Genomic DNA, 55,619 nt, shown 5'->3' on the forward strand with positions numbered 1-55,619 from the left:
TTTTCGGCTGCGAACGCAGGATGTGCGAGAGCGACCGGCGACGCGAGCAGCGCCGCCGCCAGAATACGTGATTTCATGTTTCCCTCCTGAAGACCCCTAACGTCTTTCAAGCATCCCCAAAAATTGTCAGGCCGCCTTGTCGGTCGGTCCATGATCGTATTCGGCCAGGAAGTGCAGAACCTCCTGCCGGTAAGCGTAGAAATCCGGGTGTTTGAGCAGCGCCTTGCGATCGCGCGGGCGCGGCAGATCGACCTTGAGCACCTTGCCGATGGTGGCATTCGGCCCGTTGGTCATCATCACCACACGGTCCGCCAGCAGGATCGCCTCGTCCACGTCATGCGTGACCATGATGGCCGTTACCTTGGTGCGGTTCCACACCTCGACCAGCACGTCCTGCAAGTCCCACCGCGTCAGGCTGTCGAGCATGCCGAAGGGTTCATCCAGCAGCAGCAGGCGCGGACTGAGCGCAAAGGCGCGGGCAATGCCGACACGCTGGCGCATGCCGTTCGACATTTCCGCCGCCATCTTGTCGCGCGCATCGGCAAGGCCGACACGTTCGAGATAATAGTCCACGATCTCGCGCCGTTCGGCCCGTGTGGCATGGGGATAGACGCGTTCGACACCGAGCGCCACGTTCTGCCGCGCGGTCAGCCAGGGCATCAGGCTGGGGGCCTGGAACACCACCGCCTTGTCCGGCCCGGCAATGTCGATTTCGCGGTTATCAAGGATGATCCCACCCTTGCTGATGGCATTGAGGCCTGCCGCCATCGTCAGCACGGTGGATTTGCCGCAGCCCGAATGGCCGATCAGCGAAACGAATTCGCCCTTGTCCATCATCAGGTTGAAGTCCTCCACCACGGTCAGCGGTCCCTTGGGCGTGGGGTAGACCTTGTGGAGTTTCCAGAATTCCATGTAGCGCCGGGTCGCGCCCTTCTTTGCCGCATCCTGATAGGCTTTGGGCGGCGGAGCAAGATCGAGGGGGGTGACGTTGGGCAGGCTGCCTGAGTCGCTGCCTTTGGCCACCTTTTCACCGGCCAGACTGCCAAGGTAATTGACGATTTCGGTGCGCAATTTCTGGAACGCCACACTGTCGTTCACCGCTTCGCGATCACGCGGGCGCGGCAGGTTGACCGGGAATATCTGGCCGATCCGTGCGGCAGGCGCAGGCGTCAGTACCGCAACCCGGTCCGCCAGCAACAGTGCTTCGTCCACGTCGTTCGTCACCAGGATGATCGTGCGCTTTTCCTCCTCACGGATGCGGTCGATCTCGTCCTGCAACTTGGCGCGGGTCAGCGCGTCGAGCGCGGACAATGGCTCGTCCAGCAGCAGGATTTCCGGCTCCATCGCCAGAGCGCGGGCCACCGAAACACGCTGGCGCATGCCGCCTGAAAGCTGGGCGGGTTTGCGGTCCATCGCATGGCCCAGACCGACAAGTTGCACCTTCTGGCGCACCAGATCGGCCCGCGCCTGCCTGCTGCGATCCTTGTGAACCGAATCCACCGCCAGCGCCACGTTCTGTTCGACGGTCAGCCAGGGGAACAGCGAATAGGACTGGAACACCAGGCCGCGATCTTTGTCCGGCCCGGTGATCGGCTTGCCATGCAGCAGCATTTCGCCTGCATCGGGTTCGACCAGCCCGGCAATGGCCGAGATCAGCGTTGTCTTGCCAGCACCTGAGAAGCCGAGGATCGCGATGAATTCGCCTTCCTCGACATCGAGATCGATGCCGCCGAGCACTTCAGAAACGCCCCCGGCCTTGCCGGTATAGCTCTTGCGCAGGTTCTTGAGCGAAAGGATCGTGGCCATGGTGCGCGCTCCTTCAGACGTTGCGGTTGCGGCTGACGAAGGCCTGCATGGCCATCATCACGCGATCGAGGGCAAAGCCGATCAGGCCGATCACCACGACCGCGACCATAATCCGCGCCAGCGACTTTTCGGAGCCATTCTGGAATTCGTCCCACACGAACTTGCCGAGACCGGGGTTCTGGCTGAGCATTTCCGCCGCGATCAGCACCATCCAGCCGGTGCCCAGCGAAAGACGCATCCCGGTGAAGATGTAGGGCAGCGCCGAGGGCAGGACGAGGCGCGTCAGCTTGGCAAACCAGCCGAGGCGGAGCACGCGGCCCACCGCGATCAGGTCCTTGTCGATGCTGGCGGTGCCGATGGCGGTGTTGATCAATGTGGGCCAGAGCGAGCAGAGCATTACGACGACCGCCGAAATCACGAACGCCTTGGGCAGGCTGGGATCGTCGCTGACCATCGACGCCGAAACGACCATCGTGACGATTGGCAGCCAGGCAAGCGGGCTGACCGGACGCATGACCTGCACCAACGGATTGATCGCGGCATTCACGCGCTTTGACATGCCCGCGACAAGGCCCAGCGGCACGGCGACAATGGTTGCCAAAAGGAAGCCGGCCGCCACGGTTTCAAGGCTGGTGACGATCTGGTCGATGAAGGTCGGTGGGCCGGTAAAGGCATAGCCTGCCGCTTCGGATTCCGCCGCCGTGACCCGCGCGGCAAGATATTCGTCAATCAGGCCAAGGAACGCCGACCACACATCGCCTGGCCCTGGCAGCGCGCCGAGCGAGGTCTGCACCAGCGGCGCCATCAGCGCCCACACCAGAAGGAATCCACCGATCCCGACCAGAGGCGGCCATGCGGCCTCGAACGCGGCACGCGGTTCGGGCAGCTTGAGACCAAAGGGCAATCCGGGTGCGGTTTTCACGGGCAATTCTTCCTTCGTTACCGGGAGGAGGGCCGCGCCCTCCTCCTGCTCATGTGATGGCGTAGCGAAGAATTCGTCCTTGCGCAGTGGAACGGCGTTCATGGGTCTTTTCCTTGGATTAAGTACCGCCGGGGCTTACTTGACGCCCGCCGGGGTCACCGTCTGGCCCTGCTTCAGGCCGATGGTGAACTTGGCGAGATAGGCGTTGGGCTGCTTGCCGTTGAAGGTCTGGCCATCGATGAAGCCCGACTGTTCCGGCTTGAAACCATCGGTCTGCGGCACGGCATCCTTGGGGATCACGCCTTGTTCGGCGAGTTCGCTGGCGGCAGCGAGGTAGAGTTCGGGGCGATAGACAGCCTTGGCAGTGTCGAAATACCACTGGTCGGGCTTGTCGGCAGGGATCTGGCCCCAGCGGCGCATCTGGGTGAGGAACCAGATGGCGTCCGAATAGAACGGATAGCCCGCGTTCTGCTTGAAGAAGATGTTGAAGCCAGCGGCAGGGCGCGTATCGCCCGGTGCAAACGTGAACTGCCCGGTCATCGATGCGCCGATCACATCGGCATCGGCACCAACATAGTTTGACTGGCTGAGGATCTTCACCGCTTCAGCGCGGTTGGCACCGTTATCGGCATCGAGCCATTGCTGCGCTTTGATGATCGCGCGCAGCAGCGCCTTGACCGTCTTGGGATTCTTTTCGGCAAAGGCGGCTGTGAGGCCCAGGACCTTTTCGGGGTTTTCGGGGAAGATTTCGGCATCGGTGATGACCGGCACACCGATCTTCTTCTTCACCGCAGCCTGATTCCACGGCTCACCCACGGAATACCCGTCGATCGTCCCGGCTTCCATCGTTGAAGGCATCTGCGGCGGCGGGGTGACCGAAAGCTGCATCTGGGCAGACGTGGTTCCGGCGACATCGCCCGGCAGGTAATAGCCGGGATTGATCCCGCCAGCGGCCAGCCAGTACCGCAGTTCGTAATTGTGCGGGCTGGTGGGGAACACCATGCCCCACTTCAGCGGCATATCCTTGAGCGCCGAAGCCGAGATCGGGTGCATGACCTTGCCGTCCGGGCCCTTGGGCAGCTTGGGTTCGATCTGGCTCCAGACCTTGTTCGAAACGGTGATGGCATTGCCATTCAGATCGAGGCTGAGCGGAGCGATCAGCGGAACCTTGCCGCCGAAACCTGCGGCCGTGGCAATGGCCTGCCCCGCCAGCATGTGCGCGCCGTCAAGCTGGCCGCTGCTGACGCCATCGACCAGAACCTTCCAGTTTGCCTGCGGTTCGAGCGTGACGTTCAACCCTTCTTCGCGGAAGAAGCCCTTTTCCTGGGCGATGGCCAGCGGCGCCATGTCGGTCAACTTGATGAAACCCAGCTTGAGGGCCGACTTTTCGAGGTCTCCGGCAGCAGCGGCGGGCTTTTCAGGCGCGTCACCGCTCTTGCCGCAACTGGCCAGCGCAATGCCTGCGAGCAGTACCGCAACGATATTCCGTCGCTTGCCCTGAGACTTGATTGTGTTCCGTCCGTTCATTTCGACCACCCCTCGAAAACGGCATGACAAACGCAAAAAACCGCCCGAACGCATCCCGAAACGGGAGGTCTGGGCGGCGACGTTGCCACACGATGAAAATGCTGAGCCGGGCGGCGATCTGTCCGTCCATCCTTGGGCGGCACCGTTCGGCTTGGGCTTAAAGCTATGTGATTCGCAGGGGGTTCGGCAAGCGTTTTTTGCGCCGCAATAGAATTTTATGCTGAACGCTGGCCCTGAATGTAGCTTTCAAGCAACGCAGGGTCGAATGGTCGACCATCGAAAAAGCTGTTGTTTTCCAGTGTTATGACCCCCTGCTGCATGGACACGGAGGTCGGTCCTGCAAGGCTGCCTTCGACCTTCGAACTTGCCCCCGGCAATGGCTCGCCCGTGCCCAATAGTGCACTGCGGTAAACATCGGGCCGGAACACGCGGGCGGCCTTCCGGGCATCGGCGGGATCGAACGCAAGGCCATCCCAGCGCACCATCTGGCTGTAGAGCCACTCGGCCTGGCTGACCCACGGGAAATTCGCCGCCTCGCGGTGCTGGAACATGAAATCGGGATAGTGCAGCAAATCGCCGCCCCGATGGAGCAGGAGCCGGTCTGAAATGGCCCGGCGAATCAATGTTGCATCACCATCCAGGTAATCGGATCGCGCCAGAATCGCCGCATTGGTTTCAAGATTGGCCGGATCGACGAAGTGTTCCCCCGCCTTGCGCAAGGCCCGCACCAGCGCTTCGGCTTGGGGGCGGCGCTGCTCCATCACCGATTCGCGGAACGCCAGAACCTTCTCCACGCCGCGCCGCCATATCTGCGCTGTCGCCAGCACGATTTCGCCCGCCCCGCGCTCCACCGCCACGCTGTTCCATGGCTCGCCCACGCAGATCGCATCGACCTCACCCGATTCGAGCGCGTCGGCACAGAATGGCGGGGCCACGGTTGTGATCTCGACATCGGTATCGGGGCGAATGCCACAAGCCGCCAGCCAGTACCGCAGCATGTAATTGTGGCTGGAGTAGCGATGCACCACGCCGAATCGCAGCAAACGCCCCTGCCCCCGTTCGGCCTCGACAACAGCCTTCAGCGCAGCGCCGACCGCCGCCGGATCGCCCAACCGGCCCGGTTGCGCCACCCGGTGCGCCAGATCACCCCGCATGGTGATGGCATTGCCGTTCAGGCCCAGCACGAAAGGCACCGAAAGCGGCTGTGCCGGCCGGCCGCGCCCCAGCGTTACCGCGATAGCCAGCGGGGCCACCATGTGCGCCGCATCGGTATGACCATAGAGCAGCCGGTCGAGCACCGTCGCCCAGCTCATGTCCCTGACCAGCCGCAAGGACAGCCCTTCGGCTTCGGCAAAGCCATGTTCGCGCGCCAGAATCGGCAGGCAGGCATCGACCAGCGGCAGGAAGCCGATGGTCATTTCGCCCGTGAGTGTTTCAGGCGCCATCACTTCCCTCCCATCAACTGATGCGCGGTTACTACCGCGTCTGCGATTTCGGCAATTCGCTTGCCCTGGTTCATCGCAGCCTTTCGCAATTCGGCATAGGCCTGCGGTTCGCCAAGACCGCGGCTGTCCATCAGGATTCGCTTGGCCTTGTCGATACTGTCACGCTCGGCCAGCTTGCCCTTGGCTTCGTCCAGATCGGCCTGCAACCGGGCGAAGGCGTTGAACCGCTTGACCGCCAGATCAAGGATCGAACGGATGCGATGCGGTGCGAGGCCGTCGACAACGTAGGACGAAACGCCTGCATCGATCGATGCCCCGATGGATTCCTCGTCGCTTTCATCGACGAACATGGCAATCGGGCGGTCCAGCACACGGCTGACCGCGAAATATTCTTCAAGCACGTCACGCGAGGGGTTGCCCAGATCCATCAGCACGATATCCGGCCCGATCTCGCCGATTCGCGCCACCAGCCCGCGCCGTTCGGTAACCACGAATATCTCGCAGTCCTCGACCGTCGCAAGGCCTTCGCGGATTATCGCCGCGCGGCTGGCACTTTCATCGACAATGGCAATGCGCATGCCATCCTTTTGCGCTGCAACATCACGCGATGCAACCGGCTCCGACAGTCAGCCTCGCGGGTTGGCCAACCGTCAGCGCAGCAACCCCCCCATGATCCCGCGCGCAAACCGCCCGAAGGCTGCCCCGCCGATCGATGTGGCGATGGTGCCCACCACGGCGGTCAGACCCGATGAAACCGGCGCGGCGCGCGATTTCTTGCCGGTGATCTTCGCGGCTATCACTGCGCCTGCCGACGATGCTACCGCACCTGCCGCAGCCTTGCCCGCGCGCTCCCACATCGATGGGGACTGACGCGGGGCGGCGCGCTGCTTCTCCACGCCTTCGTCCTCCACCTGCTGCGCGGCGGCGGCGGCATCCGATGCCTTCTGCGCCAGCACTTCTGCTGCGGATTCGCGGTCCACGGCGGTATCGTACTTGCCATCGAACGGGCTGATCGATTGGATGATCGCGCGCTCCTTGGGCGTGATCGGACCCAGCCGCGAGCGCGGCGGTGATATCATCGTGCGCTGCACCACGGAGGGCGATCCATCGTCGTTCAGCGTCGAAACCAGCGCCTCACCCACGCGCAGTTCGGTAATCACCGTTTCGACATCCAGTTCCTTGTTGATACGGAACGTCTCGGCCGCCGCCCTGATCGCGCGTTGATCGCGCGGGGTGAACGCGCGCAGGGCATGCTGCACACGGTTGCCCAACTGGCCTGCGATCTTTTCGGGAATGTCGATGGGGTTCTGCGAGATGAAATAGACGCCCACGCCCTTAGAACGGATAAGCCGCACGACCTGCTCCACCTTGTCCATCAACGCATCGGGCGCATCGTCAAACAGCAGGTGCGCTTCATCGAAGAAGAACACCAGGCACGGCTTTTCCGGGTCCCCCACTTCGGGCAGGGCCTCGAACAGTTCGGACAGCAGCCACAGCAGGAACGTGGCGTAAAGCTTGGGGCTTTGCATCAGCTTGTCGGCCACAAGCACATTCACCATGCCACGCCCCTGATCGTCCGTTTTCAGGAAATCGTTGATCTCGAAAGCAGGCTCCCCGAAAAAGCGGTCCGCGCCCTGGCTTTCGAACGCCAGCAACTGGCGCTGGATCGTGCCGACACTGGCCTTCGAGACATTGCCGTACTTGCCCGAAAGTTCGCTGGCGTTTTCGGCGCAGTTCATCAGCACCGATTGCAGATCGGGCAAATCGATCAGCAGCAGTCCGTTATCGTCGGCATAACGGAAAGCGATGTTCAGCACGCCTTCCTGCGTATCATTCAGGCCCATCAACCGCGCCAGCAGCAGCGGCCCCATCTCCGAAATCGTTGTGCGGATCGGATGGCCGCTTTCCCCGTACAAGTCCCAGAACACCGCCGGATTATCGGCATAGGCATAGTCGGTGATGCCCAGTTCCTTCGCCCGCGCTTCAAGGCTGGCGGCATGTTTGAACGTGGGGCTGCCCGGCATCGAAATGCCTGAAAGATCGCCTTTCACATCGGCCATGAACACGGGCACGCCGCGATTGGAGAATTGTTCGGCAATGCCCTGCAACGTCACCGTCTTGCCGGTGCCGGTCGCCCCTGCGATCAATCCGTGGCGGTTGGCGCGGCCAAGGCGCAGCACTTGCCGTTCGCCATTCGAAGCCAACCCAAGGTAAATGTCGTCCATACCGCTTGTCCCATCCGTTTGTTCGGTGATTAAGGCGCACATCAGCCACATGCGAGGGGTTTTTGCATCCGTTGCGGGGAACGGCTAGAGCGCCTTTCAAGCCCATGACCCGCGCCCCATTCATCCTCCTCGACGATGCCCGCAGCGAAGGGGCAAGCGACGCCCGGCTTTATGAGCAGCCGCTGGAGATCGTCGTTGCCCGCCGCCCTGACGAGGTTGAGGCCGCGCTTGAACGTATTGCGGCAACGCCCGGCGATTGGGCGGGATACCTCGCCTATGAAGCAGGTCTCGCGCTCGAACCGCGCCTGGCACCGCTGGCGGATGATCGTACTGGCGCGGCTGGCCCGCTGGTGTGGTTCGCGCGATTCGGCAAAGTCACCCGCATGCCCAGCGCCGAGGTGGAGCGCTGGCTGGCGCGCGAGGCCAGCGGGCCGGGCAGGCTTGGTCCCATGGGCGCAGCGCTTTCCGCAGGCGGTTATGCGCGCGCCTTCAACCTTGTGCAGGACGCGATCCGCGCGGGCGACATCTACCAGGCCAATCTCACCTTTCCGCTTTCGGGCACATGGGACGGTGATCCGCTGGCGATCTATGCCGATGTGCGCGCCGATGCGCGCGCGGGGTATGGCGGGGTGATCTGGGATGGCGCGCACTGGCACCTGTCGTTCTCGCCCGAACTGTTCTTCAAGCTGACGGGCGGTGAAGCGCGTGTCCGCCCGATGAAGGGCACCGCCCCGCGCGGCGGAACACCGCAGGAGGACGAACGGTTCAAGGCCGATCTTGCCGCCAGCGTCAAGGATCGCGCCGAAAACCTGATGATCGTCGATCTGATGCGCAACGATCTGTCGCGCGTGTCACAGGCAGGCTCGGTCAAGGTTGAGGCACCGTTCGCCATCGAAACCTACCCCACCGTCCACCAGATGGTAACGACCGTGAATGCGCGGCTTTCTCCGGGCAAGGACGTCCGCAGCCTGCTCAGCGCGATCTTCCCGTGCGGATCGATCACCGGCGCGCCCAAGATCCGCGCAATGGAGATCATCCACCAAGCGGAACGCGATGCGCGCGGGGCGTATTGCGGCTCGATCGGGCGGATAGCCCCCTCTGGCGATGCAGCGTTCAATGTGGCAATCCGCACCGTGCGCCTCAGCAGCGATCATCCGGGGGCTTCAGGGGGCCGCGCGGTCATGGGTGTCGGCTCGGCGGTAGTTGCCGATTCGGTCATGATCGGTGAATGGCGCGAATGCGTGGTAAAGGGGAATTTCTTGCGTCTGTCTGCCGGCCATGCCGACCTGATCGAGACGATGGCGTTCGATCCTGCCAAGGGTATCGCATTGCTCGAACTGCATCTGGAACGGATGAAGGCAAGCGCGCAGGCGCTGGGCTTCAGCTTTGATCGTCATGCGATCCGCAATGCCATTCATGCGCTGTGCTTCGATCTGGATGCACCGTCCAAAGTGCGGCTGGTCGCTTCGAAGGGTGGCGCGCATGCACTGGAGGCATCAGCCATGCCCGCACCGCTCGATGAAATCATTTGCGCAGTCCTGCCGCTGCCGGTGTCCGATGGTGATTGGCGGCTGCGCCACAAGACCACCGACCGGGGCTTTTACGAAGCGGGCCTTGCCGCCGCGAAAAAAGTCGGCGCTGGCGAGGCGCTGTTTCTGCGTGACGATGGCCTGATCACCGAAGGCACTTTCACCAACGTGTTCGTGGAACGCGGTGGCAAACTGCTCACCCCGCGCGCAGACCTTGGCCTGCTGCCGGGCGTGTTGCGCCGCAGCCTGATCGAGGCGGGCCGCGCGGTGGAAGCAGACCTCACGCTGGATGATCTGGCCGGCGGCTTCCTTGTCGGCAACGCCTTGCGCGGGCTTGTCCCGGCACGTCTGCTGGGTGCCTGATATGTTGTCAAAAGCCCTTGAGCGCATCGCACCCTCGCAAACTACCGCCATCACCGACCGCGCAATCCAGCTTCGCGCCGAAGGGCGCGATGTGATTTCGCTCTCGGTGGGCGAACCCGATTTCGCCACGCCGCCGCACGTCATCCAGGCAGCCAAGGACGCTCTGGATGCAGGCGACACCAGATACACCGCCGTCATGGGCACCGCCGCCTTGCGTGAAGCCGCCGCGCTGCACTTCAGGCGCGATCTCGGCATCGTCGTGCCACCTTCCAACGTGATCGTCAGCGCAGGCGGCAAGCAGGCGATCTTCCACGCCCTGCTGGCCACGCTCGATCCGGCAGACGAAGTGCTGATCCCGTCGCCGTGGTGGGTCAGCTACCCCGAAATCGTGCGCTTTACCGGTGCTGCCGTGGTGGACCTGCCGACCACAGCAGCAGGCGGTTTCCGCATCACGCCTGCACAGCTTGAAGCCGCGATAACGCCCGCCACCCGCTGGCTGCTGCTCAACAGCCCCGGTAACCCGACCGGCGCAACCTACCCCGCCGCTGAATTGCGCGCGCTGGGCGATGTCCTGCGCCGCCACCCGCGCGTACTGGTGATGAGCGACGATATTTACGCCCCGCTGCGCTATGACGAAGGCACTCACGCCACGCTGGCGGTCGAATGCCCGGACCTTGCGGAGCGTATCCTGACCGTTTCGGGCGTATCGAAAAGCCACGCGATGACCGGCTTCCGCATCGGCGTATCGGCTGGCCCGGCATGGCTGATCGGCGCGATGGGCCGGTTGCAGTCGCATTCCTCAGGCAATCCCGCCTCGATCAGCCAGGCCGCCGCCGTGGCCGCCTTCGAAGGCCCGCAGGAGTTTCTGCTGGACTGGCGTGAACGATTCCGCGCGCGGCGGGACCGGGTAGTCACTGCGATCAACGCGATACCCGGCCTGACGACCCCCGTGCCCGACGGCGCTTTTTATTGCATGATCGATGCCGCCCCGCTGATGGACCGCTTCGGAAACGACGAAGCGCTGTGCCTCCACCTGCTGGAAAGCGGCGTCGCGGTCGTTCCTGCCTCTGCTTTCGGCGGACGTGACGGCTTCCGCATCAGCTTTGCGGCAGACGAGGCAAAACTCGAAGAAGCGCTCCGGCGTATAGCAAAGGCCGTAGCATGATCGATTTTTCCATCCTGTTCGAAGACGGCGAAGCGCTGGTCATCGACAAGCCTGCGGGCCTCCCGCTCGACCGGCCCCGTGCCGGCGGCCCCGCGCTTGAAGATCATCTCGATGCTTTGCGCTTCGGCTTCCAGCGCGAACCGTTCCCGGTACACCGGCTCGATCGCGATACGTCGGGCTGCCTGCTGCTGGCGCGGAATCCCAAGGCACTGAAACGCTTTTCCGCCGCCTTCGAAGCGCGTGAGGTGGACAAGGTCTATCTCGGCGTCGTCGCGGGCGACGTGACGGGCGAGAGCGGCACGATCGATCTCGCCTTGTCCAAGATCAGTTCCGCCGAAAAAGGCTGGCGGATGATCCCGGCCAAAAAGGGCAAGCCCGCGATAACGCACTGGAAAGTGATTGATCGCAAGCCGGGCCTGACCATGGTCGAATTCCGTCCCGAAACCGGTCGCACACACCAGATCCGCATTCACGCGCTAGCCGGGCTTGGCTCGGCACTGCTGGGCGATCCCGTTTACGGCGATGGAACCGGCGCGCGCCGCACCATGCTCCACGCCGCAGCGCTTACCATCCAGCGCGCTGGGAAGGACCCGATCACGGCAGTTGCCCCGTTGCCGATGGATTTCGACGCCCTCGGCTTCGATGTGCCCGGCTTCGCGCGCGAAGAACTTGAGGCCTTCGCCGTCCCGGCCTGGGAAGGCCCCGACGCTGCGGAACCAGGCGAAGAGGAATGACACCCGACGACATTGTCGCCCATGCCATGACGCTGGTCGAAGAGAGCTTCATCGCTTCGGCCGGTCCGGGTGGGCAGAATGTCAACAAGGTGGCCATGTTAGTGACGGTAGCACACACCATCCATTAACGGATGCAAGCTACGGTTTTTGCGATGTTACCCGCCTACATTTACGCGCGCTTCTCGTCCCTTGAACAAGCGAAAGGGCACTCCCTCGAACGTCAGTTGGAGGAAGGCCGCGCGCACATTGAACGCAATGGGTGGAAATACAGTGAAAGCCGCGAATTGCGGGATGAAGGTCGCTCGGCATTCTCAGGCGAAAATCGCCAGCCCGGTTCCGCACTCTATGATTTCGAGCAGCAAGCCCAAACAGGAGCATTCAAGTCTGGTGTCGTTCTCGTCGTCGAGAATGTCGACCGCCTAACCCGTCAAGGATACGAGCAAGCCTTCGACCTGTTGCGCCAGCTTACACAGAACGGCGTCACTGTTGCCACGACGCAGGACAATCAGATTTATCCCGCTGGCGACCGCATCGATATGGCTAAGGTTATGATGGTCATCATCAAGGCTGAATTGGCACTTGATGAGAGCACCAAGAAGAGCAAACGCATCAAGGCAGTCTGGAAACATAAAGTAAATCAGGCAATTGCGGGGAGCGGGCAGATTGTCACTCCCAGCATTCCTGCTTGGCTCAACATCGAAAATGGGCAAATTAAGACGTCCAGCAAGCGCGTGGCCGTGTTGCGGGAAATCTACGATTGGTATTGCGCGGGCCACGGCCTGTCCGCCATCGTCAAGAAGCTCAATAGTCGGAAAGAGGCAAACTGGACCGCTGTAAGGAAGGCGCAAGCGAGTGGCTGGAATACGACATACATTCATCGCCTCCTGACCAATCGATCCGTCTTAGGCGAATTCCGTCCCTTCGCGCATAGCCGCACGCATCTGAAAGACGAATTGGCGGGAACAGTGATCCCGGATTATTTCCCTGCCGTCGTTACTGCCGAGCAATTCAACCGGGTCCAAGGCCTGCTCATTCAACGCCAGCGCACGGGCGGAAAATCGCAGCACACCCAGAAAAATTTGTTCAGCGGAATTGCGCGATGCTCAGAATGTCAGGGCGTCATGTATTACCAGAACGGGCAGAGAGTTGGCACGCCAGTTCGCCGTTCGAATGGCAAGAGCCATATCCATAGGACGGCTCGAAGTTATCTCAAGTGCAACAATGCCCGCCGAAATCACAATTGCTCGAATAAGACGGCAATCCGATATGAGGTTCTAGTCAACGCGATCCTTGACACGTTCCTGAGTGCTGTTGCGGATGATGATTTCTTCAAAACCAAGCCTGTCGTCAACCGTTTGCGTGAGGAAGTCGCTGAGCAAGAACGGCTAAAAACCTTGAAGGAAACACAGCTCAGTACGGTGGTTGAAAATTTGGTCGAGGCTCATTCTAAGGCTCTCGCGCAAAAGGCCGCGCAGCTTGAAAGAGATGTCGAGGAGCTTGACGCCGCGCTTTCCGTGTTGCGCGACAAGTTGAAGGTAGAGGAAGGCACCGCAACGCCAGAGCAGGTCGCTAAGGTTTTGAAAAATGCGCGTGAAGCCTTGGACAGCGATGATCCAGAGATTAGCTATGCGGCACGGCTCAAGGTTCACCAAGTATTCCAAGGACTATTTTCCCGCATAACGTGTTTCCCTGATGGAGAAACCGCCGCGTTCGTGGACGGGTTGGCCGTTTGGTGTTTTGATAAGGAGGGCAATATGTCGGGCGGCCAGATGATTTGATCGTCCCAGACGAAGCCCAGACAAGCCCGATCTGCTTGCGCTTGCTATCCTGACACCCCGCCCGCGCTCTTGCGCTTCAGAAGCTCTGACAGAGCAGCAAAATCCCACGCTCCCTATCTCACTAGTAGTGAGCGCAACGCTCTGGCTCAGCACCATGATCGACAGTCAGTGGAAACCCCTGTCGATTGATGGCGAATAGACGGAGGAAACGGCAGTGCGGCAAAATCTACGGGACAACTCAGGCAATCTGTTGGGATGGCGTCAGCAGGATGGGCGGCGCATCAACGGTTATACGGCTAAGGGCTTGCCAGTCGGCTGGTATGATACTGGCACCAATTTTACCTACAATATCAACGGTCATCGAGTCGGCACAGGCGATCTGCTCACCTCACTAATCGTGAGGCCATAAGGTCAGGCGCTGGTCAATTTCGGTTCAAACCCATGCCCCGGCTTTGCAACTTCCGTTTCCAAAGCTGTTCAGTCTGCACAATCTCGTCCGCACTCGCCGCCGATCCAGAAACCTCAAGGATCGTAACCTGATAATCGCTTGGCTCAGCACTTTTCAGGCCGATGTTTCCGCCGTGACCATCAGATGCGTAATTCTGCCAACGCGAGATAAAGCCTCCTTCGCGGCTTGTTGCTGATCCCACATACCATTCGCGCGTCCGTTCTGAGGTCAACAGATACACACCCCGCGCAGCGGCAAGGGCATCAATCCAGCCGCGCGGCAATGTGGGCACATCGGAAATGTTCGAAATGAAATGCGTGAAGCCCGGAAATGCTTCCTCGCGAAATTGGCGAGTCAGTTCAACAATGGCTTTCGCCTGCTTATCGGGCCTTTGAATCCAGCTTCGCGCCCCTGCGCCCCATTCGATCCACAACCTGCCTACATATTCCTGCAAGCTCGGGAGTAGCTGAAGCTCGTAGCGTTCAAGCCGCTGTCCTGCCAATTCCATGCCAGGACGATCATGCAGCGGGTCCATCCATGCGCCGGGCGAAGGTCCAGAAAATTCAGCCGAGTAGATGCCCGTAAATAAGGTGCCTCCACTCGGAGGCACGACAAAAGAGGCCCAATAGGGGCTCATCAGCTTCACGCCATTGGGCTGCGTCTGGACTGCTTGATATTCGTCGAAGGCGTCTCGTTTGTCTCGCCAAAGCAGATAAGGTGTTCGCCCGTTGGGCGCTTTCGTCTGGTGGCGAAGCAATCGGACTTCGGAAAGTTCAAATCCGGCTTTTGCCAGAAGGTCATTGAACGTCAGCATATCTGCCTTTCCGCAATCTCGATCATAGCACCAGAAAGCATAAACGGCGGTCGACCGAAAGGCCGAGCCGCCAGCTTTAGGAATGGCATCACTTTTCGTGAAACTACATCAGGCTGGATTGTCAGCCTGCCTGCGCCTGATCGCATCACGAAGCAGGCTGTTTGACCTTGCGCAGCACCTTGCGGGCGGCAATTGCCGCCTTGGCTTGGGCGTCCAGCTCACCAGCATTCACAGCTTCAATAATTGAAGCGATTACCGTGGGCAGGCCAGTGAGGTTTTCGACCTCAATAGCGTTCATGCCCTTGGCAAGTTCTAACGGCTTGCTGCCGTAGCGGATCTGGAAGAACATCTTGCCAGCCGCATCCACAAACCAGCCCTTGCGAACATGACGTGGGGCATCGACGCGGACCTTTTCGCCCGCCTCGTTGGCGCGGGTCACGCGCTTGGTGGCGCTGAACGCCGTTCCACCGATTTCAGCTTCGGCGAGTGCCTTCTGCTCGTTGAGGTAGCTGACCAGCTTGCCACGCAGCACCTGCTCAGGCGTCGGGGTCACTGTCCGTCGTCAGAACATTCGGCACAACTCGCGGCGTAAATTAGCGGAGTGCGGACCTCGTCTGGGGGTTGATGTTAGGCGGCGAGCTTGCGGTGTTGCAAGCGCCGATGTTCGATGGTCTGTCGCTTGATCCTTTCGCGCTGTTTGATGATGGCTGGAGCCCTGCCGAAGTAGGCATCGGCGGGCGTCACGTTGTTCAGGCTCTCGTGGTAACGCTGGTGGTTGTAGTACTCGACGAAGGCCTCGATTTGGGCTTCGAGGTCGCCGGGCAAAAAGTAGTTTTCCAGCAGGATGCGGTTTTTCAGGGTTTGGTGCCAGCGCTCGATCTTGCCCTGGGTTTGCGGGTGCATCGGGGCACCGCGCACGTGGCTCATCTTCCGGGCCTCAATGTATTCAGCCAATTCGCCGGCGATGTAGCTGGGGCCATTATCCGACAACAGCCTGGGCTTGTGCAGCACCGTGGCGCTGTCGCAGCCCGATGCGCCAAGGGCCAGGTCGAGCGTGTCGGTCACATCCTCGGCGCGCATGTTGGTGCACAGTTTCCAGGCGATAATGTAGCGCGAGAAGTCGTCGAGCACGGTCGACAGGTACATCCAGCCCCACCCGATGATCTTGAGTGGAGTAGGAAGCGCATAAGCGCTTCCCCTCCCCGAACCGTACGTGCACCTTTCAGCGCATACGGCTCTCTATTCAACCTTGGTCCAAGGCCATGGCGACATCACGATAGCGGGAGGTGACGGTGTTTCGGAGCTCGTCCCGATAGATGTAGGGATTTCGCTCCGGATTCCGCCACCGGAACTGCATCTTCTGGCTTGTGACCAGTCGTCGCAGCGCCTTGCCGACGGCATTGCCCTGATTGCTTCGACCGTAGACCAGCCACGTCTTCGATTGGCCGGTTTCCGGCATGCGGTACCATTTACGCATCAAAGGCTTGATACGGGACCGGTACTTCTGCGCCAACCAGTGCGCCATTTTCCAGAACACGACGGTGTCGATGCGCCGGAATGTGCGCGCCGTGAAGTCGGTGAACCTGTAGAACGCAGCCCATCCCGCCAGCTGGCGGTTCAGACCGTCGATCATGTCCACCGCGGCAACCTCATGATTGCCGGAGAGAGCCTCGACCAATCGGCGAGCGAAGGTCTTGGCCTTCTCCTTGGGTATCGTTGAGACCACGGACATGCGTCCGCTCGATCCCCGCCTGCGGATAATCCGGTGCCCGAGGAACACGAACCCGTCGTCGACGTGGGTGATATGGCTCTTGTCCATATTCAACGTCAGCTTCAGGTCGTCTTCCAGAAAGGCCCGGCATTCCTCGCGGATGGCCTCGGCATGTGCCTTGGTGCCCTTGACGATGACAACGAAGTCATCGGCGTAACGGCAGTAGGCGACAGCAGGTTTCCATTGCCGGTTCTCGCGAACCGTGATGGGGCGCCCCTGCTGGATGCCGAAGTTCCATGCCCAGCGATCCTTTCGCGCCTTGTCGCTCAGGTATTTCGCCTCCAGCCACGCATCAAACTCATGGAGCATGATGTTGGACAGGAGCGGCGACAGCACGCCGCCTTGCGGTACACCTTCGCTTGAGGCGACGAACAGGCCACGGTCGACGTGGCCCGCCTTCAGGAATCGCCAGAGCAGATCAACAAACCGATCATCCCGGATTCGCCGCCGAACGCAGCGAAGCAGAAGCCGGTGGTGGACCGTATCGAAGTAGCTCGCCAGATCACCTTCGATGATCCAGCGGCCCCGCGCTCCGGCACCACTATCCTGCAACTGTATCTTCACGGTCCGGACAGCGTGATGCACGCTGCGTTCCGGCCTGAAGCCGTAGGAGAGGCGATGGAAGTCGCTTTCCCAGATCGGCTCCATGGCCATCAGCATCGCGCGCTGGACGATGCGGTCTTTCAGGGTCGGGATACCAAGTGGTCGTTTCTTGCCATTGGCTTTCGGGATATAGATTCGCCTGACCGGCTGCGGGTGATAACTCCCCGTCAGCAAGTCCGTTCGCAGACTGGCCAGCTGTTCTGCCAGTACGGCCTGCATCCGTCGCTTGTCCATTCCGTCGATGCCCGGCGTATTGGCGCCACTCGACGCCAGCACGATCCGAGCCGCCTCGGCAAGCCACGCCCGATCGGCAATGAGCCGGAGAAGGCGATCGAACTTGCGGTTCTGGTCGCTCTCGGCCCACGTCGCGAGCTTGTGCTGCATTTCGCTGATTATCAAAGGTCTTCACCTCGTTTGGTCAGGTAGTTTGCACTTCAAGCTGATTGAACTGTCCCCCTTCGCCATGTGACAGGCTTTCCCTGTCGCGGACTACTACGGGGACTCCGCCAGCACGGTGGACATCGGGGCCAACTCCCTTGGCATTCCATCATGCCTTCCCTCGTTCATATGCTGGACTTTCGCGCGCTGGGGAGGCTGCCGGTCGCAGTCCTTGTCCTTGCGTCCCGCAAGTCGATGCCGATGCCATGGCCTGGCTGCATTCTCTCCATGGCTCCATGCGGACGGGCTACATTTCCGGCCACATTCGGATGTCGCCGACATACGTCTCCGGCGCCATCATCAGCATTCCGCCTGTTAAGCCGTGTAGGCGAAGGCGACATTTCAGCCCTCGGATGCGGATTAACCGGTTCGTGTTCCTCAACCTTCCAGCGCTACAGCCTCGGGGACCATCTCGGCGTAACGGCTTCGCCTCAATCCCCTTTACCTGCGGGCTACGTCACCCTGCCAGTTGACGGCAGGTCACCGCCGCTTGGGCTCATGCCCCCTCACAGCAGAGGGCAAGGCATTCGTTCAGTTCCTCCTTTCTCCTTTGCATTCCAGTCATATGCACCCCGGACCATCCGGGACGAGGCGCACAGTAGGTAAAATCAGTCTGCCACATCTCGTTTACCCGCGTGGTCTTGGTGTGGAACTGATCGGCGGCCTTGATCACGACATAGGCCGGGCTGGTGATCAGATCGTGGGCCTTCAACAGACGGTAAACCGTGGCTTCCGACACGAAGTAGCGCCTCTCATCGGTAAAACGCACCGCCAGTTCCCGGGGGCTTAGCTCGGACTGCCCCAGCGCCAGCTCGATGATCTGATCATGGATGTCAGGCGGGATCCGGTTCCACACCCGGCTCGGTGTCGATGGCCGATCCTCCAGCGCCTCCGGGCCGCCTTCGAGGAACCGGTCGTACCAGCGGTAGAAGGTCCGACGGGCAATGCCGAGCTCGTCCAACGTGTGCTTGGCTGGTAGGTGCGATTGCTCGACGATCCGGATGATCTCGAGCTTCTCCGATGCTGGATACCTCATTCGTCGTCGCCCCCATCCGCGATCATACTTTTTTTGAGCAGACGGTTTTCGAGCGTCAGGTCGGCAACGCATTCCTTCAGGGCACGGGCTTCGCGGCGCAGGTCCTGCACCTCGCCGGTGGTTGCGGCACGGGCAGTGTCGCCAGCCAGGCGACGCTTGCCCGCTTCCATGAACTCCTTCGACCAGGTGTAATACAGGCTTTGGGCGATGCCTTCCTTGCGGCACAGCTCGGCAATGCTGTCCTCGCCGCGCAGGCCATCCAGCACGATCCTGATCTTGTCTTCGGCCGAGAAGTGCCGACGGGTCTGCCGCCGGATGTCCTTCACCACCCGCTCGGCAGGGGCCTTCATCGGCGATTTTTTTAAGGAGTGTTGGGGCTTCATCTTCGTTCCTTCGTCACTACGACGAAGCCCCAACACTCCTTAAATCACAACCTCAAATCTGTGCCATTGGTGCTGACGGGGAACACAGGGCGTTGTATTCCGCCGTCTCAACCATCACTGTACGATTGTCATCGAGCAGATGCGTTGCAATTTCGCCAAACAGGCCAAGAAGCTGATCGCCGGTTTTGTTGACCCGCAACGCTTCCATCTGAGATTTGAAGCCCTCGCGGATTTTCACCGCCGCAACGTTGCCCGTAATCGCTTCCAATTTGAGCAAGTCCGTCAGGTGGCTGTGCGTCTTGGCCACTTTGAGTGAAACATTTTGGAAGACGGCAGGAATCTCATCGACGAACAAGTCCCAGTGGACGCGGTATGCATTGGGCAGCCGCTTCAACGCCTCGTGCGTGATGAGCAGGATTTGCCCGCCGTGCGGGTCTGCATGCTTCATATACTCCATGATCTCTGGCGTTACGGCTTTGCCATCACCTGCATTGTAGATGGATTGAGCAGGCACATCAGGGAATTGGGTTTGTATTTCCGCGAGAGTTTGAAGAATAAGCGCTTTGGTAGGTTGGGCAATCAGTACCTTGGCCTTTTGCGTCTTCACTAGAGTGGCCGCATGGCCGACAAGCTGGTGAATTTTGCCAGAACCCGCACCAGCACTAACATAATATACTGTTGCGGCCGTCATTGAGTTTTTACCATACTTAAGATTGAACGGAATGTTGCGGCGGCATTATTGCGGTATTGGGGATTTGTTACGATAAGTATCTAAGATATAGTGTTTAGTAACAAAAGAAGCTGAGGAATTTATTAAAAACGAGGCAGGTGAAGTTCAAAATGCCCGCGGCAGCGAGGCGTTTTGTGCTTTTCTGTCGCGTTTTTATGGGGTTGCGAACTGACTGGCGCAGCAAGGCAGTTGAGCAAAGCCATTGGTAATTCACGAAATATGGCTTGAAATTATATGGCATCAACGCGCATTTGGCGGCAAATTACCCCAATTTGCAGCACCTTCACATGTCTTCCGCTGCGCTGCGCTTGCAGAAGACAGCTTCCCGCGCGCAAGGCATGATGTTTGGCAAGCCCAACATCACGCACAGGCGCTTGCGGTCAGCAATTCCAAGGCTTCAATGGGAACTGATTGGGCTGCGCGACAGCGCTTTACCGTTGAGTGCCGCCGTAACAGCGAAACCTCTCCTTAACGTTGGCCGCATAATCTGTTCGTCCGCGCCGATCACTATAGTGGTGGCCGTCGCGGTCGCTCTTTGAAAGCTCAGGAACTCCAACGCGAGAGCAAGCAGCGCGTTCGAAAATGCGTCGTCCACCCACAGGCATCAAGCCTTGGTGGGGGACGCAGGAAGAACAGGCGTTGCCACACCGCAGGGTCAAACCTGCATCGCCAGTGGCAGCGCTGTAACGCTCAAACAGAGGAGAAACCTATGAGCATTGAAAACGTGAAGAATACCTTGTTAAATCTCGTCTCTCAATTCACCACGCGAGTGGATGTTGATGAGCAGACGATAAGAAGCCTTGAAACCGAAAGGAATCGGGTGACTTGGGCACAAATTCAGGAGGCGTATGGCATTGCCCAGCGCATGTTGGATACAAGCAACCTGACTGCCTACGACGCGATCCTCACGGATTGCAAAATCCCCAAGGCGACTGAAAAAAGCAATCGTTGGTTGCCCGTCGTGAAGCTGCTGTATGGCCGTTGGAACTCCGCAAGGAGCGAATTCGTTCTAAACCGCAGTGCTGAAAAGTATGCCTGTGCATTCAGGTATTTCGAGACCAACGGTATCCCCACGAGCAGCGTTGCCGAGCACATTGAAGGGTTTAACCACCCTGTGCATGGCGGGCATCTGAAAGGGATTGAAGAATTGGACCGGAAAACAAACGGCAGGGCCAAGGACGATGTGAAGCTTGACCGTCTCAAGCGGGCAGGTCTTAGCCGCGTTAACCCTGACGTTGTCCGCATCAAGCGGCCTGACTGCGTGCCTGCTGGCAAGCAGAACGGTTTCCTTTGGTTTGAAACGGAAGGCGACGAGATTGTCGTGCTGGGTTACGATGACATCAAGCCCCAGCAACTCGATCAACTCGCGCTCCGCAAGGGGCGTAAAATCGAGGCTGCCAAGCGCAAGAAAGCGGACGACGAAGTCGATGCTATCGCAAGCGGGGGCAGCGCTAATGAGGTATCTCAGGACGCTTAAGAGCGCAAAGGGGGTGGGGACAGCAATGTCACCATCCCCTTTTTTCGTGGCCTCACTCTTAGTGAAATTTGCCTTCACCGAACTTGTTGGTCAGGCATTATCTACATAGTAAATCAGGATAAATTGTGTGGCCGCGCATCGTTGTGGCTTCCCACTGTTCTGGTCGACATTGTTGAAAAATGCCGTAGACATTAACAATGGAGGTCTGACCTCCAGACGGAAAGCAGATCGAAGATCAGTTAGATCGTTGTTGCAACGTCCCTGAATAGGAAATACGCCTTGCGCGCTCCGCTTCCTTCCGCTGCTTCTGTTGATCCTTGACTGATTGCAACGCCTGCTTGGCAGTATCGACCTGACGTTTTTTGGCAGCCACCATGGATTGCTCTGGCGTCATGGGTTTCTTGGGCTTGCGCGGTTTTCGCGGCTTGTCGGTGGCGAATTCATAAAATCTCATATTGTATTTATGCCATCGCTTCGGCCGGTTCGAACGTAGCTCTGAAAGTTGGCAGGACTTCTAATCCTGCGTATCGTAGCCTCATGGCCCGTATACCGATCACACGCTCGATAAGCATTGATGAAGCAGAGCTTCAGGAAAGTTCGACGCGTTCGTCTGGGCCAGGTGGGCAGCACGTCAACACTACGGATAGCGCCGTCATTCTTCGCTTTGATGTGGCAAAATCGCCATCGTTGCCTGATGCTGTTAAGCTGCGGTTGAGCAAACTTGCAGGATCGCGGATGACTTCAGATGGCGTCTTGATCCTACGCAGTGAAGGGTCACGCAGCCAGCTAACAAATCGTCAAGACGTCCGCGAGCGGCTTGTTGCGATGATCGTCGAAGCGACGTTCGTTCCTCGCGCTCGCAAAGCAACAAAGCCCACCAAAGGATCGCAAAAGCGAAGGGTTGAGGGAAAACTGCGGCGCTCAGATGTTAAATCAGGGCGCGGTAAATGGCGCGAATAAACGCTTATATTTCAATGGTATAAAAATAGTGCTACTATTACAGACATGGCAACCGCCGTCCAGATCAGGCTCGATGTGTTCGCGCTGCGTCTGACGCCGCCGGTGTTTGAACGGCTTAAGGAACTGGCGGGCAGCAAGTTTACCGCCAGGGGCGAAATCGTGATGACTGCACGCAGCTACCGCACGCAGGAGCAGAACCGTGAAGACGCGCGCAAACGCCTGTCCGAATTGCTGCGCGATGCGATGAACCTGCCCGCCAAACGCGCCAAAACGCGCCTCAACCGCGTGGGCAAGATGCAACGGCTTGAAGGCAAGAAGATACGCAGCACGATCAAGGCCGGACGCGGCAAGGTGCGGCTGGATTAGGGAAGGCTAACTACCCGCTCCATTACCGATTCCACCTTGTTGTTCCCCTTCGTGGCCATTCCCCATAATCAATCCCCGCCGACGCGCTCGATCTCCGCACCCAGCAATTGCAGCTTTTCTTCCAGTCGCTCGTAACCGCGATCAAGGTGATACAGGCGGTGGACCTGCGTCTCACCCTCGGCGGCAAGGCCTGCAATCACCAGGCTCATCGAAGCGCGCAAGTCGGTGGCCATCACTTCGGCCCCGGTCAGCCCGTCAACGCCATGAACCACGGCGGTACGGCCCTTGGTCTCGATTCGCGCGCCCATGCGATTGAGTTCGGGCACATGCATGTAGCGGTTTTCGAAGATCGTCTCGGTCAGTACCGATGATCCCTTGGCCAGACACAGCATCGCCATCAATTGCGCCTGCATGTCGGTGGCAAAGCCGGGGTAAGGCGCGGTCGAAAGCGTAATCGGCTTGATCGGTCCATCGGCGGCAACATGGATCCCACCCTTGCGCGGCTCCACGTGGACACCGGCATCGCGCAATGCTTGTACCGTCGCTTCCATGTCTTCGATCCTGGCGCCCTGCAACATCACATCGCCGCCGGTAATCGCGGCAGCGCAGGCATATGAGCCTGCCTCGATCCGATCGGGCATGACCATATAGGTCGCGCCATGCAGGCGATCGACACCGTGAATGGTCAGGTCCGATGTGCCGATGCCCTCGATCTGTGCGCCCATCGCCACCAGCATGTTGCACAAGTCAACGATTTCCGGCTCGCGCGCGGCGTTGTGCAGCGTCGACTTGCCCTTGCACAGAACGGCGGTCATCAGCGCGTTCTCCGTCGCGCCGACAGACACCACCGGGAACGAATACCGCCCGCCCGGAAGCCCCCCGTCGGGCGCAATCGCGCGGACATAGCCTGCCGCCAGTTCTATCGTCGCGCCCAGCGCTTCCAACGCTTTCAGATGAAGGTCGATCGGGCGATTGCCGATGGCGCAGCCGCCGGGCAAGGACACCGTCGCCTCGCCCGCGCGCGCCAGCATCGGGCCGAGCACGAGGATCGATGCGCGCATCTTGCGGACAAGGTCATAGGGTGCCACGGTCGACGTCAGACGCGTCGCCTGCAGCGTCATCACCCTGCCGAAATCTTCAGGCCGGGCGCCCGCGATCGAAGTGGAAATGCCGAACTGGTTGAGCAGGTGCTGGAAACCGTCGATGTCGGCCAGGCGCGGCAGGTTGCGCAAGGTCAGCGGTTCATCCGTCAACAGTGCGCAAGGCAGGAGAGTAAGTGCGGAATTCTTTGCGCCGGATACTGGCACAGTGCCCGAAAGGCGCTTTCCGCCGCGGATTATGATCTTGTCCATTTTTGTCGTTTAACCGGTTTGTCTTCGTGTGCAAGTATGCGACGCAGACTTCCGCACGTCAGAATGCACGCCCTCCGGCATTGACTTTTCCCGCCAGGAATTGTGCAGTGCATCATGAGAGTGCAACAACACTTGGGTAAAAGAAGATCGATGTCTGGAAACACTCCGCGCAAGCCCATCCGCAAAGCCGTTTTTCCCGTGGCGGGCCTCGGCACACGCTTTCTGCCGGCCACCAAGGCGATTCCCAAGGAGATGCTGCCGGTCATCGACCGTCCGCTGATCCAGTATGCGGTGGATGAAGCGCGCGAAGCAGGCATCGAACAGCTGATCTTCGTAACCGGCCGCGGCAAGACTTCGATTGTGGAGCATTTCGATACGGCGTTCGAGCTGGAACATACCATGAGCAGCCGTGGCAAGAATCTCGACGTTCTTGAACCCACCCGCATCCAGCCCGGCAATCTGGTGACTGTGCGCCAGCAGGTCCCTATGGGACTGGGTCATGCCATCTGGTGCGCCCGCGCGGTCGTCGGCGATGAACCTTTCGCGATCATGCTGCCGGACGAGATGATGGTCGGCAATCCCGGCTGCATGAAGCAGATGGTCGAAGCGTACAATGACATCGGCGGCAACCTGATCTCAGTTCTCGAAGTGCCGGAAGAAGAAGTGTCGAGCTATGGCGTGATTGCACCGGGCGCGCGCATTTCCGAAAGCCTGACCGAAGTCACCGCGCTCGTCGAAAAGCCCAAGCGCGAAGATGCGCCGTCGAACCTGATCATCTCTGGCCGCTATATCCTCCAGCCCGAAGTCATGCGTCTGCTGGAAGGCCAGGAAAAGGGTGCCGGTGGCGAAATCCAGTTGACCGACGCGATGGCGCGGATGATCGGCCAGCAGCCGTTCCACGCCGTCACTTTCGCCGGTCGCCGCTTCGATTGCGGCAGCAAGACCGGGTTCGTCGAAGCGACCCTGGCGCTGGCACTTGAACGCCCCGACATGGCCGACGACGTTCGCGCGATCATGCAGCGCCTGCTCGCCTGATTGCGAATGTGCTGTCCAAAGCTGCAAAGCTGCGCTTTGCAGCTTTGCAATTTTACCATGGACAGCTTCGCAAAACCGCGCCATCGGCGAAAGCACGAGAGATGTGCTGCATCCATCACCTAATTCAATGTCAGGAGCGGAAGCCATGAAAGCCCTGGTCTGCGTTAAGCGCGTGATTGACTACAACGTGAAACCGCGTGTGAAGAGCGATGGAACGGGTGTTGATCTTGCGAACGTCAAGATGAGCATGAACCCGTTTGACGAGATTGCGGTCGAAGAAGCCATTCGCCTGAAAGAGAAGGGCGTTGTGACCGAGATCGTGGCAGTTTCGGTGGGTCCTCAAAAGGCGCAGGAGACGTTGCGCACGGCGCTGGCGATGGGCGCGGACCGGGCGATCCTGGTGATGAGCGACGATGAGGTCGAGCCTTTGGCGGTGGCCAAGATCATTGCGGGCATTGCAGGGGAAGAGGCTCCGGGCCTGATTGTGACGGGCAAGCAGGCGATCGACGACGACTCGAACCAGGTCGGCCAGATGGTCGCCGCGCTGCTGGGCCGTCCGCAGGGCACTTTTGCCAACGAAGTTTCGGTCGAAGGTGACGCCGTTGTCGTCAAGCGCGAGATCGACGGCGGTTTGCAGACCGTGCGTCTGGCGCTGCCTGCCGTGGTCACCACCGACTTGCGCCTGAACGAGCCGCGCTATGCCTCGCTGCCCAACATCATGAAGGCCAAGTCCAAGCCGCTGGCGAACAAGACCCCGGCCGATTACGGCGTGGACGTGGCGCCGCGGCTCAAGACGCTCAAGGTCACCGAACCGCCGGTGCGCAGCGCCGGGATCAAGGTGCCCGATGTCGACACGCTCGTCGCCAAGCTCAAGGAAATGGGAGTAGCCTGACATGGCCAAGGTTCTCGTTCTGGTCGAACACGACAACGCCTCCGTCAAGGACGCCACCCTCGCCGCGATCACGGCCGCATCGCAGCTTGGCGAAGTGACCGCCCTTGTTGCAGGCGCAGGCTGTGACGGTGCGGCAAGCGCCGCCGCGCAGATCGCAGGCGTTGCCAAGGTCCTCAAAGCCGATGACGCCGCGCTTGAAAACGCGCTGGCTGAAAACGTCGCGCCGCTCGTGGCGGGCCTGATGGCCGATTACGACGCCTTCGTCGCGCCCGCCACCACCACCGGCAAGAACGTCGCGCCGCGCGTTGCCGCGCTGCTCGATGTGATGCAGGTTTCGGACATCCTCTCGGTCGAAGGCCCCAAGACCTTCACTCGCCCGATCTACGCCGGAAACGCCATCGCCACGGTGGAATCCAGCGATGCCAAACTGGTGATCACCGTGCGCGGCACCGCCTTTGCCAAGGCCGAAGCCACCGGCGGCAGTGCCAGCGTCGAAGCCGTCGCGGCCACCGCCGACAGCGGCCTCAGCACTTTCGTCAGCGCCGAAATCGCCAAGTCCGAACGGCCTGAACTGACCAGCGCCAAGGTGATCGTTTCGGGCGGTCGCGCGTTGAAGGACGCGGCGACTTTCGAACAGGTGATCACGCCCCTGGCCGACAAGCTGAACGCGGCCATCGGCGCGAGCCGTGCTGCGGTCGATGCAGGCTATGTGCCCAACGATTACCAGGTCGGCCAGACCGGCAAGATCGTCGCCCCCGAAGTCTACATCGCGGTCGGCATCTCCGGCGCGATCCAGCACCTTGCCGGCATGAAGGACAGCAAGACCATCATCGCCATCAACAAGGACGAAGACGCCCCGATCTTCCAGGTCGCAGACCTCGGCCTCGTCGGCGACCTCTTCACGCTGGTGCCCGAACTGACGGCCAAGCTGTAAGACCTTCCCTCAACACAACCCCAAAGGCCCCGCTCATAAAGCGGGGCCTTTTTGTTTCAGCGCAAGGGAAGCGTCATACACTGGCTGAAATCGTCGAGCACGTAGTCGGCGAAGGCCTCGCAATTGACGAAGCCGTGCTTCCGATACAGCCCGATCGCCGGTTCGAAAGCCGGGCCTTGCCCAGTCTCAAGACTGACGCGCATATATCCCCGCGTCCGTGCCACTTCCAGCAGGTGCAGCAGCACCGCCTCGCCCACGCCCTTACCCAGCCATTCGGGGGATGCGCGCATCGACTTCAATTCGCCGTGGGCCGGATCGATTTCGCGGATCGCACCCATTCCGGCAAGCTCATCGCCCATCCATGCCGAATAGAACGTCACACCGGGCTGGCGCAGGCTTTCCACCGGCAGGGCGTGAACCTTGCAGGCGGGGGAACTGGCGTGCATGTTCGAAAGGTGCAAGGCCACCAGCGCCCGGATTTCCTCGCCGGACACGTCATCTTCGACGATCGTCAGTTCCATCGCCTTCACCCTCCCGTATGCTTGTCCGCCTTGCGTTTACCAAAGCGCATACCCGTTTCAAGACGGGCGCGCAGTTGGGCGTAATAGGCTTCAAGAAAGGCGCGTTCGTCGCCCGATCCCGCGCTCCAGCCAATCTTGCGGCAGATCGTCTGCGCCACGTCTCTCAGCGCTTCCTCGCGGTTTTCACGCAACACGCGCTCCAGCGTTTGCAGTTCGAACTCGCCGTAGACGGCAAGATCAGCGTCGCTGAAGCGGTATTGCGCGCCTGTCGTCGCTGAATGCCCGCGCGCGCCGCCGCTGACCGATAATGCCTGCTCCAGTTTGCGTTTGGGCGCTTCGACCACCCATGTTCCCGCGATCAGGTCTCCGCAGCGCAGCCGGTCACGGTTGAAGAACGGGAACAGCGCGAAGATGAGGAACCAGACAAGGCCCGCCCAGCCAGCAAGATCGGTATCGCCGCTTTCCGCCCAGGCTGAAGCGATGAACACCACGGGCATGAAAAGTTCGATATCACGCACCAGATTGCGCGCGATCACCGCCTCGGTCGTCAGCCTTGCGCCACCGCTGGCGCTGCCGCGCGCGGCCACGCGAATGCCGACCATGCGCTTGCCCGGCGTCGCCCCGCGTGGCCCCAGTTCGAAGAACAGGAACCACGCATTGCGGAACAGGAACAGCGCGATGATCCACAATACGCCCAGCGCCTGCACCGCATGAGCCGCAGGGCTTTTTCCTCCATCGAGATCGATCCCAGCCCCTTCGGCAATCTTGAACAGGATCAGCGTCAGCCCGATCATCGCCCCGACAATCAGGGCAAGATCGATCATCAAGGCACCGGCCCGCGCCCCGCGCGAGGCGAGCAGGAACGGCAGCGGCACCCCTTCGGGCGTGATTACCACGCGCCGCCGCTTTGCCTCGAAATCGAGCGGGGTAAGCGATGGGGCCTTGGGCCGGAACGGGAGGGTCAGCGCCATCAGACCTTCACACCCCTGCGAAACGCAAAGAAATAGCCGGTCCAGAACACGAGCATGAACGTGCCCACGGTCAGCCGTGCGGGCGTGGTATCCACAAGTTGCCGCGCGAAGCCTTCCAGCACAGCGGCGACGATCAGCATCAGTACCACGCCGGTCATCACTTGCGCCGCGCGCCGCCCGGCGGCGGCGGCGGCATCGAGGACCGAGGCATTGCCCGGAAAAGCCATTGCGCGCCCGATGTGAAGGCCCGCGGCGCCCGCCAGCAGAATCGCGAACAGTTCGGTCGTGCCGTGGATCGAAAGCCAGCCCGCGAAATCCAGTAGCAACCCCTGCCCATGAAAGAGCCACAGCATCGCCCCCAGCAAGGCGGTGTTCTGAATCAGCAGCAGCATCGTCGGCAAGCCGAAGGCAAAGCCCAGCGCAAAGCACAGGATCGAGACTTGTGCGTTGTTGCTGAACAGGCTGGCGGCAAACACGCTCATCCCGTCCTGATCCTGATTGCCGAAAATGGTGGCCCGCAACACTTCGCGGCTGGCACCGGGCACGCGCTCATCGGCAAAACCCGCGGAAACCAGGGCATAATACCATTCGGGATTGGAATCGACGAGCAGCCAGCCGACTGCCGTGCCCGCCACCATCAGCGCCAGTGCGATCAGTATGTCCGCGCCCATGGCCCGCACCGCCGCGCTCCATTCGCCACCAAGGAAGCGTTTGAACCACGACCACAACGATGCGCGAGGGCCATAGACAAGGAACCATGCCCGTTGCGTCAGCGCTTCGAGATAGACGATCAGCGCCGAATCGAGCGAAGTTTCGCGCGCGATCGAAAGACTGGAGGCCGCCGTGCGATAAAGCGCAGGCAGGGCGAGCAGATCGTCGTCGGACAGGCGGCGCATCCGCCCCGCCTCCATGTTCGTGACAATCGCTTCCAGCCGCTTCCATTCGCCCTCGCGCTCCAGCCGGAAGCGGTCCGAGCGCAAGGCCGCCTGTTCTGCCGCCACGGCCTGCTGCGGGGCCTTAGCAAACCAGCCGCCGATCTTCTGCGCGATTGTGGGGGCTGTGGCCGTCATCCGATACGCCCCTCGCGCTTGACCGCCAGATAAGCGTCCAGCAACCGCGTACCGATCTTGTCATGCGGGGCTTCGATCACCCGCACACCAATGTGACGCAGGCGCCGCAGCACCAGTGCGCGCTGCCGGATCAGCGAATTGGCGGTCACCGCCGCTGCGACCGCCTGCATGTCTTCGACCGGGGCCGCCACGATCCGGGCAAGATCGGCATCGGTCATCACCACGAACAGCACGACATGGCGCTCAACCAGCCGTCCGACATTCTCGACCATAAGTTCGGCGCTGGTCGGATCGGCAAAATCGGAAAACAGCACAATCAATGATCGGCGCTGGAGGCGGGCGGCGAGTGTGGACAGCGCCAGCGTGAAATTCGGTTCGCCGGGATGATAGTCCAGCCCCGCCGCTGCGCGCTGCAACCGCGCGAAATCGCGGCTTGACGTGACGAAGGGCGTGGCGACTTCGGGCCGCGCGGCAAAGCCGAACAGGGCCACCCGATCCTGCGCCTTCAACGCGACATAGGCGGTGGTCAGCGCGGCGGTGACCGCACGGTCGATGCGCGGCAGGCCTTCGATCGGTTCGCACATCGCCTGCCCGCAATCGAACGCGAACACGATCTGGTTGTTGCGCTCGACCTCGTATTCCTTGGCATAGAGGCGCGCGTGGCGGGCCGAGCTTTTCCAGTCGATCCGGCGGCGGTCCATGCCCGGTTCGTATTCGGCCAGCGCCTCAAAATCGGTGCCCTCGCCACGAATGCGCCGGGCGATCAGGCCGAACTGGGCATCGCGCAGGAATATCTGGAGGGCCGGGCTGCGCACCGGGGCGATGTTGGGCCAGACGCGCACCATGCTGTCCAGCGCACGGCTGGTCTGGCGATGGGCAAGGCCGAGCGGGCCGGTCCAGCGCAGCCATATGCGGGACACCGTCCCCGTTCCGCGCCGATTGGGGGTGAGGCTGGTCGAACCGCTCCACGTCCCATCCTGCGGGTTCAGGCCAAGCGCGATGCGGCCACCGGGGGCAAGGCGCGGATCGCATTCCAGCGCGGCTTCAGGCTGCGCGCGCCGCCCTGCGCGGACCAGATCGGCCAGCACGGTCAGCGTTGCGGCCTCGCCCACTTCGGCATCGGCGGGCACGATCACGCGCAGGTCCGCCATCGTTCCGGCAAACAGCCCGTCAAGCAGCACCAGCACAAGCATGGCTCCGCCAATCGCGGGCGCGGCGATCCATGCGCCGGGCGCGGCGGCGGCGAGAATCAGTGCCAGCGGCGCCAGCCCCGCCACGATCAGCACCGCGCGCCGCGTGGGCAGCAAGGCGGCGGGTCGGTTCAACGCGGCGCTTCCGTGGCGTCCACCAGCGCCGCGACGATGGCCTCGACCTGCTTGCCCTCGATCTCTGCCGCCGGGCTGAGCAGCAGCCGGTGGCGCAGGACGGCCGTGGCGAGCGCCTTGACGTCATCGGGGATCACATACCCCCGGCCATCCAGCGCGGCACGGGCGCGCGCAGCCCCTGCCAGCAACACGGCGGCGCGCGGCGATGCGCCCGCCACAAGATCACCGGTTTCGCGCGTGGCGCGCACCAGCCGCACCACGTAATCGACGATCGATTCAGCCAAGGTCACGCCCGCAACGGCGTCACCCGCGCGCGCCAGTTCGGTGCTGCCGGTCACTGCCGCAATGCCCATTTGCGCAGGCTTGGGGGCGCCGCGCCCCTCGCCGTAACGGGTGACGATCCGGGCTTCTTCTTCCGCCGATGGATAGCCCACCAGCAGCTTGAACAGGAAACGGTCAAGCTGCGCTTCGGGCAAGGGATAAACGCCCTGGCTCTCGATCGGGTTCTGGGTGGCGACGACCATGAAGCGGTCCGACAAGGCATGGGCCTCGCCATCCAGTGTCACCCGGCGCTCCTGCATCGCCTCAAGCAGGGCGGCCTGCGTCTTGGGCGGGGTGCGGTTGATTTCATCGGCGAGCAGCAATTCGTGGAAGATCGGCCCGCGCGTCAAGGTGAACTGGCTGGTCTGGAAGTTGAACAGGTTGGACCCCAGAATGTCTCCCGGCATCAGGTCGGGCGTGAACTGGATGCGCCCGAAATCCAGCCCCAGCGAGGCGGCAAGGCACTGGGCGAGAAACGTCTTGGCGGTGCCCGGAGGGCCTTCGAGCAGGACGTGCCCGCCCGCGAACAGCGCGACGAGGAGGTGGTCGAGCACCTCTTCCTGTCCGACCACGGCCTTGCCCACTTCGCCGCGAATCCTCGCCGCCAGCGCGCCAAGCTCCTCAAGGGTCATTTCGCTCACGTCAGGTCCTTTTCGATCTGGTGGACCACGGCGGCGCGCCGGGTCAGGTCATGCGGTTTGCGCGCTGCGCGCAAATGTGCGGCGGCGGCGGAAAAACGGGGCCCCTGAAGCCCGCGCCGGTCCTGCGCGGCATCGATCAGCTGCTCGGTCTGCTCGGCTGATTGACCGCGCGGCAGGCCCAGCGCAAACGCCAGCCGCTCACGCGCAGCGTTGGCATAGGGCGCGGCGACAAGGTGCACACGGCCCGCGCGGCGAATCAGTCCGGCAGCATTCGCTACCAGCGCGGCCTTTCCGTTGACGATCTCAGGGCCGGATTGCAGCGCCGGGCCAAAGCGATGGAACGCGCGCCACATCACCGCAAGCGCGGCAAGGAGGAGGCACAGTGTTGCCGCAAGGAACGGTGGTTCGAACGCCAGCGTCAGCAGATTGCGGCTTGCGCCAAAGCCGTTGAAGGTCATGTCAAAGGCAAAGGGCTGGCTGCGGTTGTCCGCCGTGGCCAGGATCAGGTCGCGCGCCATCAGCGCGGTCGCCTTGTCGGCAAGCCCCCAGTTGTCGAGCAGGTCCGGTTCGAACACCAGCACCACGGGATAAAGGCCCTCGTCATCACCGCCATAACCGGGATCGATCCCGGCGAACTGGTTGAGCGCGGGGTAATAGCCATCGTCATCCAGCCAGGCGGCAAGAACCTTGCCGTTGCCCGCGTTGACGATGGGCACCAGACCCCTGCCCGATCCTGTCTCCACCTGCCGGTCATCGGGTAATGGCCCTCGCCTGCCTCCAACCCGCCATCCGCCCGCAGGGGCCGACTTTTCGGTGCCGATCTCGACCGTCACATTGTCGGCAAAGCCTTCCCATTGTGGTGCGGATGTGCCGAAAACCTGCACCCAACCGCGCTTGGCCTTCTTGCCGGATACCCCAACGGCCATCCACTTGGGCGTGACCACGATGGTCGGACCGACATAGCGCCGCGCCTCGACCACTTTGGCGATGTCCTTGCCATCGGCCTCTGCAGGCGGAGTCAGGATCAGCAATCCGGGCGTCGTTTCCAGGGTTCGGCGATTGCGCTGGCGGACAACGTCGAGGTCTTCTGCCTCAAGCATTCTGGCGATACCGGCATAGCCATTGAGACCATGCCCGCCCACATGCGCGCCGCCATTGTTGCCGCTGCCGCCGGTGTTGTTGCCAAGGAACCATAGCAGCGCCACGAACGCCAACGCGCCGACCAGCAGCATCCCGATCACGGTGCCGCGCGGAAACGGTGAGACCTGACTGCTCATGCGACCACCTCGATCCGCTCCAGCGCGAACCGGGCATAGGCCGCGCGCGCCGCAGACCAGTCAGCCGAATCGAGACAGCGCAGGGCGTAGCGCGCCCGCTCGACCAGTCCGGCAATCTCGGCAAAGGCGTGGCGGGCGCTTTGCGGAAGGGCGGCAATGGCCCCGATCTCGCGCGCCGTGCTTGACGGCGTCAGCCAATCGGGCCGGACACGGGCAATCTGGCCGATGCTGCGCTGAAGCAGAAGATGAGCGGCTTCATCGAAGCGACCCTCTGCGGCCAGCCGGTCCGCGTCTTCCAGCAGCGCCAGCGCCTCTTCGCGGGCAGGCGTCCATTCAGGCGCGGGAACTTTGGCCCGACCCCGGCGCTCCCGCCACAAAGGCCACAGCAGCGTCCACGCGATCCATGCCGCGCCGATGCCTGCCCCGGCCAGCAGCGCCAGTTCGACCCAGTTCCAGCTTGCGCCCAGCATGCGCCCGAACGGCGAAAGCAGCCATTCGAGAAAGCGCCCCAGCGCTTTCAGCCATTCCGGCGTAACCGGAACAGGATCGGGCGGGACGGGCGCAAACTGGATGTCGCCGGAATCGCGAATCGCACCCCACGCCTTTTCCGCTGTCACTGTATCATTGCTTGAAGGGGATGCCGCCACGTCGGCATTGGTCGCACGTGAAACCGCCGTGGGCAAGCGCAACTAACCCCGTATGCGCTCCATCGGGTAAGTGCCCAACATGCGCAGCCGCTTGGCGAAGTATTCCAGCTCGTCCAACGCGCGGTCGACAGCCGGATCGCCAGGTGCCCCCACGATGTCGGCAAAGAATTCGGTCGCGGCAAAGCTCGCCCCGCGCTGGTAGCTTTCCAGCTTGGTCATGTTGACGCCGTTGGTGGCAAAGCCGCCCAGCGCCTTGTAAAGCGCGGCGGGAATGTTGCGCACTTCGAACACGAAGGTCGTCATCGCCGGGACCTTGATGGCCGCAGGGTCCAGCGGGGTCTTCGAAAGGATCACGAAGCGTGTGGTGTTGTCATGCGCGTCCTCGACGTTGTGCTCGATCACCTTCAGGCCATAAAGCTCTGCCGCAATCGCCGGGGCAAGCGCCGCAACCGTGGGATCGCCCAGTTCGGCAACATAGGCCGCGGCACCCGCCGTATCGGCATAGCTCAACGGCACGATGCCCCGCTCGCGCAAGTAGAATCGCGATTGGCCCAGCGCCTGCGGGTGGCTGTAAGCGGCGGTGAACGGGCCATCGCCCAGCGCCATCAGGCTGGCGTGAATATCAAGGAAATGTTCGCCGGTGATCGACAACCCGCTTTCCGGCAGCAGGAAATGAATGTCGGCAACACGACCGTTCTGTGAATTTTCGATCGGAATGATCGCCCGGCCCGCACGGCCTTCCTTCACGGCATCCAGCGCATCTTCGAAAGAGAAGCATGGCAAGGGCAGGCAATCGGGCAGCGCTTCCATTGCAGCCCGGTGCGAATTCGCACCCGGAGCGCCCTGGAACGACACTGCGCGCGCGGGATCGGCCTTGGCGGCGGCGGCCATCTGCTCGACCAGGGCGAGCGCGGGGGCGGGATAGCTCTGCATGGTGCCAGCGCGATTAGGCCGGTGTTGCACAGGCGGCAAGGGCAGCTTGGCGCTTTTGGGCGATTTACGCGTCAAACCATCTTGCGCTGCGGCGGGGCGGTCACTAGAGCGAGCCGCAACTCGCGCGGGGGTCGGCAGGGTGTCGGCGTGCGCCAATGGGGCTCGTAAATGGACGATCGTTTCAACACCATCGCCGGATGGACCTTGTTCGGGGGCATCGTTGCTCTGGGCCTTTCCAGCCTTTCGGCACACTATTTCCTGGCCGACAAGGAACACCGCCCTGAAAAGATGGGCTATGCCATCGAAGGCGTGGAAGAAGAAGCTGGCGCAGGCGGCGAAAAGGAACTGCCGCTGGCAAACCTTCTGGCCGCTGGCGATGTTGCCAAGGGTGAAGCCGTTTTTGCCAAGTGCAAGGCCTGCCACACCGCCGCACAGGGCGGCGCAAGCGGCATCGGCCCGAATCTGTTCGGGATCGTTGGCAAGCCCGTCGGCAAGCATGCCGCAGGTTTTGCCTATTCGGCAGACCTTGCCGCCAAGGGCGGAAACTGGGATTTCGCCACGCTCGACACATGGCTGAAGAACCCCAAGGCATTCGCCGCCGGCACCAAGATGTCGTTCGCGGGCCTGCCCAAGGGCGAAGACCGCGCCAACGTCATCCTCTATCTCAACTCGCTCGGCTCGAACCTGCCGCTGCCTGCGCCTGAAGCGGCTCCGGCGGAAGAGGCTGCTCCGGCAGATGCGGCCGCATCGGATGCTGCTGCAGAATCAGCACCCTCGGAAGCTGCGGCGGAATAAGCCAACGCATCAGACTAATGCAAAGGGCGCCGGAAGCAGTTCCGGCGCCCTTTTCGCATGGCCTTCAAGGCAATTGCGCCATCATCGCAGCCGGGGCACACCTCCCGCTCGATGACAGGAGGATTGTCCATGCGCCCGCTTATTGCCGCGTTGTTCGCGCTTGCCGCCCACACTGCCATTGCGGCCGAACCTGCGGCCACGCTCGATGGCCAGTGGACGGTCGATCTCTCAGCCGATCCGGCGCAACCCTATACGAAGCCGATGGTGCTGGCGCTGCAACCCGACGGCACCGTCAAGGGCAGCTTCTATGAAAGCGAGATCCTTTCCGGGCGCTGGAAAACCGATCGGGGCCGCACGTGCGCAAGCTTCCGCACGACCGATGGCGCAGGGCCATATCACACCTCGGCCTGCCTCGTGGCCGATCGGGTTGAGGGCCAGACCTGGGCAGAGCATCGCAATTTCCTGTTCAACTGGAATGCGGCGCGCGGTCTGCCTGTTCGTCCTACCCCTTGAAGCCTTGGGCGATCACGTACCACTCGGATGAATCCTTGCGGCTCGATGGGGGCTTGGCGTGCTTCACCGTGGTGAAATTCTTCTTGAGGATGGTGAGCAGTTCGGCATCGGTGCCGCCCGCAAAAACCTTGGCGACAAAGGCGCCGCCGGGCGAAAGCGAAGTGATCGCAAAGTCCACCGCCGTTTCGACCAGGCCCATCGTGCGCAAGTGATCGGTCTGTTTGTGGCCCACGGTATTGGCCGCCATGTCGCACACCACAAGATCAGGCGGGCCATCAAGCGCCCCCTGCAACGCGGCAGGGGCCTCGTCTGCCATGAAGTCCATCTCGAAGATCGTCACGCCCTCGATCGGCTCTGTCGGCAAGAGGTCGATGCCCACGACCTTGGCCGAAGGCGCCTTCTTGCGCACGACCTGACTCCACCCGCCCGGCGCGATGCCCAGATCAACCACGCGTTTTGCGTTGCGCAGCAGGCTGAACTTCTCGTCCAGTTCGATCAGCTTGAACGCGGCGCGGCTGCGCCAGCCTTCGGCGCGGGCCTGCTTTACATAAGGATCGTTGATCTGCCGCGTGAGCCAGCGCGATGACGATGCTGTACGCTTCTTGGCCGTGCGCAAGCGCTCGTTGGGGTCCTTGCCGGATCGGCTCATGCTGCAAAATTCCGTTGTTGGGCAGGGGGGCGGGCAGGATCGCCGCCACCAGCCATGAGGCTGCGCAGGATGCCTTCGCGAATGCCGCGATCGGCAATGCCAAGGCGATCGGCCGGCCAGATGTCGAGAATCGATTCGAGAATTGCGCAACCCGCCACCACCAGATCGGACCGTTCGCGCCCGATGCATGGCAAGGCGACGCGTTCGGCATGCGACATGCGTGAAAGGTTCTGGCTGATCGCCCGCATCGAATCGGCGGGCACCACAAGGCCGTCAACCGCCCGCCGGTCGTACTGCGGTAGTTCCAGATGCAGGCTCGCCAGCGTCGTCACCGTGCCACTGGTGCCGAGCAGGCGGATGCGGGCCTGCGCCTGCGCCGCCTCGCGCATCGGCCCGACCCGCAGCGCGAAATCGGCAAAGCCCTCATCCACGCGGCGGCGCATTTCGGCATAGGCTTCGGCGCGCGCCTCTGCGCTGTCGGCGATCGGCCCCACGCTTTCCGTCAGCGATACCACGCCCCACGGTGCGGATTGCCAGTCAAGGATGCGCGGCACCGTTTCGCCGGTTTCCACCAGCACCATCTCGGTCGACCCGCCGCCGATGTCGAAGATCATCGCCGGGCCTTCACCCTGTTCCAGCAGGATGTGGCAACCCAGCACCGCCAGCCGCGCCTCTTCCTGCGCGGTGATGATGTTCAGGCGGATGCCGGTTTCCTCGCGCACACGCTGGATGAACTCCGCACCGTTGCTGGCGCGGCGGCAGGCCTCTGTCGCCACCGATCGCGCAAGGTGGACATTGCGCTTGCGCAGCTTGTCGGCACACACGTGCAGCGCGGCCAGCGCGCGGTCCATCGCTTCGTCCGAAAGCCGCCCGGTCTGCGCAAGCCCTTCGCCCAGCCGCACCACGCGGCTGAACGCATCGATCACCACGAAGTGTTCGCCCGAAGGCCTTGCGATCAGCAACCGGCAGTTGTTAGTGCCAAGATCGATGGCAGCATAAGCCTGACGGTGATGCGGCATCGGCTTTTGCCACGTTGCAGCACGTTCGGGTGCAATCGCTACTGTTGGCGCTGCTGTGGACGTTTCCGGGGACGTTTCCAGCGACGCTTCTGGCCCGCCTGCGGGCGCAACCGGCGCTTCGTGCGCTGTGTCCGCCCCTGGCGAGGGAGGACTGGTCTTGCCGGCGGCGTTGGGCGGGAGGCTGCTCCCGGTAGAATTGCGGCCCGGTCGAGACTTGCGCCGTCCCTTTTTCCGGTTGCCGTTTGTCGTGTCGGCCTTGTTCCTGCCGGATCGTACGCCTTGCCCAGTGGCCGGCGGATGGTTCTCCGCCATAAATCAAATTCACTTATGTTTTCCCGCGCCGCATGATGCCTGCCGGGTACTTGCCCGCAATGCTAGCGATGCAGCGCCCGCCCCGCAAGGCCAGCCCCCAAAAATGCCGTTTCACCCGCTTGACTCCCGCATTTCCCCCGCCTACTTGCGCGCCTCTCGCTGCCCCGTCGTCTAATGGTAAGACTACGGATTCTGATTCCGTCTATCGAGGTTCGAATCCTCGCGGGGCATCCACCACCAAATCGCCAGATGTCTGAATTTGCATGATTTTCATGCGAAGTGGTTGAACCCGCGCGCCTTCAGCGCGCTGGCGCTTCCTGAGACATGATGGCGTGATCCCTCCGAACGTGAAAAAGGGGCCGCTCCGAAGATCGGAGCGGCCCCTCTTGTCCGTTCGGCGTAGCGCCGGGCGGCTTACTTCATCGTCGGGATGACGAAGCTCTGGTCGACGATGGCGCCGCCGCTGGGCCAGCGCTGCGTAACCTTCTTGGTGCGCGTGTAGAAGCGCACACCGTCCATGCCGTACTGATCCATATCGCCGAAGCCCGAACGCTTCCAGCCGCCGAAGCTGTGGTAAGCGACCGGAACCGGGATCGGCACGTTGATGCCGACCATGCCGACTTCGACCTGGGCGGCAAACTTGCGCGCATAATCGCCGTTGCGCGTGAAGATCGCCACGCCATTGCCGTACTGGTGCTCCGAGGGGTAGCGCAGCGCTTCCTCGAAGGTTTCGGCGCGCAGGATCTGAAGCACAGGGCCGAAGATTTCTTCCTGGTAGCTCTGCATGTCGGGCTTGACGTGATCGAGCAGCGTGGGGGCAAGGAAGAAGCCTTCTTCATAGCCCTGGAGCGAGAAGCCCCGACCATCGACCACCAGTTCGGCGCCTTCGTCGACGGCCATCTGGATGTAAGCTTCGACCTTGGCCTTGTGCGCGGCGCCGACAACCGGGCCGTAATGGGCATCGGGGTCGGTCGAGATGCCCACGCGCAGGCCTTCGATTGCGGTCAGCAGCTTCGCGCGCAGGGCAACGGCGGTCGCCTCGCCCACCGGCGTCACGACCGGAAGCGCCATGCAGCGTTCGCCTGCCGAACCATAGGCCGAGCCGATGATGTCGGCCACAGCCTGATCAAGATCGGCATCGGGCATAACGATACCGTGGTTCTTGGCCCCGCCCATGCACTGCATGCGCTTGCCGTTGGCGGCACCACGACCATAAACGTACTGCGCGATATCGGACGAACCGACGAAGCTCACCGCCTTGACGTCCTTGTGATCGAGAATCGCATCGACGATTTCCTTGTCACCGTGGACGACATTGAGGATGCCTGCGGGAAGCCCGGCTTCCAGCGCCAGTTCGGCAAGGCGCACCGGCACCGAAGGATCGCGTTCCGAAGGCTTGAGGATGAACGCGTTGCCGCAAGCGATTGCAGGCGCGCACATCCACAGCGGAATCATCGCAGGGAAATTGAACGGGGTAATGCCGGCGACCACACCGAGCGGCTGGCGCATCGAATAGACATCAATGCCCGGACCTGCGCCTTCGGTATATTCACCCTTCAGCAGGTGGGGAATGCCGCAGGCGAATTCGACGACTTCAAGCCCGCGCTGGATATCGCCCTTCGAATCGGCGATGACCTTGCCATGTTCGAGGCTGAGCATTTCGGCCAGTTCGTCCATGTGTTTTTCGATCAGTTCCTTGAAACGGAACATCACGCGTGCGCGGCGCTGGGGGTTCTGTGCGGCCCAGGCGACTTGCGCGGCCTTGGCATCAGCAACCGCCTGATCGAGCGTTGCAGGGCTGGCGAGTTCGACTTGCGCCTGCACCTGGCCGGTCGACGGGTTGTACACATCGCCGGTGCGCGCACCGGCAACTGGAGCGGCTGCTCCGGCGATGAAATGAGTGATCGTACGCATCGGCTTGTTCTCCTCGCCCCTCGTCGGGCAGCCCTGACTGGGCACCCCTGGTTGGACGGTGCCTCGCATACTCCTTTGCACTGTGCGGACATAGGCCATATGTTGCCCAATCGCTGTGCAGGAATCCATGTGCTGACATCCGATCAACTGCTCGTCTTCCTCAGCATCATGCGCGAGGGCAATACCGTGGGCGCGGCGCGGCGGCTGGGGCTGGATCACAGCACCGTATCGCGGCGGCTTTCCGCACTTGAACGGGCGCTGGGCACCCGATTGTTCGACCGATCCCCGCGCGGGCTTGCCCCGACACCGGCGGCCACCGCGCTGATCGGCCATGCCGAGCGCGTCGAGAGTGAACTGCTGCTTGCCACGGCCAGCGTCGGCCAGCGCGATACGCGCGTATCCGGCACGGTCCGGCTGGCCACGCCCGAAATCTTCGGCACCTATCTTGTTGCACCGCACGTTGCCGAGTTGCGCACGCGCCATCCCGGACTGACACTGGAACTCGTGCCCGAAACCCGAACCGTCAGCCTGTCAAAGCGCGAGGCCGACATCGCGATCACTATCCGCCAGCCGCCCCGTGGCAGGCTGGTGGGCCGCAAGCTGGTCGATTACCGGCTCGGCCTATATGCCGCGCGCGACTATCTGGACCGGCGGCCTGCTATCACCAGCCGGGCCGATCTGAACGCGCACGATTTCGTGTCCTATGTGGATGAACTGCTCGATTTCCCCGAATTGCTTTCGCTCAACCAGGCCAAGGTCGGGGGAAGCACGGTGTTCCGTTCCAGTTCCAGCGCGGCGCAGCAATCCGCGGTGGCGGCAGGCGCCGGCATCGGCATGCTTCACTTGTTGTGTGCAGCAGACGATGACCGGATCGAACGTGTCCTGCCCGATGAAATAGAGGACCGGCGCACGTACTGGATGGTGCTCCACGCCGATCTCCAGCGCGTACCGCGTATACGCGCGGTCATCGATTTCCTCGATGACCTCGTGCACCGCCTGCAATCGCGCTTCTGAAGGCGCTCACCGTATTCAGGCGCGGCGCTTCAGCTTCCCGCAGGCGCCGCGTCGACCTGCGCGATCAGGGCAAGCACCTGCTGGGCGTGTTCCTTGCGGCAGATCAGCAGGTCGGGCAGATAGACGTCGGCGTTGTTGTAGGTCAGTGGGCTGCCATCGATGCGCGAACAGTGCAGGCCATGCGCTGCCGCCACCGCAACCGGGGCCATGCTGTCCCATTCGTACTGGCCGCCCGAATGAAGGTAGATGTCCGCCTGCCCCAGGATGACGGCCATTGCCTTGGCCCCCGCCGAACCCATCGGCACCAGTTCTGCGCCGAGCATTTCCGCCACCGCCACGGCTTCCCGTGCGGGACGGGTGCGCGATACGACCATGCGCAATTGCGCTGGCGCTGGCGGCAGGGCCACCGGCTCGTCAGACCGCAGCACGATGCCGCCATCCAGACCGGGCAGGGCGACCGCACCGATTGCTGGCTGGCCGTCGATGGCAAGGCCCACATGAACGGCCCAGTCAGCCCGCGCCTCACCATATTCGCGCGTACCGTCAACCGGATCGACGACCCACACCCGGCTCATGGAGAGACGTTCGGCGTTGTCCTTTTCCTCTTCGGAAAGAAGGCCGTCCGCAGCGCGCACCTCACGCAGCGCGTGGACGAGGAAGACATTGGCGGTCTGGTCTCCCGCCTTGCCCAGCGCCTTGGGAGCGAACACGCCGGATTCGCGCACTTCGATCAGGATGCGCCCGGCCACGACGGCGAGGTGGGCCGCAAGGGCGGCGTCGGTCATCTCCGCAGCGCTCATGGAATCAGCCTTTCAACGATCATATCGGCCGCCTGTTCGGCGGTCATGCCGGTGGTGTCGATGTGGATCTCAGGATCCTCAGGCGGTTCGTAGGGGCTGTCGATCCCGGTGAAATTCTTGAGATCGCCCGCGCGGGCTTTCTTGTAGAGACCTTTCACGTCGCGCTTTTCAGCCTCGTCCAGCGGGGTATCGATGAACACCTCGATGAATTCGCCGGGCTGCATCATCTTGCGCACCATGTCGCGCTCCGAACGGAAGGGCGAGATGAAGGCGGTGAGCACGATCAGGCCCGCATCGGTCATCAACCTGGCAACCTCGCCCACGCGCCGGATGTTCTCCACGCGATCGGCATCGGTAAAGCCCAGGTCCTTGTTCAGCCCGTGGCGCACGTTGTCGCCGTCGAGCAGGAAGGTGTGGCGGTTCATCCGCGCCAGCTTCTTTTCGACAAGGTTGGCGATGGTCGATTTGCCCGCGCCCGAAAGGCCCGTGAGCCAGAGCACGACCGGCTTCTGGTTCTTGAGGTTGGCGTGGAATTCGCGGGTGACGTCGGTCGCCTGCCAATGCACGTTGTCCGAACGGCGCAGGCTGAAGTGCAGCATGCCTGCCGCCACCGTGGCATTGGTGATCTTGTCGATCAGGATGAAGCCGCCCAGCGTACGGCTCTTGTCATAAGGCTCGAACACGATCGGCTTGTCGGTGGAAAGGTTCGCAACGCCGATGGCGTTCAGTTCCAGCGTCTTTGCCGCCAGCCGCTCCATCGTATTGACGTTGACCTGGTACTTGGGCTGCTGGATGCTGGCGGTGACCGTCTGAGTGCCCAGCTTCAGCCAGTAGGAGCGGCCGGGAAGCATTTCCTCGTCGGCGAGCCAGACCAGCGTCGTTTCGAACTGGTCGGCCACCTGCGGGGGATTGTCGGTTACGGCAATCACGTCGCCACGCGAACAATCGACCTCGTCAGCAAGGCACAGGGTGACCGACTGTCCGGCCACGGCTTGCGGCAAGTCTTCGCCCAGGGTTACGATGCGGGTGATCGTGCTGGTCTTGCCCGAAGGCAGGACCCGGATGGCATCGCCGGGCTTGACGCTGCCCGTGGCGATCAAACCGGAGAAGCCCCGGAAATCAAGGTTGGGACGGTTGACCCACTGCACCGGCATGCGAAACGGCTTGTCCGCATCGACCGATGACAGGACTTCGACCGTTTCGAGATGTTCGACCAGCGTGGATCCGGTGTACCAGGGCGTGTTAGCTGACCGCGTGGTGATGTTGTCACCCTTGAAGCCGGAAATCGGCATCGCGGTGAAGCTTTCGATCCCGATCGAGCGGGCGAATTCCGTATAGTCCTCGACGATGGCATCAAAGGTGGACTGGTCGTAATCGACGAGATCCATCTTGTTGACCGCCAGCACGATGTTGCGGATGCCGATCAGGTGGCACAAGTAGGAATGGCGGCGCGTTTGCACCAGCACACCCTTGCGCGCATCGATCAGGATCACCGCAAGATCGGCGGTGGAGGCGCCGGTCACCATGTTGCGGGTGTACTGTTCGTGGCCGGGGCAATCGGCAACGATGAACTTGCGCTTTTCGGTGTTGAAGAAGCGATAGGCGACATCGATGGTGATGCCCTGTTCGCGTTCGGCGGCAAGGCCGTCGACCAGCAACGCGAAATCGATGTCCTGCCCCTGCGTGCCGACTTTCTTGCTATCGCTTTCCAGCGCGGCGAGCTGGTCTTCGAAGATCATCTTCGAATCATACAGCAGGCGGCCGATCAGCGTGGATTTGCCATCGTCCACCGACCCGCAGGTGATGAAGCGCAGCATGGTCTTGTGCTGGTGCTGGTCAAGATAGGCGTCGATATCCTCGGCGATGAGCGCTTCGGTGACGTAGATCGGATCGGTGGTGGTGGTGTCCGACATCAGAAGTACCCCTGCTGCTTCTTGACTTCCATGCCGGCACCGCCAGCATCCTTGTCGATGGCGCGCCCCTGGCGCTCGCTGGTGGTGGTGAGCAGCGTTTCCTGGATCACTTCAGGCAGCGTCTTGGCCGTGCTTTCGACAGCGCCGGTCAGCGGATAGCAGCCCAGTGTGCGGAAACGGATCGAGCGCATCACCGGCTCTTCGCCCGGCAGCAGCGGGAAGCGTTCGTCATCGACCATCAGCAGCATGCCGTCACGCTCCACGGTGGGCCGTTCGTCCGCGAAATAGAGCGGGACGATCGGCACATCGTTGAGATGGATGTACTGCCAGATATCCAGCTCGGTCCAGTTCGAGATCGGGAAGACGCGGATCGATTCGCCTTTGCTCTTGCGGGCGTTATACAGATTCCACAGTTCGGGCCGCTGGTTCTTGGGGTCCCAGCCGTGGCTGGCGGTGCGGAACGAGAAGATGCGCTCCTTGGCGCGGCTCTTTTCCTCATCACGCCGCGCGCCGCCGAAGGCCGCGTCGAAACCGTAGAGGTTGAGCGCCTGCTTGAGGCCCTCGGTCTTCCACATATCAGTGTGGAGCGCGCCGTGATCGAACGGATTGATGCCGCGTTCTGCCGCTTCGGGGTTCTGGTAGACCAGCAGGTCCATCCCGCTTTCGATCGCCATCCGATCGCGCAGCTTGTACATTTCCTTGAACTTCCACGTGGTGTCGACGTGAAGCAGCGGGAATGGCGGGGGCGAGGGGTAGAACGCCTTGCGCGCCAGATGCAGCATGACCGCGCTGTCCTTGCCCACTGAATAGAGCATGACGGGGTTTTCGGCCTCTGCCACCACTTCGCGCAGGATGTGAATGCTTTCCGCCTCTAGCCGTTCGAGGTGAGTCAAGTTTTGTTTATCAGGCACGGGTCTCTCCCTGTTCGAAAACTGATTGCCAGAAAGCATGAGAGGCTGGACCTCCCAAATGGGATGATGCTAGACAATTTTGATGAGGCTTGATGATGGCGACCTTTTGAAGTCCCTGCACGAGGGCCTGTTCGAACAGCCGCTATGGTCCACGTTCCTCGACCGCCTGCGCACCCGCGCCCGCACGCAGCACGCCACGCTGATCTTCCGCGCGATGGACGAGGCGGTGCCGATCGAACTTTATTCGGGCGAACGGATGTCGCCGCAACTGCGCAAGCTGCTTATCGAAAGCCTTGCCCATGATCCGCTGCCCTATCGCACCATGCGCGAAGGGCGGGTGTACGACCTTGACGAACTGATCGATCCGGCAAACCCCGAACACCGCGCGTTCCGCAAGGGCACCATCGACCAGTTTGGCGTAAGCATGGTCCGCATGGTGCGGGTGACCGAACCCGGCGGCGTGGACGCCTGGCTGAGCTGTGCAGGCGGACGGTCGTCCGGCGCTGCGGTGAGCAACCTGATCGCCGCTCTGGTCCCGCATCTGCGGATCGCGATGCGCACGTTCGTCGCCATGGAGCGCGAGCGCTTCCGTTCGGCGGTGAACACCGATGCGATCCGCCGCTTGAACTTCGGCTGGCTGACGCTGGATGCGCGCTGCCGGATCGTCGACATGACCCCGCATCTTGAGCTGATGTTCCAGCGATCGGGCGTACTTCGGCGTGGCCGCTATGACCGCCTGACCCCGGCGTCGCCAGCGATCGACCGGGAACTGACCGCCCTGATCAAGACCTTCGCGCAGGATCCCGATGCCCGCCCGCGCGCCATCAATCTCAGCCGCGATCCCCTGATCGACATCCTCGTCAGGCCGATCCAGAACCGTTCGGTATCTTCACCGACACCGCCGATTGCCATTGCCTATATCAGCGGCGACCGAATTTCGCAGGCCGATCGCTGCGACCAGCTGGTCGACCTGTTCGGACTGCTGCCCAGCGAAGCACGGCTGGCGTGGGCCATCGCGCAAGGGCGATCCATCGCCGAAGCTGCGGAAGAGCTTGGTCTATCGATCGAGACGGCGCGCAACTATTCCAAGAAAATCTATGCCAAGACCGGTGCCAGCCGGCAGGCCGAACTGGTGCGGATCATCCTGACAAGTGTGCTGGCGATGGCCTGATCGATCACTCGGTGGTCTTGCCGTCGAAATGTTCGTGCGCGGCAGCGGCTTGCGCGCAAGTGGCATGGACCGTGCCGTCGATATGTTCGGGCGGGCCGTAGATCGTGTAAAGGCGCAAAGGTTCGGTGCCGGTGCTGATCACGTTGTGGCGCGCGCCCTGGGGCACGATGATGCCGTCGTCCGCCTTGACCTTGTGGCATGTGCCATCGATCCACACTTCACCCGTGCCGCCTTCAATGCGGAAAAACTGGTCGCGGTCGTCATGAACTTCCTCGCCAATTTCGTCACCTGGCTGGATCGCCATGAGCACTAGCTGGAGGTTATGGCCGGTGTAGAGAACACGGCGGAAGTCATTGTTCTCCTCGGTAAGCTGCTCGATGTTCGCAACATAGCCTTGCATCGCATGATCTCCGTTCTGTCCCGGCATCATAGACCCGCTTTTGCAAAATCCCATGGTTTCCTGCACACAATCTCAACCGGTCAAGGCCTGCCTCGTCCAGTTGACGATGGCGCTCGCCGGCATTGCGCCCGATTGCCGCGCGCGTTCCTTGCCGCCCGCAAACAGGATCATGGTCGGGATCGACCGGATGGCAAAGCGCGCGGCGATCCCCTGCTCCGCCTCGGTATCGATCTTGCCCAGTCGGACATGCGGTTCAAGCTGCGCGGCGGCAGCTTCGAAGGCCGGAGCCATCTGGCGGCACGGACCGCACCACGATGCCCAGAAATCGACGAGCAGCGGAATGCCGCTCCTGGCAAGGTGCGCGTCGAAATTGCGCGCGTCCAGTGTAACCGGATGGCCATCGAACAGGGCGCCACCGCATCGCCCGCACGTACCGCCCGCCGCCAGTCTCTCACGCGGGACGCGGTTGGTAGTGGTACAGGCGGGGCATACGACGAGGACTGGATCGGACACGGCTGCTTTCCGGCGCTTGAGAGGTGGAAGCTATGGAGCGACGACGGGACACAATTCGCACAGCGTGTGAATGACGCCGCGCACAATCGGATCGTTCAGGCTGTAGAATCGGGTCTGCGCTTCGCCACGGATGGTGACGACGCCCTCTTCGCGCAGAAGCGCGAGATGTTGCGAAACCGAAGATTGGGACAGGCCGGTGAGTTCCACCAACTCAGTAACCGATACTTCGCCTTCATCCATCCGGCACAGCATCAGCAAGCGCTCAGGATGGCTCATCAGTTTGAGGCGGCCCGACATTATCGCCGCGTTGGCCTTGAGTTCGGTAAGGTCGATCGGCTTCATGGCAAGGATTCCGGCGTGGGCGATTGGGATCGTACGAGAACATCGAGACTGTCGGCATAACCGGCGCGGGCATGAAGGTCGAGATTACAAGTGAATTCCTCGACATATCCGGTCGACCGGAACAAAGGTAAACGCATATTCCCGCGCAAATGGCTTTCACCCGTGTCCCGGAGGATGCAATTCGGGCTGGCACATGCCGCACCGCAATATCGCAAACATTGCTGAATTTTGGCAAACTGAATGTCAGAGGCGATTACTGTGATGGGGGAAACCCGTTGGGAAACGAAGTTTGATTGATCTAGCCGATTGTAACGCCCGATCACGTTCGGGAACAGCAGGAGGAGAGATATCATGATATTCAGAAGGATCGCATCGGTCGCGCTAATGGCGGCGGCCTCGCCCCTCGCGCTGGTCGGCCCCGCGCATGCAGACGCCGTCACCGACAGCCCCATGGTCGCCAAGGAGTGGTGGCCAAAGAGCCTCGACCTGACCGCTTTGCGCCAGAACGAGGCGCGGTCCAATCCCTATGGTCCTGACTTCGATTACGCCAGAGAGTTCGCCTCGCTCGATCTCGACGCGGTAAAGGCCGATATCCGCAAGGTGCTGACCACATCACAGCCCTGGTGGCCCGCCGATTATGGCCACTACGGACCGTTCTTCATTCGCATGGCATGGCACAGCGCAGGCACCTATCGCACCGGCGACGGGCGTGGCGGCTCGGATGGTGGCGAACAGCGGTTCGAGCCGCTCAATTCCTGGCCCGACAACGTCAGCCTCGACAAGGCGCGCCGTCTGGTCTGGCCGATCAAGCAGAAGTACGGCCGCAAGCTTTCGTGGGGCGATCTGATGGTGCTTTCGGGCAATGTCGCCATGGAAGACATGGGCTTCAAGACGCTGGGTTTCGCCGGTGGCCGCGTTGACGCCTGGCAGCCGGATCTGGTCTTCTGGGGTCCCGAAGCCAAGATGCTGGATGACAAGCGGCGCGATGCCAAGGGCAACCTCAAAGGCGGGCTGGCGGCAACGCAGATGGGCCTGATCTATGTAAATCCCGAAGGCCCGAACGGCGTGCCCGATCCGCTGGCCGCCGCCAATGACATCCGCCGCGCGTTTGGTGCGATGGCGATGAATGACGAAGAAACCGCTGCACTGATCGCGGGCGGCCACACTTTCGGCAAGGCGCACGGCGCGCACAAGCCGGAGGAATGCCTTGCCGGTGATCCGGGCATGGGGAAGATCGAACAGCAGGGTCTTGGCTGGGCCAACAAGTGCGGCAAGGGCAATGCCGAAGATACGATCACCAGCGGTCTTGAAGGCGCATGGTCGGCCAATCCGATTGCCTTCACCACGCAGTATCTCGACAACCTCTATGGCTTCGAATGGGTGAAGACCAAAAGCCCGGCAGGCGCGACGCAGTGGATTCCCAAGGATGCTTCTGCCGCAACGCTGGTGCCCGATGCCCATCGCCCTGACGTGCGCCACGCGCCGATCATGTTCACCACCGACATTGCGATGCGCGAAGATCCCGGCTTCCGCAAGGTAACGCTGGGCTGGAAGAACAACCCGCAGGCGTTCGCCGATGCCTTTGCCCGTGCGTGGTTCAAACTGACTCACCGCGACATGGGACCGCAGGCGCGCTATCTCGGCAAGGACGTGCCGACAGTGACGCTGACCTGGCAGGACCCGTTGCCCAAGGCCGACTATGCAGCAATCGACGCGGGCGACGTGGCGCAACTCAAGAACAGCATCGCGTCATCGGGGTTGACCACCGCAGAACTGGTACGGACGGCATGGGCTTCTGCATCGACCTTCCGCGCCACCGACATGCGCGGCGGGGCCAACGGCGCGCGGCTTCGTCTTGCGCCGCAAAAGGACTGGGCGGTCAACGATCCCGCCGAAGTGGCCAAAGTGACGACAAAGCTCGACGCCATCCGCGCCGCGTTCAACAAGAACGCGAAGGGCGGCAGGAAAGTCAGCCTTGCCGACCTGATCGTGCTGGGCGGTAATGTTGCCATCGAACAGGCAGCAAAGGCGGCAGGGCATAACGTGACCGTCCCGTTCACGCCGGGCCGGGTGGATGCCACGCAGGCACAGACCGATGTCGAATCGTTCAATTACCTTCAGCCCAAGGCCGATGGCTTCCGCAATTTCCATGCAGCGGATGCCAACAGCGGCCCTGCCGAGGCGCTGATCGACAAGGCCGACCTGTTGGGCCTGACCGTACCTGAAACCACCGTGCTGGTGGGCGGGATGCGCGTTCTGGGCGCCAACGCAGGCGGTTCTGCCGCCGGCGTGTTCACCAGCCGTCCGGGAGCACTGACCACCGATTTCTTCACCAACCTGCTGTCGATGGACACGGTATGGGCCAAATCGGCAGCCAACCCGGCACTCTACGAAGGCAGGGATCGCGCGAGCGGTGCGATGAAATGGACGGCCACCCCGGTCGATCTGGTGTTCGGCTCCAACTCCGAACTGCGCGCCGTGGCAGAAGTCTACGCATCGAACGATGCCAACGAGAAATTCGTGGCCGACTTCGTAGCCGCGTGGACAAAGGTGATGAACGCCGACCGCTTCTGAGCGATGGAAAAATGCGCGGCGGCGGGGCCGATGCCCTGCCGCCGCTGTCCTGCAACGGACACGGGCCACACGGCTGAACGCCACGTGGACCAAAAACCATCTCCAGATGCGGGTTTTCCGACAATTTTGGGAAATTGGTGCACCCGACAGGATTCGAACCTGTGACCCCTGCCTTCGGAGGGCAGTACTCTATCCAGCTGAGCTACGGGTGCCAGAGCCGGAGAGCCACCTAGCAGCGCCTTGGCGCGGTTGCCAGCGATTTTGTCGCCTGGAATCGGTCATGCCCCGAAAGGCCCGTTTCGGGTTTTTAGCGATTTGGTAGGCGGCGCGCGGGTAGTCGTGCGATTCATGCAGCAACCCTTTTCCAACCGCGGTGATTCGATGCGACCGGCCCGACCGCCGAAGGCCGGTCAGCCGGACTTCGGCAATGCTGCGGGCAATGCGATGTCGATGACATGGGCGGCGCTGCATGATGCGGCAGCGGTGGTTTCGACGCTGGCGGGATTGCAACCCGAAATGCGCAAGCCCGAAATTCGCAATTTCCCGGCGATCATGCGCGATACCGGGGGATGGCGCTATGAGCTGGCAAAGCAGGGCGTGGATGATCTGTCTTCGTTCATGGAGCCGGGGCTTGCGGCGCTGCTGGCGGTTTCGGCACGTGGGGTATCACCCGTGCCCGCAGCTTTGGCTTTGTGGCAGGAGTTCGTTACCACGCGGGCCGCACTGCTCGCGCTGATTCCGCCGCTGGGAATCAAGCGTCGGCCCTGACCGCCGCAACGCCTATTGCGCACCCCATGCCGCACAATGCGGATCGATGCCCACCAGTTGCCGCCGCAGTGATGCGCGCGCCAAACGCTCCACTTCGGCCTTTCGTCTTGCCGCTGCCAACGGAATGGTGGGCGCCGGACGCAGGATTTCGGCGTCATAACCATCGGCAACGATTACCCCGCAGGCATGGGGCAGGAAATCCTCGGTTTCCAGAACGGCACGGTCGAGATGCGGGGCAAGGCCCCAGTAGAACCGGTCACAATGATCGAGGTAGTCGGTCCACTTGCCATCCCCAAGCAGATCGGCGCGGGAAACCTTGATCTCCACGATCACGACCTGCCCCTTGGCATCGATACCCATAAGATCGGCGCGACGGTTCGAGCGGAGCGGCATTTCCGGCAGGCACCAGATATCGTTGCGCGCGAACAGGCGGCAAATGCCACGCGCGACGGCACGGGATTCCCGCTCGATCGCAGCTTCGGCAATGGCATTTACTGATTCGGTCATGCTGCATAATTAGGAACAAACACCGAACAGGTAAAGCGGCTTCACCAGATTCCAAGTGTCTGGATGAACAGCGCCACCCCGGTTGCCACCAGCAGCGCCGCCGCGATCATCCGCACAACGTCGAGCGGCACGCGCTTGATCAGCTCGTTGCCGAGGAACACCGCCGGTACATTGGCGATCATCATGCCCAGCGTGGTGCCGACGGTGACCGCCAGTGCATCGTTGAAGCGCGCGCCCAGGGCGATCGTAGCGATCTGCGTCTTGTCACCCATCTCGACGATGAAGAACGCGACCAGCGTGGTCAGGAACGGACCGTAGCGCGAAGGCCTGGGCGCATCGTCATCATCCAGCTTGTCGGGCACCAGCGTCCACAGTCCCATTGCGACAAAGCCCACGGCCACGGCAAAGCGAAACCAGATGTCATCGAGGAACGCTGCGGCGGTCGCCCCCAGCAAGGCCGCGAGAAAATGATTGGCAAGGGTGGCGAACAGGATGCCCAGCACGATCGGCAGCGGCTTCCTGAAGCGGGTAGCCAGCACGATGGCGAGCAATTGCGTCTTGTCGCCAACTTCGGCAAGCGCGACGATGGCGGTGGAGGTGGTCAGGGCTTCCAGCATGGCAGGTTCTCTAGGGGCCGGGCGGAAGCTGAGACAACGACGGCAGATCTCCCCGCCCGGCCCGGACGAAAAGCTGCCGTCATTGGTCTCGCCCGGCGGGACAGTCCCGCCGCCTGCGCCACGGCCTCTCGGCCAAGCATGTTGACGCGCCATCGTGACGATGGATGGGACCGCAGGCTTTGCGGTGGCTACTCCCCAAGTGACGTTGCGGCCCCGATAGTCCGGTCTGGCAATTGCCGCAAGTGCGCGCTAGGCGACGGCCCGCACGCTACCCGTCAAAGCGGTGCGCAAGGAGGCCCATGTCCATATCCCGCGCCATTGCCGGTCTTGTATTGTGCCTCGCCCCGTCCGTCGCGCTTGCCGATGACGGGCCATTGTCGATTGCGGCCTCAGCCCGCTTGCGGGTCGAATCCATCGACGGGCAGTTTCGTCCGAACGCGCCGTCGAACGACACGATGGTCTCGCTCAAGACCACGCTTGAGGCCGAATATGACGCAGGCTCGGTGCGCTTTGGCGCGGAACTGTGGGATGCGCGGGCGTGGGGGCAGGACGTGGGGGCAGGACGTGGCGTCCTCTGCGGGCACTGCCGAAATCAACGCGCTTGAGCTTGTCCAGGCCAATGTGAAGGTGGAACTGGGCAACAGGACCGCAGGCGGGTACGGGCTGCTGACGGCGGGGCGTTTCACGCTTGACCTTGGCGGGCGGCGGCTGGTTTCGCGCCAGCGTTTCCGCAACACGACCAACGCCTTTACCGGCGCGCATCTTGGCTGGGCAGCCAGCGGTGGGCAGAAGATCGATGTGGTCTGGGCGATGCCGCATGTGCGCCTGCCCGAAGATGCGGCGGGGGTACGCGCTGATCGGGTGCAGTGGGATCGCGAAAGCACCGATCTGATGTTTTTCGGCGCACACGGCAGCCTGCCGCGCGTCGCCGGGGGTGTGCTTCAGCCTTATGCCTTCGGCCTGATCGAGCATGACAGCGCGGGCCGCCTGACGCGCAATCGACGGCTGGCCACGATTGGCGCGCGCCTGTTCCGTGCGCCTGCGGCAGGCCAGTGGGACCATGATATCGAGGCAGCATATCAGTTCGGCAAGGCGCGGCGATCGACTGCCGTGGCCGATGCAACCGATCTCGATGTATCCGCATGGCTGCTTCACGGCGAACTGGGCCACACGCTGACTGCGCCGTGGAAGCCGCGCATCGTGGCAATGTTCGATGCGGCGAGCGGCGACGGCGGCAAGGCCGGGCGCTATTCCCGGTTCGATACGCTCTATGGCGCGCGCCGGTTCGAGTTTGGACCGAACGGGCTTTACGGACCGTTCAGCCGCGCGAACATCGTATCGCCATCGGTCCGGCTGGAAGTTGCACCATCGAAGCGTACCGATGGTTTCGTGGCGTGGCGCAGCGCCTGGGCGCAGAATGTGCGCGACAGCTTTGCCGCGACCGGAGTGCGCGACGCGAGCGGTGCCTCAAGTCGGCTGGCAGGCCACCAGATCGAGGCGCGGGTGCGACACTGGATCGTGCCGGGACTGCTCCAGGTCGATGCCGGCGGGGCAGTGCTGATAAAGCGAGGGTTGCTGCGCGATGCGCCTAATGCGCCTGCCACCGGGAATGCGCGCTATGGCTATGTGGATGTGCTGCTGACGCTTTGACGCTGCGCGATCCGGGCAAGGATCGCGCGCTTTTCGGCGGCGCTGGCACCAGACCATGCCGCGATTTCATCAAGCCTACGCGCGCAGCCCCGGCACACCTGCGTAACCGGATGGATCACGCAGACCTTGTTGCACGGGCTGGGTGGATGGGCGTCGATCACCTGGACGCGAGCGCTTTTTCAGCGGCAAGGCGGCTCATCAGCAGGGCGGCGCGCTTGGCCTGCGTCCAAAGACTGGGCACGTCCACCATTTCTGCGGGCGAATGATCGCCGGTTGAATGCGGACCAAGACCGACCAGACCATCGATATGGGCGGCAACGAAACTGATATCGCCAGCACCCCGCTTCATCGGATCGAGCGGTTGCATCTGCGGCAGGCCCAGCGTGGCGTTCACCGCGTTAAGCCGTGCCAGCAACGCCTTGTTGCCATCGGTCGGCGCCATCGGCGGATAGCCTTCGCTGAATTCAATCCTTGCCGAAGTGACACCGGGGAACTTGCGCGCGACGATGGCTTCCATCTTGCGCATCGCCGCTGCGTTCTGTTCGGGCGAAAGGGTGCGCAGATCGCCCCGCGCCACGGCTTTTCCCGCGATGATGTTGGTCTTTCCCGAAGCCGAGACGTGGGCGTTGTCGTCCCCCACTTCGGCTTCCGCCCCGCCCGCGATCAGGCCGACATTGAGCGTGAGATAGGGTTCGGGCAATTCATCGCGCAGCGCGGTGACCATGCGCGCAGCGGCATAGATCGCGCCATCGCCTGCGCGCTCGCTCCACACGCCGCTGGAATGGCCCGATTCCGCATCGACCGTCAGCGTCCAGCTTTGCGAGGAGCGGCGCGCAATCGATCCCATGTCCTTGCCATCCTCGCGGCTGAGGCCCTCGAAATCGAGCGCGACATGCGCGGCCTTTGCCGCCGCTACCAGATCGGCGCGGGCAACTTTCACCGGATGGCCCGCCTCTTCCTCGTCGCCGGTCAGGAAAACCTCGATGTTCGCACCCTTCAGCGTTCCCGCCGCCTGCATCGCGCGCAGGGCCGCCACGATCACCGCGATGCCGCCCTTGTCATCGCCTACGCCCGGCCCTTTGGCCTTGTCCCCTTCAAGGACAAAGCGCTGGAACGGCGAATCGGGTTCGAACACCGTATCGAGGTGGCCGATCAGCAGGAGCTTCTTCGCGTCCTTGCGGCCCTTGTGCGTCAGCACGAGATGCCCCGCCCGGCCGGTCTGCTCCATCGGTATCCAGCGCGCGGCAAAGCCCAGCGCGGCAAATTCGGGGATCACGATATCGCGCACCTTGCGCACACCATCGCTGTTGCGGCTGCCCGAATTCTGGTTGACCATCGTCTCAAGCAGTTTCAGCGTGCGCGCCTGTTCGGCATCGATCGTGGCGATCATCACGCTTTCAGGCTGCGATGGCGCGGCCTGTGCGCTGCTGGCCACCACGGCAAGGCCCGCCAGAACTCCGAACATCACGCGCATCGATCACTCCTTCTGCCCCCACGTTGGCGGTGCGTTGCCACGCTGGCAACGTCCTTTTGCCGGAATTTCCTTGCTTTATCGCCACCCTTCGCCTATGTGCGGCGCAGCAAGACCGGCGGCGGGCATCCGCTGCAATCCGGGTGCTGGCGTGAGAGCCCGCTGAAAGGCGAAGGTTCCGCCCCGGACGAACGGTTCTTGCCCCGCCCGCTTCCCCTTTCACGCATGGGTCGCACGATCGACCCCGCGCGTCTCCTGATTACAGGTTGGTGCGCATAGCGAACCAAACCCGCACGTCGGCCTTCGCCAGACGTGCCTATGAAAGCATATTCATGTCATTTTTCTCCGATCTCGGCCTTGCCGAACCCATTCTGCGCGCGCTTGAAGCCAAAGGTTATTCCGACCCGACGCCGATCCAGCAGCAGGCCATCCCTGCGCTGCTCGAAGGCCGCGACCTGCTCGGCATCGCGCAGACCGGCACCGGCAAGACCGCCGCGTTCGCGCTGCCTTCGCTGCACCGGCTGGCTGCCAACCCGATCGAACGCAAGCCCGCTTCGTGCCGGATGCTGATCCTTTCGCCGACGCGCGAACTGGCCGCCCAGATTGCCGACAACATCGAAGGCTATGCCAAATATCTCAAGATCTCGGTCGCCTGCGTGTTCGGCGGCGTGCCGATCTCCAAGCAGGCCCGCCGTCTGGTGCCCGGCATCGACATTCTCGTTGCCACGCCGGGCCGCCTGCTCGACCTGATCGACAACCGCGCGCTGACGCTGGGCCGCACCGAAATCTTCGTGCTCGACGAAGCCGACCAGATGATGGACCTCGGCTTCATCCATGCGCTGAAGCGCGTGGCGAACCTGCTGCCCAAGACGCGGCAGAGTCTGTTCTTTTCCGCCACGATGCCCAAGGCGATCGAGGATCTGGGCAAGCAGTTCATCGTCAACCCGGTGCGCGTCGAAGTGGCTCCCAATTCCACCACGGCAGAGCGCGTCGAACAGTACGTGACCTTCGTCAATCAGGCCGAAAAGCAGGCACTGCTGACCCTGCGTATCCGCAACCTGCTGACCACCAAGGAACTTGATCGCGCGCTGGTGTTCACCCGCACCAAGCATGGCGCGGACCGCGTCGTGCGCCACCTGACCTCGGCCGGGATCGAAGCGCGCGCCATTCACGGCAACAAGAGCCAGGCCCAGCGCACCGCCGCCCTTGACGCCTTCCGCCAGGGTTCGTGCCCGGTGCTGGTGGCAACCGACATCGCCGCGCGCGGCATCGACGTTTCGGGCGTCAGCCACGTTTTCAACTTCGAACTGCCCAACGTGCCGGAACA

Annotated in this window: 57 protein-coding genes, 2 tRNA genes and 2 pseudogenes (2 of these 61 only partly in view); 22 read left to right on the top strand and 39 right to left on the bottom strand. The window is 62.1% G+C overall.

From position 1 onward, the window contains the following. From LUA85_RS16475 to LUA85_RS16505, 7 genes are all read right to left on the bottom strand, one after another. Nucleotides 1-77 carry the start of an alginate export family protein gene (locus tag LUA85_RS16475; RefSeq protein WP_231471420.1) on the bottom strand. Its footprint begins 1,180 nt before the window's first position, so only the first 77 of its 1,257 coding nucleotides appear in the window; it begins with the start codon at nt 75-77; its stop codon lies off the left edge, out of view. 49 nt (nt 78-126) lie between these two features. Then, nucleotides 127-1,806, bottom strand: coding sequence for an ABC transporter ATP-binding protein (locus LUA85_RS16480; protein WP_231471422.1), 1,680 nt, complete (start codon nt 1,804-1,806; stop codon nt 127-129). A gap of 13 nt (nt 1,807-1,819) precedes the next feature. Continuing rightward, complete coding sequence (locus tag LUA85_RS16485; RefSeq protein ID WP_231471424.1) at nt 1,820-2,830, bottom strand: ABC transporter permease; 1,011 nt, start codon at nt 2,828-2,830, stop codon at nt 1,820-1,822. Between the two features lie 33 nt (nt 2,831-2,863). After that, on the bottom strand, nt 2,864-4,255 hold the full coding sequence (locus LUA85_RS16490; RefSeq protein WP_231471426.1) for a CmpA/NrtA family ABC transporter substrate-binding protein: 1,392 nt from the start codon (nt 4,253-4,255) through the stop codon (nt 2,864-2,866). 215 nt (nt 4,256-4,470) lie between these two features. After that, nucleotides 4,471-5,700: a CmpA/NrtA family ABC transporter substrate-binding protein gene (locus LUA85_RS16495; protein WP_231471428.1), complete on the bottom strand. Its 1,230-nt coding sequence runs from the start codon at nt 5,698-5,700 to the stop codon at nt 4,471-4,473. Next, nucleotides 5,700-6,278, bottom strand: coding sequence for an ANTAR domain-containing response regulator (locus LUA85_RS16500; RefSeq protein WP_231471430.1), 579 nt, complete (start codon nt 6,276-6,278; stop codon nt 5,700-5,702). Before LUA85_RS16500 ends, LUA85_RS16495 begins: the two co-directional genes overlap by 1 nt. A gap of 72 nt (nt 6,279-6,350) precedes the next feature. Next, nucleotides 6,351-7,925 carry a helicase HerA-like domain-containing protein gene (locus tag LUA85_RS16505; protein ID WP_231471432.1) on the bottom strand — a complete coding sequence of 525 codons (1,575 nt, stop codon included), beginning with the start codon at nt 7,923-7,925 and terminating at the stop codon, nt 6,351-6,353. Between the two features lie 104 nt (nt 7,926-8,029). On the opposite strand from LUA85_RS16505, the gene pabB reads away from it, so the two are divergent. The 5 genes from pabB to LUA85_RS16525 are packed head-to-tail and all read left to right on the top strand — an operon-like array spanning nt 8,030 to nt 13,494. Beyond that, nucleotides 8,030-9,817: an aminodeoxychorismate synthase component I gene (pabB, locus tag LUA85_RS16510; protein ID WP_231471434.1), complete on the top strand. Its 1,788-nt coding sequence runs from the start codon at nt 8,030-8,032 to the stop codon at nt 9,815-9,817. 1 nt (nt 9,818) lies between these two features. After that, complete coding sequence (locus LUA85_RS16515; RefSeq protein ID WP_231471436.1) at nt 9,819-10,982, top strand: pyridoxal phosphate-dependent aminotransferase; 1,164 nt, start codon at nt 9,819-9,821, stop codon at nt 10,980-10,982. Continuing rightward, a complete protein-coding gene (locus tag LUA85_RS16520; RefSeq protein ID WP_231471438.1) occupies nt 10,979-11,716 on the top strand; it encodes an RluA family pseudouridine synthase in 738 nt (245 codons plus the stop codon). Before LUA85_RS16515 ends, LUA85_RS16520 begins: the two co-directional genes overlap by 4 nt. Further along, a complete protein-coding gene (locus LUA85_RS21630) occupies nt 11,713-11,844 on the top strand; it encodes a hypothetical protein (protein WP_256448256.1) in 132 nt (43 codons plus the stop codon). Before LUA85_RS16520 ends, LUA85_RS21630 begins: the two co-directional genes overlap by 4 nt. Nucleotides 11,845-11,847: 3 nt before the next feature. Then, complete coding sequence (locus tag LUA85_RS16525) at nt 11,848-13,494, top strand: recombinase family protein (RefSeq protein ID WP_231471439.1); 1,647 nt, start codon at nt 11,848-11,850, stop codon at nt 13,492-13,494. 238 nt (nt 13,495-13,732) lie between these two features. Here LUA85_RS16525 and LUA85_RS21635 read toward each other — a convergent pair whose 3' ends face one another. The 7 genes and pseudogenes from LUA85_RS21635 to LUA85_RS16555 form a co-directional block, all read right to left on the bottom strand. Then, complete coding sequence (locus tag LUA85_RS21635; RefSeq protein WP_256448257.1) at nt 13,733-13,855, bottom strand: hypothetical protein; 123 nt, start codon at nt 13,853-13,855, stop codon at nt 13,733-13,735. Between the two features lie 61 nt (nt 13,856-13,916). Further along, on the bottom strand, nt 13,917-14,756 hold the full coding sequence (locus LUA85_RS16530) for a GIY-YIG nuclease family protein (protein ID WP_231471441.1): 840 nt from the start codon (nt 14,754-14,756) through the stop codon (nt 13,917-13,919). A gap of 145 nt (nt 14,757-14,901) precedes the next feature. After that, nucleotides 14,902-15,288: a hypothetical protein gene (locus LUA85_RS16535; protein WP_231471443.1), complete on the bottom strand. Its 387-nt coding sequence runs from the start codon at nt 15,286-15,288 to the stop codon at nt 14,902-14,904. Between the two features lie 95 nt (nt 15,289-15,383). After that, nucleotides 15,384-15,932, bottom strand: a pseudogene (locus LUA85_RS16540) (transposase); the annotation flags it as partial. Between the two features lie 67 nt (nt 15,933-15,999). Next, the gene (gene ltrA, locus LUA85_RS16545; protein WP_008828485.1) at nt 16,000-17,529 is read right to left on the bottom strand and encodes a group II intron reverse transcriptase/maturase; all 1,530 of its coding nucleotides are present in this window, start codon (nt 17,527-17,529) and stop codon (nt 16,000-16,002) included. A 637-nt stretch (nt 17,530-18,166) separates the two neighbouring features. Beyond that, nucleotides 18,167-18,987, bottom strand: a pseudogene (locus LUA85_RS16550) (helix-turn-helix domain-containing protein); the annotation flags it as partial. A gap of 52 nt (nt 18,988-19,039) precedes the next feature. After that, complete coding sequence (locus LUA85_RS16555; RefSeq protein ID WP_231471445.1) at nt 19,040-19,678, bottom strand: DEAD/DEAH box helicase family protein; 639 nt, start codon at nt 19,676-19,678, stop codon at nt 19,040-19,042. A gap of 263 nt (nt 19,679-19,941) precedes the next feature. On the opposite strand from LUA85_RS16555, the gene LUA85_RS16560 reads away from it, so the two are divergent. Beyond that, entirely contained in the window at nt 19,942-20,256 is a 315-nt protein-coding gene (locus LUA85_RS16560; RefSeq protein WP_231471447.1) for a hypothetical protein, read from the top strand. Nucleotides 20,257-20,426: 170 nt separating this feature from the next. Continuing rightward, nucleotides 20,427-21,194, top strand: a complete 768-nt coding sequence (locus LUA85_RS16565; protein ID WP_231471449.1) for a hypothetical protein — start codon at nt 20,427-20,429, stop codon at nt 21,192-21,194. Between the two features lie 235 nt (nt 21,195-21,429). On the opposite strand, the gene LUA85_RS16570 is transcribed toward LUA85_RS16565, so the two are convergent. Beyond that, nucleotides 21,430-21,648, bottom strand: a complete 219-nt coding sequence (locus LUA85_RS16570) for a hypothetical protein (RefSeq protein WP_231471451.1) — start codon at nt 21,646-21,648, stop codon at nt 21,430-21,432. Between the two features lie 83 nt (nt 21,649-21,731). Between LUA85_RS16570 and arfB the strand changes: the two genes are divergently transcribed. Continuing rightward, nucleotides 21,732-22,154: an alternative ribosome rescue aminoacyl-tRNA hydrolase ArfB gene (arfB, locus tag LUA85_RS16575; RefSeq protein WP_231471453.1), complete on the top strand. Its 423-nt coding sequence runs from the start codon at nt 21,732-21,734 to the stop codon at nt 22,152-22,154. Between the two features lie 6 nt (nt 22,155-22,160). Then, the gene (locus tag LUA85_RS16580) at nt 22,161-22,520 is read left to right on the top strand and encodes an aminoacyl-tRNA hydrolase (RefSeq protein WP_256448277.1); all 360 of its coding nucleotides are present in this window, start codon (nt 22,161-22,163) and stop codon (nt 22,518-22,520) included. A gap of 68 nt (nt 22,521-22,588) precedes the next feature. Here LUA85_RS16580 and murA read toward each other — a convergent pair whose 3' ends face one another. Then, nucleotides 22,589-23,872 carry a UDP-N-acetylglucosamine 1-carboxyvinyltransferase gene (gene murA, locus LUA85_RS16585; protein WP_231471462.1) on the bottom strand — a complete coding sequence of 428 codons (1,284 nt, stop codon included), beginning with the start codon at nt 23,870-23,872 and terminating at the stop codon, nt 22,589-22,591. Nucleotides 23,873-24,022: 150 nt separating this feature from the next. On the opposite strand from murA, the gene galU reads away from it, so the two are divergent. From galU to LUA85_RS16600, 3 genes are all read left to right on the top strand, one after another. Beyond that, nucleotides 24,023-24,907, top strand: a complete 885-nt coding sequence (gene galU / locus LUA85_RS16590; RefSeq protein ID WP_231471464.1) for a UTP--glucose-1-phosphate uridylyltransferase GalU — start codon at nt 24,023-24,025, stop codon at nt 24,905-24,907. Nucleotides 24,908-25,052: 145 nt separating this feature from the next. Next, nucleotides 25,053-25,799 (top strand): electron transfer flavoprotein subunit beta/FixA family protein, encoded by a 747-nt coding sequence (locus LUA85_RS16595; protein ID WP_231471466.1) that lies wholly within the window; start codon nt 25,053-25,055, stop codon nt 25,797-25,799. 1 nt (nt 25,800) lies between these two features. After that, entirely contained in the window at nt 25,801-26,733 is a 933-nt protein-coding gene (locus tag LUA85_RS16600) for an electron transfer flavoprotein subunit alpha/FixB family protein (protein WP_231471468.1), read from the top strand. Nucleotides 26,734-26,789: 56 nt separating this feature from the next. On the opposite strand, the gene LUA85_RS16605 is transcribed toward LUA85_RS16600, so the two are convergent. The 8 genes from LUA85_RS16605 to LUA85_RS16640 all read right to left on the bottom strand — a co-directional run bounded on the left by LUA85_RS16605 (nt 26,790) and on the right by LUA85_RS16640 (nt 34,439). Further along, nucleotides 26,790-27,254, bottom strand: a complete 465-nt coding sequence (locus tag LUA85_RS16605; protein ID WP_231471470.1) for a GNAT family N-acetyltransferase — start codon at nt 27,252-27,254, stop codon at nt 26,790-26,792. A 5-nt stretch (nt 27,255-27,259) separates the two neighbouring features. Continuing rightward, on the bottom strand, nt 27,260-28,225 hold the full coding sequence (locus LUA85_RS16610) for an RDD family protein (protein WP_231471471.1): 966 nt from the start codon (nt 28,223-28,225) through the stop codon (nt 27,260-27,262). After that, entirely contained in the window at nt 28,225-29,295 is a 1,071-nt protein-coding gene (locus LUA85_RS16615; RefSeq protein ID WP_231471472.1) for a stage II sporulation protein M, read from the bottom strand. Before LUA85_RS16615 ends, LUA85_RS16610 begins: the two co-directional genes overlap by 1 nt. Further along, nucleotides 29,292-30,620 (bottom strand): DUF58 domain-containing protein, encoded by a 1,329-nt coding sequence (locus LUA85_RS16620; protein ID WP_231471473.1) that lies wholly within the window; start codon nt 30,618-30,620, stop codon nt 29,292-29,294. The genes LUA85_RS16615 and LUA85_RS16620 overlap by 4 nt, the downstream gene beginning before the upstream one ends. After that, nucleotides 30,617-31,573 (bottom strand): MoxR family ATPase, encoded by a 957-nt coding sequence (locus LUA85_RS16625; protein ID WP_231471913.1) that lies wholly within the window; start codon nt 31,571-31,573, stop codon nt 30,617-30,619. Before LUA85_RS16625 ends, LUA85_RS16620 begins: the two co-directional genes overlap by 4 nt. Before the next feature lie 5 nt (nt 31,574-31,578). Next, nucleotides 31,579-32,859 carry a DUF4350 domain-containing protein gene (locus tag LUA85_RS16630; protein WP_231471474.1) on the bottom strand — a complete coding sequence of 427 codons (1,281 nt, stop codon included), beginning with the start codon at nt 32,857-32,859 and terminating at the stop codon, nt 31,579-31,581. Beyond that, nucleotides 32,856-33,476 carry a DUF4129 domain-containing protein gene (locus LUA85_RS16635; protein WP_231471475.1) on the bottom strand — a complete coding sequence of 207 codons (621 nt, stop codon included), beginning with the start codon at nt 33,474-33,476 and terminating at the stop codon, nt 32,856-32,858. Before LUA85_RS16635 ends, LUA85_RS16630 begins: the two co-directional genes overlap by 4 nt. A 72-nt stretch (nt 33,477-33,548) precedes the next feature. Beyond that, nucleotides 33,549-34,439, bottom strand: coding sequence for a prephenate dehydratase (locus LUA85_RS16640; protein WP_231471476.1), 891 nt, complete (start codon nt 34,437-34,439; stop codon nt 33,549-33,551). A 168-nt stretch (nt 34,440-34,607) separates the two neighbouring features. Here LUA85_RS16640 and LUA85_RS16645 point away from each other — a divergent pair, with 168 nt between their 5' ends. Together LUA85_RS16645 and LUA85_RS16650 are read left to right on the top strand one after the other, a co-directional pair. Continuing rightward, entirely contained in the window at nt 34,608-35,234 is a 627-nt protein-coding gene (locus LUA85_RS16645) for a cytochrome c family protein (protein WP_231471477.1), read from the top strand. Nucleotides 35,235-35,363: 129 nt separating this feature from the next. Further along, nucleotides 35,364-35,747 (top strand): hypothetical protein, encoded by a 384-nt coding sequence (locus LUA85_RS16650; protein WP_231471478.1) that lies wholly within the window; start codon nt 35,364-35,366, stop codon nt 35,745-35,747. On the opposite strand, the gene LUA85_RS16655 is transcribed toward LUA85_RS16650, so the two are convergent. Continuing rightward, on the bottom strand, nt 35,737-36,396 hold the full coding sequence (locus tag LUA85_RS16655; RefSeq protein WP_231471479.1) for an RlmE family RNA methyltransferase: 660 nt from the start codon (nt 36,394-36,396) through the stop codon (nt 35,737-35,739). The two genes, LUA85_RS16650 and LUA85_RS16655, sit on opposite strands and share 11 nt — an antisense overlap. Then, entirely contained in the window at nt 36,393-37,727 is a 1,335-nt protein-coding gene (locus tag LUA85_RS16660) for a Ppx/GppA family phosphatase (RefSeq protein WP_231471480.1), read from the bottom strand. The genes LUA85_RS16655 and LUA85_RS16660 overlap by 4 nt, the downstream gene beginning before the upstream one ends. 160 nt (nt 37,728-37,887) lie before the next feature. Here LUA85_RS16660 and LUA85_RS16665 point away from each other — a divergent pair. Next, nucleotides 37,888-37,961: transfer RNA gene (locus tag LUA85_RS16665), tRNA-Gln, on the top strand. Nucleotides 37,962-38,141: 180 nt separating this feature from the next. Here the strand turns inward: LUA85_RS16665 and LUA85_RS16670 are convergent. Further along, a complete protein-coding gene (locus LUA85_RS16670; RefSeq protein ID WP_231471481.1) occupies nt 38,142-39,641 on the bottom strand; it encodes a CoA-acylating methylmalonate-semialdehyde dehydrogenase in 1,500 nt (499 codons plus the stop codon). Between the two features lie 129 nt (nt 39,642-39,770). Between LUA85_RS16670 and LUA85_RS16675 the strand changes: the two genes are divergently transcribed. After that, nucleotides 39,771-40,655, top strand: coding sequence for a LysR family transcriptional regulator (locus LUA85_RS16675; RefSeq protein WP_231471482.1), 885 nt, complete (start codon nt 39,771-39,773; stop codon nt 40,653-40,655). A gap of 29 nt (nt 40,656-40,684) precedes the next feature. Here the strand turns inward: LUA85_RS16675 and LUA85_RS16680 are convergent, their stop codons facing one another. The 3 genes from LUA85_RS16680 to cysD are packed head-to-tail and all read right to left on the bottom strand — an operon-like array spanning nt 40,685 to nt 44,279. Further along, on the bottom strand, nt 40,685-41,440 hold the full coding sequence (locus tag LUA85_RS16680) for a 3'(2'),5'-bisphosphate nucleotidase CysQ (protein ID WP_305799996.1): 756 nt from the start codon (nt 41,438-41,440) through the stop codon (nt 40,685-40,687). 11 nt (nt 41,441-41,451) lie between these two features. Beyond that, nucleotides 41,452-43,368: a sulfate adenylyltransferase subunit CysN gene (cysN, locus tag LUA85_RS16685; protein ID WP_231471484.1), complete on the bottom strand. Its 1,917-nt coding sequence runs from the start codon at nt 43,366-43,368 to the stop codon at nt 41,452-41,454. Continuing rightward, on the bottom strand, nt 43,368-44,279 hold the full coding sequence (cysD, locus tag LUA85_RS16690; protein WP_371823699.1) for a sulfate adenylyltransferase subunit CysD: 912 nt from the start codon (nt 44,277-44,279) through the stop codon (nt 43,368-43,370). The genes cysN and cysD overlap by 1 nt, the downstream gene beginning before the upstream one ends. 82 nt (nt 44,280-44,361) lie before the next feature. Between cysD and LUA85_RS16695 the strand changes: the two genes are divergently transcribed. Then, the gene (locus LUA85_RS16695; protein WP_231471486.1) at nt 44,362-45,450 is read left to right on the top strand and encodes a helix-turn-helix transcriptional regulator; all 1,089 of its coding nucleotides are present in this window, start codon (nt 44,362-44,364) and stop codon (nt 45,448-45,450) included. 4 nt (nt 45,451-45,454) lie between these two features. Here the strand turns inward: LUA85_RS16695 and LUA85_RS16700 are convergent, their stop codons facing one another. From LUA85_RS16700 to LUA85_RS21640, 4 genes are all read right to left on the bottom strand, one after another. Further along, nucleotides 45,455-45,850 carry a cupin domain-containing protein gene (locus LUA85_RS16700; RefSeq protein WP_231471487.1) on the bottom strand — a complete coding sequence of 132 codons (396 nt, stop codon included), beginning with the start codon at nt 45,848-45,850 and terminating at the stop codon, nt 45,455-45,457. Between the two features lie 72 nt (nt 45,851-45,922). After that, the gene (trxC, locus tag LUA85_RS16705) at nt 45,923-46,363 is read right to left on the bottom strand and encodes a thioredoxin TrxC (RefSeq protein ID WP_231471488.1); all 441 of its coding nucleotides are present in this window, start codon (nt 46,361-46,363) and stop codon (nt 45,923-45,925) included. A gap of 30 nt (nt 46,364-46,393) precedes the next feature. Continuing rightward, entirely contained in the window at nt 46,394-46,705 is a 312-nt protein-coding gene (locus LUA85_RS16710; protein WP_231471489.1) for a helix-turn-helix transcriptional regulator, read from the bottom strand. Beyond that, nucleotides 46,702-46,830 carry a hypothetical protein gene (locus LUA85_RS21640; RefSeq protein WP_256448258.1) on the bottom strand — a complete coding sequence of 43 codons (129 nt, stop codon included), beginning with the start codon at nt 46,828-46,830 and terminating at the stop codon, nt 46,702-46,704. The genes LUA85_RS16710 and LUA85_RS21640 overlap by 4 nt, the downstream gene beginning before the upstream one ends. A gap of 226 nt (nt 46,831-47,056) precedes the next feature. On the opposite strand from LUA85_RS21640, the gene katG reads away from it, so the two are divergent. Beyond that, nucleotides 47,057-49,279 carry a catalase/peroxidase HPI gene (gene katG, locus LUA85_RS16715; RefSeq protein WP_305799993.1) on the top strand — a complete coding sequence of 741 codons (2,223 nt, stop codon included), beginning with the start codon at nt 47,057-47,059 and terminating at the stop codon, nt 49,277-49,279. A gap of 135 nt (nt 49,280-49,414) precedes the next feature. On the opposite strand, the gene LUA85_RS16720 is transcribed toward katG, so the two are convergent. Beyond that, nucleotides 49,415-49,491, bottom strand: a tRNA-Arg gene (locus LUA85_RS16720). A 169-nt stretch (nt 49,492-49,660) separates the two neighbouring features. Here LUA85_RS16720 and LUA85_RS16725 point away from each other — a divergent pair. After that, nucleotides 49,661-50,047 (top strand): hypothetical protein, encoded by a 387-nt coding sequence (locus LUA85_RS16725; protein WP_231471490.1) that lies wholly within the window; start codon nt 49,661-49,663, stop codon nt 50,045-50,047. A 12-nt stretch (nt 50,048-50,059) separates the two neighbouring features. Here the strand turns inward: LUA85_RS16725 and LUA85_RS16730 are convergent, their stop codons facing one another. After that, a complete protein-coding gene (locus tag LUA85_RS16730) occupies nt 50,060-50,554 on the bottom strand; it encodes an MmcB family DNA repair protein (protein WP_231471491.1) in 495 nt (164 codons plus the stop codon). A 41-nt stretch (nt 50,555-50,595) separates the two neighbouring features. Beyond that, on the bottom strand, nt 50,596-51,168 hold the full coding sequence (locus LUA85_RS16735; RefSeq protein WP_231471915.1) for a TMEM165/GDT1 family protein: 573 nt from the start codon (nt 51,166-51,168) through the stop codon (nt 50,596-50,598). Nucleotides 51,169-51,470: 302 nt separating this feature from the next. Between LUA85_RS16735 and LUA85_RS16740 the strand changes: the two genes are divergently transcribed. Both LUA85_RS16740 and LUA85_RS16745 read left to right on the top strand, forming a co-directional pair. Next, nucleotides 51,471-51,776: a hypothetical protein gene (locus tag LUA85_RS16740; protein WP_231471492.1), complete on the top strand. Its 306-nt coding sequence runs from the start codon at nt 51,471-51,473 to the stop codon at nt 51,774-51,776. Continuing rightward, nucleotides 51,736-52,821: an alginate export family protein gene (locus LUA85_RS16745; protein WP_231471493.1), complete on the top strand. Its 1,086-nt coding sequence runs from the start codon at nt 51,736-51,738 to the stop codon at nt 52,819-52,821. Before LUA85_RS16740 ends, LUA85_RS16745 begins: the two co-directional genes overlap by 41 nt. Here LUA85_RS16745 and LUA85_RS16750 read toward each other — a convergent pair. Together LUA85_RS16750 and LUA85_RS16755 are read right to left on the bottom strand one after the other, a co-directional pair. Next, the gene (locus LUA85_RS16750; RefSeq protein WP_231471494.1) at nt 52,794-52,982 is read right to left on the bottom strand and encodes a DUF1289 domain-containing protein; all 189 of its coding nucleotides are present in this window, start codon (nt 52,980-52,982) and stop codon (nt 52,794-52,796) included. The genes LUA85_RS16745 and LUA85_RS16750 overlap by 28 nt on opposite strands. Further along, a complete protein-coding gene (locus tag LUA85_RS16755) occupies nt 52,979-54,295 on the bottom strand; it encodes a M20/M25/M40 family metallo-hydrolase (RefSeq protein WP_231471495.1) in 1,317 nt (438 codons plus the stop codon). Before LUA85_RS16755 ends, LUA85_RS16750 begins: the two co-directional genes overlap by 4 nt. A 329-nt stretch (nt 54,296-54,624) precedes the next feature. Here LUA85_RS16755 and LUA85_RS16760 point away from each other — a divergent pair, with 329 nt between their 5' ends. Further along, nucleotides 54,625-55,619 carry the 5' portion of a DEAD/DEAH box helicase gene (locus LUA85_RS16760; protein WP_231471496.1) on the top strand. The gene runs 514 nt beyond the window's last position, so the window shows 995 of its 1,509 coding nt (coding positions 1-995); it begins with the start codon at nt 54,625-54,627; the stop codon falls past the right edge of the window.

It is taken from the genome of Novosphingobium sp. CECT 9465 (genome assembly GCF_920987055.1).
Lineage (GTDB): Bacteria > Pseudomonadota > Alphaproteobacteria > Sphingomonadales > Sphingomonadaceae > Novosphingobium.

Bases quoted from the DNA above. Each gene is read 5' to 3' on its own strand.
- LUA85_RS16495 (WP_231471428.1), bottom strand. From the start codon at position 5,700: ATGGCGCCTGAAACACTCACGGGCGAAATGACCATCGGCTTCCTGCCG.
- LUA85_RS16625 (WP_231471913.1), bottom strand. From the start codon at position 31,573: ATGACCCTTGAGGAGCTTGGCGCGCTGGCGGCGAGGATTCGCGGCGAA.
- LUA85_RS16700 (WP_231471487.1), bottom strand. From the start codon at position 45,850: ATGCAAGGCTATGTTGCGAACATCGAGCAGCTTACCGAGGAGAACAAT.
- LUA85_RS16655 (WP_231471479.1), bottom strand. From the start codon at position 36,396: ATGAGCCGATCCGGCAAGGACCCCAACGAGCGCTTGCGCACGGCCAAG.
- galU (WP_231471464.1), top strand. From the start codon at position 24,023: ATGTCTGGAAACACTCCGCGCAAGCCCATCCGCAAAGCCGTTTTTCCC.
- LUA85_RS16740 (WP_231471492.1), top strand. From the start codon at position 51,471: ATGTCCATATCCCGCGCCATTGCCGGTCTTGTATTGTGCCTCGCCCCG.
- cysN (WP_231471484.1), bottom strand. From the start codon at position 43,368: ATGTCGGACACCACCACCACCGATCCGATCTACGTCACCGAAGCGCTC.
- pabB (WP_231471434.1), top strand. From the start codon at position 8,030: ATGACCCGCGCCCCATTCATCCTCCTCGACGATGCCCGCAGCGAAGGG.
- LUA85_RS16490 (WP_231471426.1), bottom strand. From the start codon at position 4,255: ATGAACGGACGGAACACAATCAAGTCTCAGGGCAAGCGACGGAATATC.
- LUA85_RS16515 (WP_231471436.1), top strand. From the start codon at position 9,819: ATGTTGTCAAAAGCCCTTGAGCGCATCGCACCCTCGCAAACTACCGCC.
- LUA85_RS16565 (WP_231471449.1), top strand. From the start codon at position 20,427: ATGAGCATTGAAAACGTGAAGAATACCTTGTTAAATCTCGTCTCTCAA.
- LUA85_RS16525 (WP_231471439.1), top strand. From the start codon at position 11,848: ATGCAAGCTACGGTTTTTGCGATGTTACCCGCCTACATTTACGCGCGC.
- katG (WP_305799993.1), top strand. From the start codon at position 47,057: ATGATATTCAGAAGGATCGCATCGGTCGCGCTAATGGCGGCGGCCTCG.
- LUA85_RS16650 (WP_231471478.1), top strand. From the start codon at position 35,364: ATGCGCCCGCTTATTGCCGCGTTGTTCGCGCTTGCCGCCCACACTGCC.
- arfB (WP_231471453.1), top strand. From the start codon at position 21,732: ATGGCCCGTATACCGATCACACGCTCGATAAGCATTGATGAAGCAGAG.
- LUA85_RS21635 (WP_256448257.1), bottom strand. From the start codon at position 13,855: ATGACCGTTGATATTGTAGGTAAAATTGGTGCCAGTATCATACCAGCC.
- LUA85_RS16600 (WP_231471468.1), top strand. From the start codon at position 25,801: ATGGCCAAGGTTCTCGTTCTGGTCGAACACGACAACGCCTCCGTCAAG.
- LUA85_RS16605 (WP_231471470.1), bottom strand. From the start codon at position 27,254: ATGGAACTGACGATCGTCGAAGATGACGTGTCCGGCGAGGAAATCCGG.
- LUA85_RS16680 (WP_305799996.1), bottom strand. From the start codon at position 41,440: ATGACCGACGCCGCCCTTGCGGCCCACCTCGCCGTCGTGGCCGGGCGC.
- LUA85_RS16480 (WP_231471422.1), bottom strand. From the start codon at position 1,806: ATGGCCACGATCCTTTCGCTCAAGAACCTGCGCAAGAGCTATACCGGC.
- LUA85_RS16485 (WP_231471424.1), bottom strand. From the start codon at position 2,830: ATGAACGCCGTTCCACTGCGCAAGGACGAATTCTTCGCTACGCCATCA.
- LUA85_RS16570 (WP_231471451.1), bottom strand. From the start codon at position 21,648: ATGAGATTTTATGAATTCGCCACCGACAAGCCGCGAAAACCGCGCAAG.
- LUA85_RS16555 (WP_231471445.1), bottom strand. From the start codon at position 19,678: ATGACGGCCGCAACAGTATATTATGTTAGTGCTGGTGCGGGTTCTGGC.
- LUA85_RS16725 (WP_231471490.1), top strand. From the start codon at position 49,661: ATGCGACCGGCCCGACCGCCGAAGGCCGGTCAGCCGGACTTCGGCAAT.
- murA (WP_231471462.1), bottom strand. From the start codon at position 23,872: ATGGACAAGATCATAATCCGCGGCGGAAAGCGCCTTTCGGGCACTGTG.
- LUA85_RS16615 (WP_231471472.1), bottom strand. From the start codon at position 29,295: ATGACGGCCACAGCCCCCACAATCGCGCAGAAGATCGGCGGCTGGTTT.
- LUA85_RS16500 (WP_231471430.1), bottom strand. From the start codon at position 6,278: ATGCGCATTGCCATTGTCGATGAAAGTGCCAGCCGCGCGGCGATAATC.
- LUA85_RS16640 (WP_231471476.1), bottom strand. From the start codon at position 34,439: ATGCAGAGCTATCCCGCCCCCGCGCTCGCCCTGGTCGAGCAGATGGCC.
- LUA85_RS16670 (WP_231471481.1), bottom strand. From the start codon at position 39,641: ATGCGTACGATCACTCATTTCATCGCCGGAGCAGCCGCTCCAGTTGCC.
- LUA85_RS16730 (WP_231471491.1), bottom strand. From the start codon at position 50,554: ATGACCGAATCAGTAAATGCCATTGCCGAAGCTGCGATCGAGCGGGAA.
- LUA85_RS16505 (WP_231471432.1), bottom strand. From the start codon at position 7,925: ATGGACGACATTTACCTTGGGTTGGCTTCGAATGGCGAACGGCAAGTG.
- LUA85_RS16645 (WP_231471477.1), top strand. From the start codon at position 34,608: ATGGACGATCGTTTCAACACCATCGCCGGATGGACCTTGTTCGGGGGC.
- LUA85_RS16695 (WP_231471486.1), top strand. From the start codon at position 44,362: ATGAGGCTTGATGATGGCGACCTTTTGAAGTCCCTGCACGAGGGCCTG.
- LUA85_RS16660 (WP_231471480.1), bottom strand. From the start codon at position 37,727: ATGGCGGAGAACCATCCGCCGGCCACTGGGCAAGGCGTACGATCCGGC.
- LUA85_RS16630 (WP_231471474.1), bottom strand. From the start codon at position 32,859: ATGAGCAGTCAGGTCTCACCGTTTCCGCGCGGCACCGTGATCGGGATG.
- LUA85_RS16530 (WP_231471441.1), bottom strand. From the start codon at position 14,756: ATGCTGACGTTCAATGACCTTCTGGCAAAAGCCGGATTTGAACTTTCC.
- LUA85_RS16610 (WP_231471471.1), bottom strand. From the start codon at position 28,225: ATGGCGCTGACCCTCCCGTTCCGGCCCAAGGCCCCATCGCTTACCCCG.
- LUA85_RS16710 (WP_231471489.1), bottom strand. From the start codon at position 46,705: ATGAAGCCGATCGACCTTACCGAACTCAAGGCCAACGCGGCGATAATG.
- LUA85_RS16595 (WP_231471466.1), top strand. From the start codon at position 25,053: ATGAAAGCCCTGGTCTGCGTTAAGCGCGTGATTGACTACAACGTGAAA.
- LUA85_RS21630 (WP_256448256.1), top strand. From the start codon at position 11,713: ATGACACCCGACGACATTGTCGCCCATGCCATGACGCTGGTCGAAGAG.
- LUA85_RS16755 (WP_231471495.1), bottom strand. From the start codon at position 54,295: ATGCGCGTGATGTTCGGAGTTCTGGCGGGCCTTGCCGTGGTGGCCAGC.
- LUA85_RS16520 (WP_231471438.1), top strand. From the start codon at position 10,979: ATGATCGATTTTTCCATCCTGTTCGAAGACGGCGAAGCGCTGGTCATC.